This window comes from Pseudomonas sp. R4-34-07, assembly GCF_003852375.1.
Taxonomy (GTDB): Bacteria; Pseudomonadota; Gammaproteobacteria; order Pseudomonadales; family Pseudomonadaceae; genus Aquipseudomonas.
Genome location: NZ_CP027760.1, coordinates 3493760 through 3549954, shown reverse-complemented (window position 1 = coordinate 3549954; position 56195 = coordinate 3493760). Strand labels below are relative to the sequence as shown.

The following is a 56195-nucleotide window of genomic DNA, read 5'->3' as shown; positions in this document are numbered from 1 at the left end:
TGTCCAGTTCATCCAGCGCGGCCATGGCCTTGGCGTCGTCCTGCTTGAGCAGGGTTTCGGCGCGTTGGCAGGCCGCGCGCAATTGCGGCACGCCGCAGTAGCGGGTGGCGCCATGCAGGCGGTGGACGCGCTCGATCAGGGCGTGGTTGTCATTGGCTTCGCGGGCGACCGTGATCGCCAGGCGATCGGCTTCCAGGGAGGCCAGCAGCATGGCGAGCATGTCGGCCGCCAGGTCCGCCTTGTTAGCCGCCAGGCGCAGGCCTTCCTCATGGTCCAGCACCAGCAGTTGCACGCCTGGGCCAAGGCCTTCGGGGACGCGCTCGGGCCCCTGGTTGCGCAGGGCCAGGCCGGTCCATTTCAGCACCACCTGGGCCAGCTGCCGCTCGCTGATGGGTTTGGTCAGGTAATCGTCCATGCCGCTTTGCAGAAGGGCACGTTTCTCGTTGGCCATGGCATGGGCGGTGAGGGCGACCACCGGCAGCGGCGTGCCATGCCGTTCGCTTTCCCATTGACGAATCGCTTCGGTACTCTGGCGCCCGTCCATGCCGGGCATCTGCACGTCCATCAGCACCAGGTCGAACGTTTCCTGCTTCACGGCGTCAATGGCCGCAAAGCCGCTTTCCACGGCATGGACCTTGGCGCCCATGTCTTCGAGCAGGGTTTGCACCAACAACAGGTTCGCCGGGTTATCGTCCACGCACAGCACCCGCGGCGCACGGCTGGACAACGGCTCACCCGGCTCGCTGCGCGAGGGGCGCGGGCTGATCAGGTCGGCCAGGGAGCGGCGCAGCTTGCGCGTACAGGCTGGCTTGGCCTGCAACTGGCTGTTGGGGTTGGGCACCGACTGGTTGAACAACATTTGTTCGGTGGTCGGGCACAGCACCAGCACCTTGCAGCCCAGGTGTTCGAGGTCCCACAAGTGCTGGTTGAGGCGCTCGGGCGGGATGTCATTGGCGGTGACGCCGAGCACCGCCAAGTTGATCGCCTGTTCGGTCTGATGGGCGCTGGTAATGCCATTGGTCAGGCTTTCCAGGGTATTGAACAGCGTGACTTCCAGGCCGCAGTCTTCCAACTGGTGTTGCAAGGCCTGGCGCGCCAGCTCGTGGTTCTCCAACACGGCCACGCGGCGACCGAGCAGCGGCGCGCTGGGCAGGTCTTCGATGTCGTCGCGGGTCTTGGGCAGGTTCAGGCTGATCCAGAACTCCGAGCCTTCGCCCGGTGTGCTGTCGACGCCGATTTCGCCGCCCATCTGTTCGATCAGGCGCTTGGAAATCACCAGGCCCAAGCCGGTGCCTCCTGGCTGGCGCGACAGCGAATTGTCCGCCTGGCTGAAGGCCTGGAACAGTGCGCGCACATCCTGGTTGGACAGGCCGATGCCGGTGTCCTGCACGCTGATGCGCAGTTGTACGCTGTCTTCCTGCTCATCCTCGATCATCGCACGGGCCACGATAGTGCCTTCGCGGGTAAACTTGATCGCGTTGCTGATCAGGTTGGTCAGGATCTGCTTGAGGCGCAGTGGGTCGCCCACCAGCGCCAGCGGCGTGTCGCGGTAGACCAGGCTGACCAGTTCGAGCTGTTTGGCGTGGGCGGCCGGGGCGAGGATGGTCAGGGTGTCCTGCAGCAGGTCGCGCAGGTTGAAGGGCACGCTGTCGAGCACCAGCTTGCCGGCCTCGATCTTGGAGAAGTCGAGGATCTCGTTGATGATGCCCAACAGGTTGTCGGCGGATTTTTCGATAGTGCCCAGGTAATCCAGCTGACGTGGCGACAGCTCGCTTTTTTGCAGCAGGTGGGTGAACCCGAGGATGCCGTTGAGCGGCGTGCGGATTTCATGGCTCATATTGGCCAGGAACTCCGATTTGATCCGGCTGGCTTCCAGGGCTTCTTTGCGGGCCAGGTCCAGCTCGATGTTCTGGATCTCGATGGTTTCCAGGTTCTGGCGCACGTCTTCGGTGGCCTGGTCGATGCTGTGTTGCAGTTCTTCCTGGGCGTTTTGCAGGGTTTCGGCCATGCGGTTGATGCCCGACGCCAACTGATCCAGCTCCTGGCTGCCCAGGGGCGGCAGGCGGGTTTCCAGGTTGCCGTCTTTAAGCTGGGCCACGGCTTGCTTGATCAGGCCGATCGGCGAATTGATGGTGCGGCTGATGCGCAGGGCCAGTGCCGCGGTGCAGATCAAGCCGATGGCGATCAGCAGCAGGCTGGCGAACAGGCTGCGATAACCGCGCAGCAACATGCCGTTGTGGGACAGTTCCACCTCGACCCAGCCCAACAGGCGGTCGGACTCATCCGGAATCAGCTCTCCGGCGAGGTTGCGATGACGGCCAAACACTGGCATCAGGTAACGGGTGGCATCGTTGCCGGTACGCTGCAGCAGGTGCGAACTGTTGCCGGTGGGCGGTGGATTGAGCATGGTCGGGCCGGCATGGGCCAGGGAGGAGCGGTCCGGCGCCAGGAACGACACCGCGCGCACGTCCGGTTGTTCGAGGGATTGGGTCGCGATGCGTTCCAGCAGGTCGGTGTTCTTGCTGCTCAGGGCGGGCGCGACCAGCGGCGCCAACTGCTCGGCGATCATTTCACCGCGTTGCAACAGTTGAGTCTGCAGCTCGGAGAGCTGCATCCAGGTGAAATAGCCCCCCAACAGCAGCGCCATCAAGCTGGTCGGCAATAACGTCAGCAACAGTACGCGGCCTTTTATCCCCATTCTTCTCAGCACGCCACTCTCCTGCTACCACATTGATATCAATCTTCCACACGGGCGTCCGGCCCGCGCTACCTGCGCAGTGTAGCCATTTGCGCCGCCAGGAATCTCGTAAATTAATGACACACGGCAATCTTCGGGCCATTCGGTAGCGGCCTGCGATTGCCTGTAACACTTTAATCTTGAATAATCAGTCATTGAGAATGACTTGCAGACGCTAATGAATCCCGCAGCCGTTGGCCTACCCAGTATCCTGACCATCGAGGATGACCCCGTGCTGGGCGCCTACGTCCATGAACATCTGGGCCGCTGTGGCTTCGAGGTCACCTGGTGCCGCAATGGCCAGCAAGGCCTGCAGCTGGCCCGCGACCAAGCGTTCGACCTGGTGCTGATGGACGTTCTGCTGCCAGGGCTGGACGGGCTGTCAGTCCTTACGCATCTGCGCCAGAGTCATGCCATACCGGTGATCCTGATGTCGGCCCTGGGCGCCGAAGCCGACCGTGTCAGCGGCTTTCGCCTGGGCGCCGACGATTACCTGCCCAAGCCGTTCAGCATGATCGAACTGCGGGTGCGCATCGAAGCCATCCTGCGCCGGGTGGCCCTGGACCGTCGCCCCCCGCCGGGCCTTGCACCCTTGCGCGAGGATGCGCAGGTCCTGCGGTTTGACGAGGGGCTGTGCGATGTCGTCTATCACACGCATTGGGCCGGCCTGACACGCAGTGAGTACCGCCTGCTGGAAACCTTGCACCGCAACGCCGAAGAGGTACTCAGCAAAGCCTTCCTTTATCAGCACGTGCTGCAGCGCGGTTATGCCCCACACGATCGCAGTCTCGACATGCATGTGAGCCAGATTCGCCGCAAGCTCAAAGCGATCGGCTACACCGAGCGAGAAGTGCGCACGGTGTGGGGCAAAGGCTATGTGTTGAGCGGTCACGATGAAGGGCTTTGAGCGGTTGCCGGGCAGGCATTCGTTGTTCTGGAAGCTGGCGTGCCTGCTGATCGCGTTTTGTTTGCTGATGATCTGGCTCAGTTGGTCCTGGGGCCGTTACATGGAGCAGCAAAGTGCCTATCTCACTGACGAAGCCCGCGACACGCTTCGCGGCTATGCGGCGGGCGCCGAGTTGGCGTGGAGTACCCAGGGCAGTGCCGGTGTGGATGCGTGGTTGCAGCATATGGGCGAGCGTGAAACCACTTGGCTGGGCGTCATCGGCAATGACTTGCAATCACTTGGCAGCGCACCGTTGAGCGACAAGCAAAGCCAGCGCCTGACCTTCTTGCGCGGATTGGACTGGCCGGTGAGCCGCCATGCCAAAGGCTTGCCCTGGTTGAAAATCGCCTTCCCGGTCGACCCCGATGCGGGGTCACTAGTGATCGAGTTGCCCAAGCGCTTTATGCCGGGGCGTTATCAACTGTTCTGGCGGGTCATCACCAACGGCCTGATTCCCGGGTTGTTTACCTTATTGCTATGTATCGGCCTGTATCGATTGCTGATCATGCCCCTCAATCAATTGCGTGCGCAGGCCAATGCCTGGCGTGCGGACCAATTGACGGCGCGAATGTCCCGTGACGCGACCAGCCGCCAGGACGAGTTGGGTGAATTGGGACGCGCCTTTGACCAGATGTCCGAACGCTTGCAGGGCACGGTGCAGTTGCAGCAACAGCTGCTGCGCGACATGTCCCATGAGTTGCGCACGCCCCTGAGCCGCTTGCGTGTGGCCTGCGACAGCGAACAGGACCTGGCGCGGTTGCGTGAACGCCTGAGCCGGGAAATCGACGCCATGCAGCGCCTGGTGGAAGACAGCCTGCAACTGGCCTGGCTCGACAGCGACCGGGCGCCACTGCCCCAGGAGGACATCCAGCTGCCGGCGCTGTGGGACATGCTGCGGGAAAACGCTTGTTTCGAAAGCGATTGGCCGGCATCGCGCTTGCCATGCCTGTTGCCAGCTGAGTGCTGGGTGCGAGGCAATCTCAATGCACTGGCCCAGGCTCTGGAAAACATCCTGCGTAACGCAATACGCCACTCACCAGGCCAAGGCCGGGTGACATTGGACGGCGCACGCGAAGGCGAGCACTGGCATGTGTGGCTGGAGGATCAGGGGGGCGGCATCGATGAGGACGACCTGGAGCGTATCTTCGCGCCCTTTATCCGGTTGGACGGTTCCCGGCCCGGTGACGGCGGCTTCGGCCTGGGCTTGAGCATTGCGCGCAACGCGGTGCAGCGCCAGGGCGGGCGTATCTGGGCGGAAAATACCGGGCAGGGCCTGCGTGTACACCTGCGCCTGCCTGCCCGTTAGCCATCAGCGGCGGCGCAGTTTGCGTTTCTTCCACTGGTGCGCGACCCACCAGCGCCAATAGCCCATGGTCAGGCAATAGGCCAATGCGCCCAACACCAATCCGGATACCACCGAGCCCAACAGGAAAGGTTGCCACATCGTGCTCAATTCGCCGCTGATCCATTCCCAGGTGAGGTTATCGGGGAGGCTGCGTGGCGGCACATTCATCAACCAGGCACCGGTCATATAGGTGCAGACAAACACCACCGGCATCGTGATCGGGTTGGTCAGCCACACCAGGCTGACGGCAATCGGCATATTGCCGCGCACCACGATCGCCAGGATCGCGGCCAGCAGCATTTGCAAGGGAATGGGGATAAACGCGGCAAACAGACCCACGGCCATGGCACGGGCCACCGAGTGCCGGTTGAGGTGCCAGAGGTTCGGGTCATGCAGCAAGGTGCCAAGAAACTGTAATGACTTGTGTTCCCTGATACTGCTGGGGTCGGGCATGTACCGTTTGAATAAGCGCCGGGGCATAAGGGGTCCAGGTCAGTTCGAGGGGCAAGTATGCGCGTATTCTATAAACAGAAAATTCAGACTTTGTGACAAAACATCAAAGGCGCCCCTGGGAACCCCGGCTAAGACTGAGTGGATCATTGAAAGGAATGATTCATGAGGACAGGGATGTTCGCGCTTGCGCTGGGGTTGCTGACCCTGCGTTTTCTACCGGTGTTGCCGCCCACCGGATGGCTGTTGGCCATGCTGGTGCTGGCATTGATGTTAGTGCCGTTTCGTACCTATCCGCTGGCGTTTTTCCTGATGGGCTTGAGCTGGGCGTGCATCAGCGCGCAGTGGGCACTGGATGATCGATTGCGACCAGCACTGGACGGCGAAACACGATGGGTGGAAGGGCGCGTCGTCGGCTTGCCTCAGCAGACCGACACCGGCGTGCGTTTTGACCTGGCCGACAGCCGGTCGCGCAAAGCCCGGCTACCCAAGCGCATCCGGGTGTCCTGGCACGGCGGGCCGCCGGTGCGCAGTGGAGAACGCTGGCGCCTGGCTGTCACCCTCAAGCGGCCGTCTGGCCTGCTCAACTTTCACGGTTTCGACCACGAGGCCTGGTTGCTGGCGCAACGCATCGGCGCCACGGGCTCGGTGAAAGACGGTGAGCGCCTGACGCCAGCCCGCAACGCCCTGCGCGACAGCCTGCGCCAGCGCCTGATGGCTGCGGATGCGCAAACCCATGAAGCCGCCGTGGCGGCGTTGGTGCTGGGTGACGGTTCCGGGCTGCGCACGGAGCAATGGCAGGTATTGCAAGACACCGGCACCGTGCACCTGTTGGTTATCTCCGGCCAACACATTGGCTTGCTGGCCGGGCTGATCTACGCACTGGTGGCCGGGATGGCGCGTTACGGTTGCTGGCCACGCAACCTGCCATGGCTGCCGTGGGCCTGCGGCCTGGCCTTTATTGCAGCGCTGGGTTATGGCCTGCTGGCGGGTTTCGGCGTGCCGGTGCAGCGGGCCTGCGTGATGGTGGGCCTGGTATTGCTATGGCGGCTGCGCTTTCGGCATTTGGGCGTGTGGTGGCCGTTGCTGCTGGCCTTCAACGCTGTGCTGCTGCTTGAGCCCCTGGCCAGTCTGCAGCCGGGTTTCTGGTTGTCCTTTGCGGCGGTTGCGATCCTGGTGCTGACGTTCGGAGGGCGGCTCGGGCCCTGGAGTGTCTGGCAGGCCTGGACGCGTCCACAGTGGTTGATTGCCATCGGTTTGTTTCCAGTCCTGCTGGTGCTGGGTTTACCCATCAGCCTCACCGCGCCTGTGGCCAATTTATTCGCTGTGCCGTGGATCAGTCTGGTGGTGTTGCCATTGGCGTTGCTGGGCACGGCGCTGCTGTGGCTGCCGTTGGCCGGTGACGGTTTGCTCTGGTTGGCCGGCGGAGCGCTGGAGGGATGGCTCAAGGTGCTGGCGCTGCTGGCCTCGCAGTTGCCGGCCTGGACGCCGGCCGAGGTGCCGCTGGTTTATTGGCTGGTCAGCCTGGCGGGCGCGGCGTTATTGCTGCTGCCCAAGGGGGTGCCATTTCGGTTGCTGGGCTGGCCCATGCTGCTGTTGGCGGTGTTTCCACCCAAGGAATCGGTACCCCATGGGCAGGTGACGGTGGTGCAACTGGATGTCGGCCAGGGGCAGGCTGTGATCTTGCGCACCCGCAACCACGCCTTGCTTTACGACGCGGGGCCGCGTTCGGGGGCGGTCGACCTGGGTGCGCGCGTGGTTCTGCCGTCGTTGAAAAAGTTCGGAGTAGAGCGGTTGGACATGCTGCTACTGAGCCATGCCGACGCCGATCATGCTGGTGGCGCTGCAGCTGTCGCCCGCGGGCTGCCCATCCGGCGTGTGGTCGGCGGCGAAACCGACGGGTTGCCGGCGTTTCTGGGGACCGAGCCTTGTATCAGTGGCGAACGATGGGAGTGGGATGGTGTGTCGTTCGTGTTATGGCAGTGGTCCGGCGCCATCAGTGGCAACGCCAAATCCTGTGTGTTGCAGGTGCAGGCCAGCGGTGAGCGGCTGCTGCTCACCGGGGATATCGACCGTGCGGCGGAGCGCGCACTGCTTGACACACCGTTGGCGGTGCCCACCGATTGGCTGCAAGCGCCCCATCATGGTAGCCGCAGCTCGTCATCCAGGCCTTTTGTGCAACGGCTTGCGCCTGGATCGGTGCTGATCTCCAGAGGCCGGGGCAATGCCTTTGGTCATCCTCATTCGCAAGTGGTAGAACGCTATCGGGCCCTGGGCAGCCGGCTATACGACAGCGCCGAACAAGGTGCCGTGCGTCTTCAGTTGGGCGCGTTCCAACCCGCTGTTGTTGCGCGCAGTCAACGCCGGTTCTGGCGCGAACCGTTACCGTAATCCGGCGTTACCAAACACCGCGGGCTGCGACAGTCCGGTCTGCGGTCGACGAACCCCGCCGCTGAACCTATATGATAAAGTGGCGCACTTTTTCGAGGGGGCATTCACTGTGTGGGAATTGGTCAAATCCGGCGGCTGGATGATGTTGCCGATCATCATGAGTTCCATTGCCGCACTCGGCATCGTCGCCGAACGCCTGTGGACCCTGCGCGCCAGTCGCGTTACCCCCGAGCACCTGCTGGGGCAAGTCTGGGGCTGGATCAAGAACAAGCAGCTCGACAAGCAGAAGCTCAAGGAACTGCGCGCCAATTCGCCACTGGGTGAAATCCTTGCCGCCGGCCTGGCCAACTCCAAGCATGGTCGCGAGATCATGAAAGAGTGCATCGAGGAAGCCGCAGCGCGGGTGATTCATGAGCTGGAGCGCTACATCAACGCCCTCGGCACCATCGCCGCCATGGCGCCGCTGCTCGGTTTGCTGGGTACGGTGCTGGGCATGATCGACATTTTCAGCTCGTTCATGGGCTCGGGCATGACCACCAACGCCGCGGTGCTGGCCGGTGGTATTTCCAAAGCGCTGATCACCACGGCTGCGGGCCTGATGGTGGGGATCCCGTCGGTGTTCTTCCATCGCTTTTTGCAACGGCGCATCGATGAACTGGTGGTCGGCATGGAACAGGAAGCCATCAAGCTGGTGGAGGTGGTGCAGGGCGACCGTGATGTGGACCTGGTCGAGGGCAAAGCGTGAAATTTCGCCGCAAGCAACGGGAAAATGTCGATATCAACCTCGCGTCGCTGATTGACGTGGTGTTTATCCTGCTGCTGTTCTTCGTCGTTACCACCACGTTCACCCGGGAAACCCAGCTGCGCGTCGACTTGCCCGAAGCCGTGAGCGGCTCCCCAGCAGAAGACCAGCAGGTCAAGCAGCTGGACATTGCCATCAGCGCCGATGGTGTGTTTTCGGTAAATAACCAGTTGCTGGAGAAAAACGACCTGGCCAGCTTGATGGAGGCCTTGCAGAAGGAGTCCGGGGGCGACACCAACATGCCACTGTCGATCAGCGCCGACGGCAAAACCCAGCACCAGGCAGTGATTACCGCGATGGACGCTGCCGGCAAGCTCGGTTTCAGTCATCTGCGCATGACCACCGTCGAGGCGGCGAGCCCACCCTGATGGCCATGTCCGATCGTTTGCTCAAGGCCTGGTACGACGGGCATCCGGCCCTCGTGCTGTTAAAGCCGCTGGAGTGCTTGTATCGCCGGGTGGTGCAGCGCAAGCGCGCGCGCTTCCTGGCGGGTGAGGGCGCTGTCTACCAGTCACCGGTGCCCGTTGTGGTCGTGGGTAATATCACCGTAGGCGGGACTGGCAAGACGCCGCTGATCCTGTGGATGATCGAGCACTGTCGGCGCAGTGGGTTGCGCGTAGGCGTGGTCAGCCGTGGGTATGGCGCCAAGCCGCCACAGTTGCCGTGGCGGGTCGAGGCCAACCACAGTGCCGAAGTGGCCGGCGACGAACCGTTGCTGATCGTGCAGCGCTGCGGGGTACCGTTGATGATCGATCCGGATCGCAGTCGTGCGGTGAAAGCGCTGTTGGCCAGCGAAACCCTGGACCTGATCCTTTCCGACGACGGCCTGCAGCACTATCGTCTGGCCCGTGATCTGGAGCTGGTATTGATCGATGCCGCCCGTGGCCTGGGCAATCGCCGCTGCCTGCCGGCCGGGCCATTGCGCGAGCCGGTTGAGCGCCTGCAGAGCGTTGATGCGCTGCTCTATAACGGTGCGGCCTCGGACCGGGAAGACGGCTTTGCCTTCCGCCTGCAGCCCTCGGCACTGGTCAACCTGCACAGCGGCGAGCGGCAGCCGGTCAGCTACTTTCCAGTAGGCCAACCGGTACACGCGGTTGCCGGTATCGGCAATCCGCAACGTTTCTTCAATACCCTTGAAACGCTACACTGGCAGCCGATCCCCCATGCGTTTGCCGACCACGCGCCCTACAGCGCCGAGGTGCTGGATTTCACGCCGTCATTGCCGCTGGTCATGACCGAAAAAGACGCGGTGAAGTGCCGCGCCTTCGCCCGGCCCGACTGGTGGTACCTTGCGGTGGATGCGCTGCCGTCGCCAGCGTTTGTCGCCTGGTTCGACACGCAGTTGATGCGCTTGCTGCCCAACCGTCTTTTGCCTTAAACCGCTTATTTCCAGGAACTACTCATGGACACCAAACTGCTCGACATCCTTGCTTGCCCGATCTGCAAAGGCCCGCTCAAGCTCAGCGCCGACAAAACCGAGCTGATCAGCAAAGGCGCCGGCCTGGCTTACCCTATCCGCGACGGCATTCCGGTGATGCTGGAAAGCGAAGCCCGCACCCTGACGACCGATGAGCGCCTGGATAAATGACTACCGCCTTTACCGTGGTGATTCCCTCGCGCTATGCGTCGACCCGCCTGCCGGGCAAGCCGCTGCAAATGATCGGTGCCAAGCCGATGATCCAGCTGGTATGGGAACAGGCCTGTAAAAGCAGCGCTGAACGGGTGGTGGTGGCGACCGATGATCCGCGCATCATCGAAGCCTGCGAAGGTTTCGGCGCCGAGGCGGTGCTGACCCGCGAAGACCATAATTCCGGCACCGACCGCCTGGCCGAAGTGGCCACGCAACTGGGCCTGGCGCCGGACGCCATCGTGGTGAACGTGCAAGGCGACGAGCCGCTGATTCCGCCAAGCGTCATCGACCAGGTCGCCGCCAATCTGGCGGCCCATGGCGAAGCGCGCATGGCCACCCTGGCCGAACCGATCGAAGACAGCGAAACCTTGTTCAACCCGAACGTGGTGAAGGTCGTCAGCGATATCAACGGCCTGGCCCTGACATTCAGCCGCTCGATCCTGCCCTGGGCGCGGGATGCCTTCGCCAACAACCCCGACGCACTGCCGCAAGGCGTGCCGTACCGCCGCCATATCGGCATTTATGCCTATCGCGCCGGTTTCCTGCATGACTTCGTCAGCTGGGGCCCGTGCTGGTTGGAGAACACCGAGTCCCTGGAGCAGCTGCGGGCCCTGTGGCACGGCGTGCGCATCCACGTGGGCGATGCGCTGGAAGCGCCGCCTGCAGGCGTCGATACCCAGGAAGACCTCGAGCGCGTCCGTCGCCTGCTGGGGGCTTGATGGAGGTCCTGTTTGTCTGCCTGGGCAATATCTGCCGTTCGCCTACCGCCGAAGGCGTTTTGCGCCATAAGTTGCGCGAAGCAGGTTTGTCCGGCCAGGTTGAGGTGGCGTCAGCGGGGACTGGGCAATGGCATATCGGCAACCCACCGGACCAGCGCAGCCAACGTGCGGCGCTGGCGCGGGGCTATGACTTGTCATCCCAACGTGCCCAGCAGGTCTGCCGCGCCGACTTTGCGCGCTATGACCTGATCCTGGCCATGGACCACAGCAACCTGCGCCACCTCAAAGCCATGCAGCCTGCACAGGGTAAGGCGCAGTTGGATATATTCCTGCGCCGCTTCGGCGGTGAAGTGGACGAGGTGCCAGACCCTTATTATGAAGGCGAACAAGGTTTTGAGCGGGTCCTGAACCTGATCGAGCGCGCCTGTGATTTATTGGTGATCGAATTGAAGGGGCGGTTATGACCTTGCAAGTACTGGCGCAGGTATCGCTCAAGCCGTTCAACAGCTTTGGCATCGACGTGCGCGCCCAGCTATTTGCCGAGGCCTGCAGTGATGCCGACGTGCGGGAAGCCTTGGCCTACGCCGAGGCGCACAGTGTGCCGCTGCTGGTGATCGGGGGCGGCAGCAACCTGCTGCTGACCCAGGACGTGCCTGCCCTGGTGTTGCGTATGGCCACCCAAGGCATTCGCGTGCTGCACGATGATGGCGTGCAGGTGGTGGTCGAAGCCGAAGCGGGCGAAGCCTGGCACCCCTTTGTGTTATGGACCCTGGAGCAGGGCTTCTGCGGCCTGGAAAACCTCAGCCTGATCCCCGGCACGGTCGGTGCGGCGCCAATGCAAAACATCGGTGCCTACGGCGTGGAGGTCAAGGATGTGTTCGCCGGACTCACTGCGCTGGATCGTCAGACCGGTGAACTGCGGGATTTCAGCCTGCAGGAGTGCCGGTTTGCCTATCGCGACAGCCTGTTCAAGCATGAAGTCGGCCGTTGGTTGATCCTGCGGGTACGCTTTGCCCTGAGCCGCGCCAGTCACCTGAAACTCGACTACGGCCCGGTGCAGCAACGTCTGGCCGGGCAGGGGATTACCGACGCCACGCCGACGGATGTGAGCCGGGCGATTTGCAGCATTCGCCGCGAAAAATTGCCCGACCCGGCGCAGCTTGGCAATGCCGGCAGTTTCTTCAAGAACCCGCTGGTGCCGCAGGCCTTGGCTGCTGAGCTGAAAAGCCAGTATCCGGACTTGGTGGCCTACCCTCAAGCAGACGGGCAAACGAAGCTCGCCGCCGGTTGGCTGATCGACAAGGCGGGTTGGAAGGGCTTTCGGGAGGGCGATGCTGGCGTGCATGCATTGCAAGCCCTGGTGCTGGTGAACTATGGCTCGGCCACCGGGCGTGAGATTGCCAACCTGGCGCTGCGTATCCAGCAGGATATTGTCGAGCGCTTCGGAGTGGAACTAGAGATGGAACCTAACCAGTACTGATCGTCCTTGGGCCCCGGAAATGAAAATGCCCCGTATCTCGCGATACGGGGCATTTTTTATAGCGTTAACAATCAGTCGTCACGGCTCATGATGCCGAAGATCTGCAACAGGCTGATAAACAGGTTGTAGATCGACACATACAGGCTGATGGTCGCCATGATGTAGTTACGCTCGCCACCATGGATGATGGCGCTGGTCTGGAACAGGATGCACACCGAGGAAAACAGCACGAAACCTGCGCTGATCGCCAGTTGCAGGCCGCTGATCTGGAAGAACATGCCGGCTACCACCGCCGCCAGCAACACGAAGAAGCCAGCGGTGATGAAGCCGCCCAGGAAGCTCATGTCCTTACGGCTTATCAGCACGTACGCCGACAGGCCACCAAACACCAACGCGGTCATGGCAAATGCCGAACTGACCACTTCCGCGCCACCGGCCATGCCGAGGTAACGGTTAAGGATCGGGCCCAGGATAAAGCCCATGAAACCGGTCAGGGCAAAGGCCGACACTAGGCCCCAGGCCGAGTCACGCAGCTTGTTGGTCAGGAAGAACAGACCATAGAAGCCGATCAACACGACAAAGATATTGGGATAACCGACGCGCATCTGCTGGGCCACGTAAGCCATCACGCCGCTGAATGCGAGGGTAAGGGCGAGCAGGCCGTACGTATTGCGCAAGACGCGGCTGACTTCAAGCTGCTCAGCCTGCACGTTGCCATTCACTGCGTAATTCTGTTCGCGCATGGCGACTCTCCTTCAGTTTTGAAACGTTCAGTCGCAAAGATCATAACAGACGCTCTGTAACAAGCTATGCAGAGAGTTTGACAGTGTGTTTCATTCGGGTATTATTGCGCCCGCTGACGCAGGATGAGCTACTATGATCCTGTAACGCACAAGGGAAATTGGCAGAGTGGTTGAATGCACCGGTCTTGAAAACCGGCGGACGTTAAGAGCGTCTCCAGGGTTCGAATCCCTGGTTTCCCGCCAAGATTCACACGAAAGCCCCGCACTGCGGGGCTTTTGCGTTTCTGGGGTCAGGCGCAATTGTCTGCCTCACAGCTGATCATTTCCGCATCATTACATGCTGTTTCCGCAACTCGGTGCAAGTTGTGGTCACCAGGTCGGTTTCACGATCTCCCCGACACGTCGATAAACCGTCTCGGTTATCCGCTTGTCAGTGTGCCCCAGCAGTCGGCTTGCACCCCCAAGGTTGAGGATCTCACTGGCAGCTTTCGGCCGGATTCACGCGCGATGTTGTAAATATGCGACAACAAAGAGATCTTGCGATTGGCCCGCACCTTGGCGGTCCGGCCGTCCCGATATTGAGCAATGATCTGTGGTGTAACAGCGTCGATGGGTGCACCAACGAACGCCTTGCGCAGTTGCTTCAAGCTCAACTGGTTATCTTGGATATCGCCAAGGCTGAATGGGCAAAGCTGGATTGCAAGCCAGTACCGAAGAAGAACGCCTTATTGGGCCTGGTATTTGATCGGTACGAGCGGGAGATCATCCCAGGCAAGGCGCCCAAGACGCAGAGCGATACCCCGAGCACGTGCCATTGATTCCTTCCCCGTCCCAATACACGCCGTGCATACCGCTCATGCCGCGTCCTCGACTGTTCCTCGCTCCGTACTCCCGGTTCTTGCAACTCTGGAAAGGGGTAGCCTCTCTGAGGTTTTCCCATCGGTTATCGTCCTTAATCCGATTCAATATCAACCAGAAGGTCTTTTGCCGGTCGCGTTTTCATAGGCGAAAGCGTCCTCGCCCGCCGCTCACCGACAGGCATTTCGTGGGATTGGTGTTACATCAACGCCACCAGGCATGCTGCTGCGATTTGTCGCCGCAGTTCTTGGCGTTGTTGAAGGCTGATCAAGTCGAGCCTGTATAGGCGGTTGGACCATCTGTCGCATTCACGGAGGAAACGATTCCTGGATTTGCGGTTGGTCACTAGTGCGACAGCGATAATTGCTTGTGCGAACGCTCTCATGAGGATCTCCTTGTTAGATGAGCCTTGATGGTCGACGCGTTTAACTGTCGGTTTCCCGACTAATTGCAATTAAAATTACTCATGGCCTCGGCCCCTTGTAGATGACGACGTAGGCGAACCAGAGGGTGGCGATCATGGCTTAACCTCCGTTGCTTCGACCGCCTCAAGAATTTCGCCGACCTGTACGTTTCTAGAGCAGTGGTGGCAGATGCTGAGCACTTCGGCGATGTCAGCAGCCAATTCTTTGGCTTCTTCTTCGCTTTTACCTCAACCTTGACCACGATTGATGCGTCGATGGTCACAAGCGCTGTAAGTTTTCATGGGCGAGTTCGTACTTGCCGCTATAGCGGGTGACTTTGAAGTGGAGACCTCACAATATAAGGATTTACGAGTGAGTTTTTGCTAAAGTGACTTGTTGATTTTCACAAGGAAGAACCTATTGAATTGCTATCGGACGTACTGGGTTTGCCAAATAAATTGGTGGTGCAGCCGCAGTCTAGAGTGGTGGGCGGCGCATGCAACTGCCGCTTATATTGGTGGTGCCATTATGATAATGGGGGCGAAATTCGATGAATTAGTGACGCTGAAGTTGAATGAAATGGGCGATTTGTTGGCGGGTGTGTTTGGTCCGGTTGCTTTTCTGTGGTTGATATTAGGTTATTTACAACAGGGGCGTGAATTACGTATAAGTTCAGAAGCTCTCATTGTCCAAGCTTCTGAGCTAAAAAATTCAGTTGATCAACAAAGGCAGCTAGTTGGTATATCTACTGATCAACTGCAAATGATTAAAGATAACTCCTTAATGGAAAGCAGGCGCCTCGCATCCTCGATAGAACCGAAATTTGTGCTCTCAGGTCGTTTTCATAGCCAAAGCAATGCGCGGTTTGTCTTTGAGTTCACGCTGAATAATGGTGGGCATTCAATAACAAATTTAGAAGTTCGCCACAACAACGTAATTTTGTCCCATGTGCCAATACTTAACTCAGCTAAAGGTTTTCCATTTCAGGTTCCGTTTGACGGCAGGGCCGCAATATGTGGTGGGGAACTGAGGGTTTCCTATTTGAATGGATTAGAGGATTTTAGGGAGAAGATATTTCATTTCGGGGTAGTGGAGGGCGGGCAGCGACACAGTTGGAGTGTAATCATAAATCATAGACAAGGTGCGTTTGTTTAAGATTGATGGGGATTAATACTCTCTTTGATGTTGACGCGTTGAGGCGGCGGGCATGGGGACTCCTTGCCGGGCCATGCCTGGGCGGTGGAGTGGGGGCGAGAGGACTCGCTACAGTTTGGCGACCAACAAAAATGAGGTGAGCAAATGGCCTGTTTAATCTGTAATGAGGCGGCCGAGGACCTATCCGGCTTTGGAGGCGACTATCGATATCTTTGGGCTGGTTGCGGGCACTTTCGTATCTCTACTTCTCTGTTCGATGAAGTGAACGGCAGGGTATTTGATCTTGATAGAGCAAGGGCGGAGCTCGACCGCCAGCGAGAAAATCGGCGTTTGATGAAGAGCCTTCACGATCGGGTACCGCTTCTCACGTCACACAACAGGGATCTGCTTATTGAGCAAGCCGGGGGCTGATCCAGCGAAATGAGCATGTTGGCTCAGTAGGCCATTATTTTAGGAATTTGTATCAATATTGAAATATGTGGATGGGTTTGGGAGCACATTGTTTTCGTCTTCATCCAAGTCTCATTTGGGCATGGAGATGAGGCGGACGATCCGTCTATAGAGGGCTCAGAGGGATTATGCTAACATTTTAAGAGCTCAGCTCAGCAGTAGTGAAATCGCATGCTTATTTCTCAACGGTCTCTCGGAGCAAGAGCGCGGCCTCAAGTTTTATGTTGAAAAATACTCTATGTTGAAGACGTTGTATTCTCGCTCAATCGGTTCAAATAAATCTGTAAAAGTGCTCTATAACAATCTAGCGTATGCAGATTTCGAAGAAATGGATATGAAAGTGTTATTGATCTTATACGCGACAAATATGAAGAAAGAGATCGCGACAGGCAGACATCTCGAATGCTAACCGAGGGGGAATGATGATTGGCTGGCGGAAAATATCGATCTTCAGACCGCTACGTCAATGTGGATCAGGCATTGCTCCACCGTGACCGGTGGTGGCAATTTTGATTTGATTGGGGTATTACGAGTGACCGGCATGGGCCCGGATCAAGGAGGAATACGATGTTTATCAAAGAGTGCTGTGAAGAAGTAATGCACAACATTGATGGCAGGTACAATGCCAACGGTTTTTATAAAACGGGAGAGCGAAGCATGATCGGCAAAGATATTTCGTTCTACACGTGCGAGATATGTTCCTGCCAATGGCGCAGAACCCAGGAGACATTTTCTCCTTTTGAGTCCGTCTGGACGGAAGACCGCTAGCTTAGACTTTCTGGGTCATTGCAATTTATGAAGGTGGATCAGAATACTTCATGCTCAGCGCTGAAGTAATCCCAGGCTGCTTTATCGCGTTGGGCTATATACCATTTCAGCTCCGTGCTTTCCTCGGCGTCAGTAACTGAGCCGTCATACTGGGCGCCGGGGAAAGTGAACAGCCCTTTGTTACCACACCACGGGTATCCGCCGGTGAACTCGGTGAAGGTGACTCCAGGCTTGGCAGCCAACACCCGAACCCTGAACTCTTCGAATCTTACATTGCGTGCCGCGACCTCGGCTTCGTGTTCTGACTTGCAGTCCGCAGAGCAGTAGGCCACGCGACCGTCGAATACCAGGTCCAGTGTAATATCGGCTTCGATCTCTTCAATAGCTCGCATCACTGTCGCGCCTGGCGCCGCAATGGTTACAGCCGAACCACCAGCTGGCGTCGATGTAGGCCTTCTCCGGGATAGAGCGCTGGCCAGCATACTGGTCGGCCCAATGCGCGCGCCGGCAGGACACTACGCCGAGGTCTGTGCCAATCTCGACCGCACCCTGGCGTCGAGCTGCAGCGTTCGAGGTGGCGAACTGGACGTTGAATTCTTCGGGGTCATTCGTCTCTACGGAGTAGGCCAGCACCTTGCGCGATGCCGGATCGACTTTTGGCTTGCTCATGGATTATCTCCAGTCAGGCGCCGCCCTCCGGTTATCGGTGGTGGCAATTTGGTGAGGGTTGGGGTATTACGGGTGACCGGCGCATCGCCGAGCGAAAAGATGGACGTAAATCTTGAATGGATGATCTGGTTAAAGAAGTAATTCCGCTGCTGCAGTATCTGATCCCGGGATTTCTCACCGCTTGGATCTTCTATTCGCTGACAGCTTTCAGGCGTCCTGACACATTTGGTCAGATAGTCCAGGCTCTGATTTTTACATTTGTAATTCATGGGGCCGTGATATTGATCAAGGCAGGATTATTTTGGTTTGGAGAAAAGTGGTGGACTTTTGGAGACTGGGGCCTTAAAGCCGAGGCATCCTGGTCATTCATCGTGTCCGTCACGCTTGGGCTGCTCGCATGCTACTTCGCAAATAACGATAAGCTTCACGTTTGGTTGAGAGATAAGCACATCACTAAGCAGACGTCTTATCCTACTGAGTGGTTTAGTGCTTTCGCGAAACACAAGCGTTTCGTTGTACTTCACTTGATAGATGAGCGACGCCTGTACGGGTGGCCTTTAGAGTGGCCTTCGGAACCGAAGCATGGTCAATTTGTAATCCAGGCGCCATCCTGGCTCGACGACCAAGGTAAAGAATTTCCACTTGCCGCAGAATTATTGGTAGTAGATGCTTCAAATGTTCTTTGGGTTGAATTCACTCCTAAAACTTGGTGATACCTATGACAAGCAAAGCCCCAACACCAATGCCAGTGCACGTTGTAAGGCCTGGAACCGATCGCCAGCAAAATAATGCGAATCCTCCTAGCCCTACGAGCGTTCGTCCGCCAGCACCGGCAGCGCCGCCCGCACCTAACCGACGCTAGGCTAGGGCTCGATAATCTCATCGCCCGGGTCTTTCCGAATGGCGAGCAGGCTTTTATTGCGAAATTCCCGCACCACGTTTTGCGATATCTCGATTTCGTGGCGCGGCGGACTCAGTAACGGCTAGCACTTGGCGGAACCCATCGCATATCGCATGCAGGTGATGAATCATCAGCGTCATCGCCTCGCCCTGCTCAGTAATGCCAGACCATTCTATCAGGTCAGCCAGGGCCTGGCGGGTGCCGGGGCGAACCCTGCCTCAATTCCTCTTCGGCAAGTGCCAATCGCTTCCTGGCAGCCTTTGCCGAACGTTCCTGCACTGACGTGGCCATGGCCTACCTCTTCTATTCCGCTGGCCGGCAGTGCGAGCCAGGTTTGACGTTCCCGTTGCTGGGTGCGGGCTATGCGGCGCATGAGTAGACCTTCATCTGGTTCCAGGCGCCGACCGTTTCAAAGATCCGCGTGGCGTGCGCCTCGTCCAGCGATATCGCTTCCGGAATGGCGTTCCAATCCGGCCACCATCTGGCTTTGGTTTGCCTCGTCGCGGAGCTTTTTGTAGCAATGCTCGATCACGTCCTCCAGGTGGTCGGAGAGGTAGACGCCATCGGGCGCCACCTCCACCGACTTGCTGTAGCGGTCGCCGCGGGCGTCGATACACAGGGCGCTGAGGTAGATCGTCCACCGGTGAGGAATTCCGCAGACGGCCTGGCCGATCTTTCCCGGGGCGATGTTCTTCAGCGACTTGTAATTGACCATGCCCTGGCTGCCGCTCGGGTCGATGTACACCAACGCAACGTGATTGGTGGCGAGGAGGGCGCGGCACGAGCGTTCAATGCGGGCCTTGAGGTTGCGCGGTTTGCGCTTGCTCATAGCGAGTTCGCCATCAGCTGTAGGGCCTTGCGGTTCGCTGCCGTCAGGCCCTTGGGCTTACGCTTGAGGACCGTTTCAGGATCTATTTCTTCTGATCGCGGAGGCGGCCTTGGATTGTCGGAGGGCTCTTCAAGTGCTGTATTTTTGCCGCCGGCGGCCAGATGCTGGGCAATCTGCTCGGATACACGCTGCTGTGCCTGCTACTTTGCCTTCCCGGCGTAAGCGCAACATGCCCTTGGCCATCCTCACCCCATACTCGTTGATCAGCAGGTATTTGGATGAGTGGTGAGCGCGACTCGCAACGATGAACTTAGGAGGCACCATGCCCATCACCGAGCAACAACTTCAACGCATCATGCCCAACGCCCGCCGCCCGTCCAGAAACTGCCGTGTCATACTAACCAATAAGGTGGTTTTTAAATCCCTGCTCAATTAAGTACTTCCAGGCCGCTAGGACTTTTTCCGGTAATTCTTCTTCGATCTGAAATCCCTTTTTTGGATACAGCATAATACGCTGTATATCCCCCACCATTTCATCGATTAATCCGAGCACCCCCACCTGGTTGGAAGTTTGCTCAGGGAAACAATACCTCGGCGCATCAACCCAAGCGTCAAGGCCCGCCCACTGGATAGGTAAAGTCAACCTTACTCGGCGGATTGAGTTTGGCTTGGTAAGAAAAGTAGCGCTCTTTATTTGTGGAAACATTTCTTTGGTAAAGGCAATATTTTCAGCAAAGTTAGTGGCTCGTTTTTCCAAGCTGAATTGCTCATGTAAAACTCCGAGATCTAGCGCGCGCTGAGCAAAAATTTCGGCTTCAGTCTTATCCCATAAATGTCTAGTCCAGTTGCCGGTATTGCCTGTGAACAATAAATGTCCAGCTACTCCCTTGCGAAGCAATTCGCAAGCGTAATCGCAGACACGAAGATCGTACGATCCACAGACTACTAACAAATCACAGTTCTCATGCTGACGTCCTTCAGATAAGAACTCCCAAAGAATAGCGGCGTACTTTAGTGTTGATGTCATTAAGAAGGTAATCTCCTAGAGCTATGGTTGCCGAGAATCAAGAATTTTTCATTAAAAAGAGAGGTTGGTGTCAAACGTTCGATTGTTGGCAGTGTGTTAAAGTCGGTATACACAGCCTTAGCGCCGTAATTGCTTAGCGAAACGTCACTGCCGATACCGATACACCATGCGCCGCTGCTGACTGCTGACTGCACACCGCTTACAGAGTCTTCGAAGACAAGGCACTCATTTATGGGGGTGTTTAGTTTTCGAGCCGCTAGCTGATAACAATCAGGAGCGGGCTTTCCATTGCTGACATCCTCGCGTGAGACTCTACAGTCAAAGCTAGTTTCCAAGCCATGTTGTTCGAGCACGTAGGCGATACGAGCGGGCCAACTACTAGTCACCAAAGCCAACGGAACTGAGCATTCCCGCAATTGAGAAATTAGCTCTCTCACCCCAGGTACCAACAAACAGGCGGCTACCTCTTCAGCAGCATCTACTTGTTTTTTGATAATGCTGCGGGTGGGCTGATTGAAGTTAGGGAAGAGTGCGTGAAGCGTATACTCCCCTGGTCGGCCATGGATGTGTTCATGGATAAAATCTTGGCTGATTTCAACTCCGTATTCCCGTGCCACGCTCGTCCAGGCATGTTCAATAACTTGCCGTGACTGAATAAGAACGCCGTCCATATCAAAACAGACCGCTGTAAACGTGTGTGTCATCATGTTTAGAGTTCCGCATTTTTTGATGAGCGATTAAAGCTAGCAGCGCGCCGATTAAGGCTATAATGGCCATTACATAAAAAGAGCCATTGGGTATTATCTCGTAAAGATAGCCGGAAAAAGGCGTGGCCACCCCCATCGGTATTGCTACTGCGAAAGAATAATAGAATCCCTGCGTTAAAGTCTGTATGTCTTGCGGAGCGTGATCTCGGATAAAGCGCATAATCGCCGTGTGATAAGCAGCAAAACTCAGCGCGTGCATGCATTGCCCTATAATGATTAGTGATAGGGCATCGCTATTAGAGAAAAACGCCCAGCGAAGCGATGCACATAAACTGGACAGAACTACAATGGATAGCGGAGAGAAAAAGTTTAAAATTTTATTTGAGAACGCAAAGTATGTGATTTCAGCAATTACAGCGACTGACCAAAATAATCCAATTGTAGTTGATGAGTAGCCTTTGATTCCCCAATTTATTGAGGCTGTGGCAAAGTATAGTGTGTGGCTTAATTGAATTATACTGGCAGAGGCGATTGCAAGTAGCAGTATTTTGTTTTCGAATAGCCGTCTCCAATCTGGTTTTTTAACGATCTGAGTATTGCCAGAGATGTTTATATTTGGAATTCGATATCTCAACCATAAGCAACTTAGCGCTGTAAAAATCATGCTTGCGGCAACGATGACAGGCACCCAGGAAAGTCCATAAACAGTAAAAAAAATACCACCAAGTGTCGACGTTAGAATAAAGGCTGAAGAGCCAGCCGCTCTTACCCAGCCGTAATTTTGAATGGACTGTTTGTCTCGTTTGAGCAGATACGACTCGGACAGAGGCAGCACGACCATCCATAGTCCGCCAAACGAAATGCTCAGCGCGATAAAAGTGAATAGAGAGGGAGGTAGAAAATAAAACAGCAGAGTACTAATGGCTGCTGAAAAACTTAATAGCGCGGCCAAGTAAATTTGATCTACGCGCCAGTCCGCGACGTAAGTAATTAACACCCCTGTTACAATTTGAGGCCAATAAGCTGCCGCGATCAGCAAACCTATCTGACTGGCGCCAAATCCTAAAGTAGCTAGCCAAGTTGGCCAAAATGGATAAATAATGCCCTCGGCTGCAAAAAAACCAAAAAATATCATGTACATCGTGTCACCAAATAAAACAGTCGAACACCAATCTTGAAAAAAAGGGGCTTCAGGAAGCCCCTAAGCGCATCGGTTTTACTCAAAGCGCTGTAATGCGAAACTGTTCTTGTTTTTACGCCATATGATTAACGACTCGCTCATAACCACCAAATCGACCATGCCGTCTTTAAGGGCAGCCAAGGCATCTTGTGAAGAGCATACAATCGGCTCTTCATGACGATTGAAGGAAGTATTTATCAAAGCAGATTGCCCTGTTCGGGAGTGCCAGGCATTTAGAAGCTTGTGCATAAAACCATCCACTTCAGGACGAATTACCTGCGGTCTAGCAGTACCGTCAATATGCACGACAGCAGGGCTGGCCTCGATAAACTGCGGATGGCAATCATATGTCATCGTCATGGTATCAGCGGCAATATGCTCTTCGGACCAGTCAATATAGCACTCGGCGGCCTGCTCGACAGCTGTCACTGGGCCAAACGGCATAAACTCAGTTCGGTGCATCCGTTTGTTGAGCCAGTCGTTCACGTCAGCATCTTTGGCATGGTAAACGATACTCCTGTTGCATAACGACCTCGGGCCAAATTCCATTTTTCCTTTGAACATTCCTAGAACTTGGTTTTCCATTAAAGCATCTACGAGCGTTTCAATGATATTAGTCGGATTGTGATAACCCAATTCAGGGTAGTCACGATTTATCAGGTTTATGTTTTGTGAAACGCTCCGTGCCGCTGGGCCCAGCGTCATCGCCGGGTTTTTGAATCGTGTACCCTTTTCTAAGTAAGCAGCCCCCACTGCAGCAGCCAATGCCAGGCCGCCGTCTCCCATGCATGGCAGCACATAAACGTTACGCACGTCAGGGATTTCTCGTAACCGCTGGTTAAGCTTCACGTTGCCAAATACACCACCCGCCAAGCAAAGGTTACTACTCCCTATCTTTTCTAGATGGTAAGTTACGACTTTAACTAGCATGTCTTCGACATGGCGTTGAACGGCGGCTGCGATATCTTCCGGTTTTTCCTTGGCCAGTAAACGTTGTAATATATCGCTATAACCAGTATATGAAGGCAGGAAAAGATCTCCGCATTTGGCTCTAATTCGCCCGTCCTCAACATTAATCATTTGTTGCATTACGCCAAGCAATTTCTCAGGATCGCCGAATGCAGCTAAGCCTGTGATCTTGCCTTCATGACGATTAGGTTTGTAACCTAGCAGATGGGTGATGCGTCCGTAGAAGTACCCCAAGCTATCAACGCTTGTTTCACGCTGTAATACCGTGGTTTCGTTGGGTGTGTAATGTGTTAGCGTCAGTGATTGAAAATCACCTCGCCCATCACATGTTAAGGTTAAAGCTTCATCAAAGGGGGAGCATACATAAGCACCCAGAGCGTGACATTCATGGTGGTCTATGTAGTATGCGGACAGCGCATTATCTGCGATAAACTTATCGAACTCAGCTCTTTTTTCTTTGTCGTTGGTGATTTCGTCAGTAATACGTTTTCGAAAAAGAGGTAGCCCATTAGGGTTGTTCTTAACTTCATCTACAATGCGATCGAAATATAAAGGTAAGTGCTTTTCAGCTGTGAAGCCTGCGTTCCAGCCATAGGCCACATAGTCTACGTCCTCTAAACTTACACCCGCCTCACCTAGTACAAATGAAATAGATTGCGCAGGCCAGACTTTGTCATCTTTGATGCGGGTAAAACGTTCTTCACTCACCGCCGAGAGGATTCGGTCGTCGCGGACCAAGCAAGCACCTGATAAATCATTGTTAGTAATTCCTAAAACTATCATAACAACTCCATGTTTTGCAGTTCAGTGATTATCAGAGATCACTGCATCAGTACCGCCCATAATTCTGTCCTCAGAATATTCCCTGGCGTCCAGTGGGCCGTTTAATAGCTCCCAAGTGGGCGATCCTGCCCTCTGACACAAACAGCGTAGCAGTGGATTGTGACACCCACATGAAGATTTTTCGTAAAGAAAAATTTTTCATGGATTTTGCTTATAAGTATTTATTGTCCGAGAGCGCAGTTAAATTCTTGTAGCTGTACATACTGAATATGAGCTTTGCCAACGCGAGACGCTCGGACTCAATCCCGCCAAGCCCTGCTTGATGTGCCCAGCGTTTTCACCTATTAGGAAAAAGAGCACCACGTACGTTATTACCAACCTCATTCAAGTCTTGCTTTTCGCTGTGCAAAGCCATGAGGCGACCTACCTACCGCTTCGAAGGTAGTTGCCGTCGGGCACGACCTCCACCGCCTGTTTAGCGGCTCCATTGGTCTAAAGCCAGATCTGAGACTCGCCACCGCGACTATGCTGAATTCACCAGCAATCGAGATAGAGGCTCCCATGAGAGAGGCGCAGCGAAGACTGACCCTGACAGCATGGCGCGAGCTTTCCGCACTGGGCGGAAATCGAATGGATGCAGAAGTTAAATACTTCGAATTGCTGCGGCGGGCTGACGCCATGGAGCGAGCCGACCTCATCTCGAGTGATGAGTGGCGAAGCCTTGTCAAACACGCCGGAGCATTACTCTGCAGTACTGCGCAGTGTATGGGCGGACCGGGGTAGGCCTGAAAGACGCTAGTCTCCTGACGTGACGCCCCCATCGATATCGATATGAATGCCCAAATCCTGACGGCCGGGCGCAAGATGGGGTTTGAGTGTCAATGCCGGAATGTCATAGTCACCGGCATTCTGGCGACGAAATGGCAACGGCTGATCAGTGAATAGGTTGCCCAACCGAGCAGCATAGGCCGTGCATAGCTGTTCGAACCGCGCCGCGTCCATCTTGCTGGTTTTATAGATGGGGAAGGGCGGCACAACGGTGAACCCAGGATAGAAGAGCACCCCATGCTGGATAGGGAATAGCAGGTCATCCAGCGCACCGTTCACCCCTCGACCACTGTAGTGGGACTCCCAACCGCCCATGCTGACCACCAGCATCGCGCGCTTTCCAGTCATGCTGCCTTCGCCGTAGCGGTCGCCCCAGTGGCTTTCGCTGTGTTCGCCGACACCGTAGGCAAATCCGTAGGCGTAGACGCGTTCGACCCAGCCCTTGAGGATCGCCGGCATCGAGAACCACCATAGTGGAAATTGAAAGATCACGGCGTCCGCCCATCGCAGTTTGGCCTGCTCTTGCTCGATGTCTGCCGGTTGGGTGCCGGCGGCAAATACACGTTGCGATTCCATGGCCGGATTGAAGGGGGTTGCGTCGTCATAGCCGGGGGCGTCGTCCGTATCGATGGGCGCTTTCCAACGCATGGCGTATAGATCGGAGACCTTGACCTCATGGCCTGCGGCTTCCAGGTGGGCGATCGCGAAATCCCTGAGAGCGCCATTGAGCGAGCGAGGTTCAGGATGGGCGTAGATCAGTAGCAGCTTCATAGTGGGCTCCGAGTGGATGTATACCTCACCGTAGCGACCCACGCGGTATGATAGAAATGAATTTCCGAAACATATGGTATTTACATGCACAATACCTTGCGACGTCTGGATCTCAATTTGCTGGTCACGTTGGATGCGTTGTTGTCTGAGCAAAACGTGACACGGGCGGCGCGCTTGCTCAATCTCGCGCAACCGACCGTCAGCCTGCAATTGGGTCGGCTGCGAGAACTTCTCGACGATCCATTGTTGCTGCCCGGCCCCCGAGGAATGTCGCCTACCGAGCGTGCCCGTGAATTGCGCGGGCCGCTGCGTGACGCGTTGGTCGCGTTGGAAGGCGCGCTGAGTCCTGGCGGCACGTTTGAGCCCGCGCTGTCTGATCAGACGTGGAAGGTGGCGGCCAGTGATTACGCCGCGACGGCTTTGGTCTGGCCGTCACTGGCCCTGCTCAGGCGCCTGGCTCCGAATACCCGCTTGGCATTGCTGAACAAACATCCCGTCAGCCTCGCTAACGATCTGGAAAGCGGTCAGCTCGATCTGGCCTTGCACACGCGCGATGATGCGCCGCCAAAACTGCGCCAGCGGTCTCTGGTTCACGAACGCTATGTGCTGGCCGGGCGGCGCGGCCATCCTGCGTTGACAGCCAAGCTATCGCTCAAAGCGTTTTGCGGCCTTGAACACGCCGTTATGTCACCCAATGGCGGCGGGTTCGTTGGGAGTACCGACCAGGCGCTGGCGGCTAAAGGGCTGGAGCGACGCGTCGTATTGTCAGTGTCCAATTTCAACTCGCTCGTCTCGGCACTGGTGCACAGCGACCTGGTGGCGGTGGTGCCGGAAAGGCTGGTGCGGGATGAGCCGGCGCTGCACGTGCAGGCACCTCCACTGGCCATTCCGGGTTTTGAAATGCTCATGTTATGGCCCGAGCGGCTGCACCGCGATCCCGCCCATCGGTGGCTGCGCGATCTGATTGCCGCGACGTTGCAAGCGGCTCCCGACCCCGAGGTTTGATGGGGTCGTTACTCGACCGTGCAGATCCAGCGGTGATTATGCCGATAGGGCGCGCGGGTGAAGTGCACATCTGAAACCAGATTCAGGCCGCGCTTTTTCAGCGCTTCGGTCAGTTCTACGAGTGTCTCTGCCTGGATAGTCATTGCGGTTACCTCGTCAGATTTACTGCGTTCATAATTCTTGACCGAGGGGGCAACTCGCTAATTCAAATTTTCTACACGCTTAATAGTTGAAGGCCGGGCCTGTAGTCCGATGCTTATCTGGCCCCCAGGGCTGCACTTTTTTCCATTCTCCTGATCTACCTCTGTCCCAGCCACCCATATCCTGCGGGTGGCCAACAGCCACAGACCCGGTACCGATGCATCGAACGCTAACTGTTTTTATCACCCGATGGCCGCGGTGGCTGGTTGCGATACTGGCGCTGTGTGCCGTCGGTTGCAGCCAGCAACAGGGGCGCGACATTGCCAGGCAGTTCAGCGATGGCAAGCCCGATGAGTTTTTTCAAACCAGCGTTGATCGCATGGCCACCCTGGGCATGCGCGACAACCTGCAAAGCCTTTATCTGCTGATGAGCAAGCTTTACCTGCGCAACCCCAGCCAGTGGCGCCAGTCCGGTTATCCGGATGCGGTAACTGCTGCGCGCACTATTCGCCAGGCTATCGAAAAGCGTCAGCCATTGCCTGCGCTGGGGGAACGTCGTGATCTGGCGGCCTTGAGTTACTCCCTGAGCCCGGAGTTTCGGGGTGATCGGGTGGGGGCGTTCATCTACGCGATCGGCAGCATGCTGGTGACCGCACACGGTGGGCGCACGCAATTTTATGTGACCGACTCGATCAATCCGCAGTTTGTCAGCAACGCCGCACGGAATATCGAGAAAGCCACCTGGTTGCTCGGCCAGCGCCAGGACGCCAATGGCGTGTTGCTGCTGTTTTCCAATGAAATATCGGAGGAGGGCAGCAACCTCAGTTTCGCCGTCGAATTCGGCAAGATCGTCGCGCGCTTGGATCTGCTGACCCAGATACTTGATGAGCGCTACCGACGCATCGGCCTCAATTATGCGCAAAGTCTGTTGCTGATGAATTTCCTGCCTGTGCAGTGACAGGGCCAATGGGTGCGGTGTTTCCCTTTCCTCTGTAGGAAACTGCCTTTCATGCCCTGGACCGCTTGAACCACGCCCCGGTCAGCCCTAGCCTCGGACTTTTCTTAAACATGAGTGCCTACCTTGGGTAAGCGAAAAACGGTTTGGCCTACTGATCGCGAAATCCGCCTGCGATTTATCCTGTTTGCTGTGATCGACGCCGCAAGCGCTCAAGGAGTCGCTTCGGAAGTGTTGTTACCCGCGCACAAACTGCTGCGCGGCTCGCCTACGGAGGTGCAGCTGCGCGACACGCTTGCCGAGATCCTGGCCACCGATGAAATGTATGGTTTCAGATTCCCCATCGGCTCGGATGCTGACGACTTGATGCAGACGCTGGAGTTGCCGGGCAATCAGGAGCGCACGTGACCTGACGGGTGTGGGCGTCTTCCCATGACTGTTCGCGTGCCGGCGCTGCCGTCCACGCCCCCGTATTCCAAGGACCTGCCCATGCTGTTGCGACACCCTGCGCTACTGTTCGCCGCCCTGACCCTCAGTTCCCAGGTACAGGCCGAAGACCTGCAATTGGCGCCGGTCGAAGTCACTGCCTCTGAAGTCAGCGCCGGCGATATCGCCCAGGCGCAGCTCAAAAGCGTGCCCGGTGGCACTAATTTCATTGACATGGACAGCGTGCAACAGGGCCGGGTGAGCTCCAACGAGGATGTCTTCAAGTACCAGGCCGGGGTATACGCCAAGGCGGCGAACAATGAAGGGGTCAAGCTGTCCATTCGCGGTTCGGGCTTGAACCGCAGCCCCGGTGCCCATGCGTCCGGGCTGTACGAAATGTTCGACGGCCTGCCGCTCACCGGTCCCGGCGGCACGCCCTATGAGCTCAAGGACCCGCTTTGGCAAAGCCGGGTAGAAGTGCTGCGCGGCGCCAATGGCTTCGATCGGGGCGCGTTGGCCCTGGGCGGCGCGGTCAACTATGTCAGCCGCACCGGTCTTGATGCGCCCAAACTGCAACTGCGCTATGAGGCGGGCAGCCATGGTTACGCCCAGCGCGAGATCAGTTCCGGCCAGGTGCTCGGGGATGCCGATTACTACATCAGCCTCACCGATTCTGCGTCCGACGGTTATCAGCACCAGAGCGCCGGCACCGGCAAGGGCGTCGCGGCCAACTTTGGCTATCGCTTCAACCCGGACCTGGAAACGCGCTTCTATTTTCGCTACCGCGAAACCACCAACGACACACCGGGCAAGCTCACCCGTTACCAAATCAGCCATGACCCGCGTGCCGCCAACAGCCTCAACGCCGCCCGCGATTCCAAGCGCTTGCAACCGGGTTCCACCTGGATTGCGAACAAGACCACCTTGCAATTGGATGACGCTTCGCGCGTCGAAGTCGGGCTGGCTTATCACGACTACCCGATGGACCTGCGCGAAGGCACCAACCGCCTGAAAGTCGCCTACACCGACATCAGCGGCACCCTCAATTACATTCGCCAGGACAGCCTGTTCGGCCACGACAGCAAAACCACGCTCGGCCTGCGCACCACCCAGGCGATGCCGAACAACGGCGCCTCGGAGTACGTGCGCACCCCGGCGGGCAATACGGCCGGCTACGCTCCGGGCACCAAGACCCGTGACTACACCTACCTGGGTTCCGACACCGTGCTGCATATCGGCAACGAACTGGAGCTGGTGCCTGACCTATGGCTGACCAGCGGCCTGGCCGCGATCTATACCCGCCGCGAAACCCAGGTCACCTATCCAGACGGCCAGGCCCCGACCAGCCAGCACGATTGGGACTACGCGCCACGCATTGGCCTGCGCTATGACTTCACCCCGCAATTGCAGGTGTACACCAACCTGAGCCGCTCGGTGGAGCCGCCGCACGCCTGGTCTATGATCTGGGGTTCCAACAAATACTTTGGTACCGGCAGTGGCGCGGCCACCGGCTTGCAGCGCGAAGGCGTGAAGTTGCGCAATCAGACGGCGACGACACTGGAAGTCGGTGGCCGCGGTAAGGCGTGGCTCGGCCAGTGGGACCTGGCGCTCTACCGCTCGGAAGTTCGCCACGAGCTGTTGACCGTGGAAACCCAGGCCCAGACCGCAACCAGCAATGCCATCGTCGCCGAAGCCAACGCCAGCCCCACCGTGCATCAGGGCGTGGAACTGAGCCTGCTCAGCCCGCTGTGGGAGGGCGGTCGCAACGGCCAGCTTGCGCTGCGCCAAGCCTACACCTTCAGTGATTTCCACTACCGCGATGACGAGCGTTTCGGTGACAACACCTTGCCGGGCATTCCCAAGCACTATTACCAGGCGCAGTTGCGCTACAGCCATCCGAGCGGTTTCTACACCAGCCTCAACACCGAGCACGCCTCGCGGGTGGCGGTGGACTACGCCAACTCTTACTACGCCGCCGCCTACACCACCCTGGGCGCCACGTTTGGCTTTGACGCGCCCAAGCAGGATTGGCAGGCCTGGGTCGATCTGCGCAACCTGACCAACCGGCGTTATGCCAACACCGTTACCCCGGGCTATGACGACAAAGGCCTGGATGTCGCGCGCTCCACACCGGCCGATGGCCGGGGCCTCTATACCGGCGTGTCGTGGCGTTGGCGCTGAAGCGGCATCTGGCTGACTGACGCGCCCGTTCAGCCTTCGCTCTGGCGCAGGCGCTTATACAGGGTATTGCGGCTCACCCCGAGTTCGCGGGCGAGGTGCGATATGTTGCCGCCTGCCGCCTTCAAGCGTTGCGTCAGGTCAATGCTGTCATCCAGTCGCTCGCTGGCGGGCTGCGGTATCGGCCCCTGCAAATCCACAAAAAAGTCATCGGGCAGATGCTCCGGGCGGATCGGCTGTTCCTCAGCCATCGCCAATGCCACCTGCAACACACTGCTGACCTGGCGCAGATTGCCCGGCCATGGATGCTGTTCGAACAGCTTCAGTACCTCGGCGCTCAGGCCGGCCCACTGCGTGGGGTCGCGGTGTCGCTGCCACAGTTGCTGGAACAACGCCTGCTTGTCGCTGCGCTCGCGCAACGGCGGCAGTTCCAGGGTCAGGCCACCAATGCGGTAATACAAATCCTCCCGAAAACGCCCGGCATGCACCAGCTCCCGTAGCGCGCGGTTGGTCGCCGAGATGATGCGCAAGTCCACCGGGAACACCTCACTGCTGCCCACCGGTTGCACGCAGCGCTCCTGCAGTACCCGCAACAGTCGCGCCTGGGTAGGAAGAGGCATATCGCCGATCTCATCGAGAAACAGCGTGCCCTTGTCGGCCTTGCGGATCAGGCCGATGCTGCCCTTTTGATTGGCGCCGGTGAACGCGCCTTTTTCATAGCCGAACAGTTCCGATTCCACTAGCTCAGCCGGAATCGCCGCACAGTTCACCGCGATCAATGCCTGGCGGCTACGGGAACTGGCCTGGTGCAAGGCTTTGACGAAGACCTCTTTGCCCACCCCTGTCTCGCCGTGGATCAACAACGGAATGTCCTTCTCCAGCAGGCGCTCGGCCTGGCGCACGGCTTTCTCCACGCGTGCGTCGCCAAAATGCAGGGTGGTGAGGCTCACGGCGCTCGGCTTCGCAGGCGCCGGTTCATTGAACATCCGCGCCTGTACCGGCGTCTGCCTGGGGCGCTTGAGCAGGCATTGGAAGCGATTGCGTCCCGCTGCTTGCAGGGAAAACGCCAGCCCCTCCGGCTGATTCAACAACTCCAGCAGCGACACCTTGAACAAGCTGTCGATCATCACCCTCGACAAGCTGATCCCCAGCAGGTTGTCCGCGCGCCGGTTGGCCGACAGCACCTGGCCGCTTTCATCAAAAATCAGCAGGCCTGCCCACTGGCTGTCGAGGTTGCTCAGGCCGGTGTTGAACGTCAGCTGGAAATGCTCGCCGCGAAACAGGTTGAGGATCAGCCGGTTTTCCACGGTCTGGCTCATCATCTTGACCATGCCCAGGGTGTGGGAGGGTGGCAGGTAGCTGTCGCTGGAGACATCCAGCACCGCGATGATTTCGCGTTGTGCGTCGAAAATCGGCGCCGCCGAACCGGTCATGAAGCGGTTGGCCTTCAGGAAGTGCTCGTCGTGCTCGATATGCACCGCCTGGGCACAGGCCAACGCGGTGCCGATGGCGTTGGTGCCGCTGGCGCGTTCCATCCAGCTGGCGCCCGCGCTGAAACCACGGGCCAGCCCGGGCTCGATAAAGCGCTGGGTACCCCACGACGTCAGGACCTGGCCCTGGTTGTCGGCCAGCATGATCAGGCAGTTGGAATTGCTCAGGATGTTCTCGTAGTAGGGCAGCACTTCCTGATGGGTGGTCTGCACCAATGAATGCTGACTCTCCAACAACTGCCGAATACCCTCGGCGGGCAGTTGGTCGAAGCTGGGGACGCTCTGGTGATCCAGGCCGAACGCGCGGCAACGGCGCCAGGAGTCCTGGATGATGGTGTCGTGAGTCAGTGGTTCGGCCATGTATTGACCTTCATTTTTATTGTTATTGAGTGTGCACAATCTAACGGATGTAACCAGACCCATGTGGGAGGGGGCTTGCTCCCGATAGCGGTGTGTCAGTCAGCATTTCTTTTACTGATATACCGCTATCGGGAGCAAGCCCCCTCCCACAGTCTGATCAGTGTTGTTCAGAACTGTTCATTGTCAACCCCCTCAGTGTTCATTTGTTCAGCCAGGGTGTTCATTCCTGAACATCCAGATTGACCCATTTCCTTATGCATCAACCACCTGCCATTTCTGGCACGAAACTCGCTCTGATAACTGGCCAGATTCATTCCAATAATAAAAAGGTCGTGTCATGTCATTGACCCTGGAACATGTCTCCCGCGTTGTCGAAGGTCAAACCTGGATCGACGACGCCAACCTGCGCTTCGAGGCGGGCTCCTTCAATGTGTTGCTCGGCCGCACCCTGTCCGGCAAGACCAGTTTGATGCGTCTGATGGCTGGCCTGGACAAGCCCGACAGCGGTCGCATCCTGATGAACGGTGTGGATGTCACGCAAAAGCCGGTGCGCCTGCGCAACGTGTCGATGGTGTATCAGCAGTTCATCAACTATCCGACCATGACCGTGTTCGAGAACATCGCCTCGCCTTTGCGCCAGGCCGGTGTGTCCAACGAGCTGATCCAGAGCAAGGTGCTGGAAACGGCGCGGATGCTGCGCATCGAGAAATTCCTGCAGCGCCACCCGCTGGAACTGTCCGGTGGCCAGCAGCAGCGTACGGCCATGGCCCGGGCGTTGGTGAAGGACGCCGAGCTGATCCTGTTCGATGAACCGTTGGTCAACCTGGATTACAAGTTGCGCGAAGAGTTGCGCCAGGAAATGCGCGAACTGTTCAAGGCGCGCCACACCATCGCCATCTACGCCACCACCGAGCCGAACGAAGCCCTGGCGCTGGGCGGTACCACCACCATCCTGCATGAAGGCCGGGTGATCCAGAGCGGCAAGGCCGCCGAGGTCTATCACCAGCCACAAAGTGTATTAGCGGCCGAGTTGTTTTCCGAGCCACCGATCAACCTGATGCCGGGGCGCATCAGTGGCAACGAAGTGAGTTTCGCCAACTTCGTGCATTTCCCGCTCAATGTCGACCTGCGCCCCATCGGCGAAGGTGAGTTCCGCTTTGGCGTGCGCCCCAGCCATATCAGCCTGGTGCCGAGCAACGACGATGACCTGGAACTGGCGGTGACCGTGGAAGTCGCCGAGATCAGCGGTTCGGAAACCTTCCTGCATGTGCGCAGCGAACACTTCCTGCTGGTGTTGCACCTGCCGGGGGTGCACGAGTACGACGTCGATGCGCCGATCCGCGTGTACATCCCCACCCATAAACTGTTTGTGTTCGATGGCCAGGGACGTTTGGTCCAGGCCCCCGGGCGCCGTGTCGCGAGGGTTGCCTGATGGCCGAGATCCATTTGCAGAACCTGGCGCACAGCTACAGCGCGACCCCGAGCGGTCCTGAGGATTACGCCATCCGGGAAATGAACCATGTGTGGGAGCAGGGCGGAGCCTACGCCTTGCTCGGGCCGTCGGGCTGCGGCAAGTCGACCTTGCTCAACATCATTTCCGGCCTGCTCAGCCCGTCCGAGGGCCAGGTGTTGTTCGATACCCAAGTGGTCAACGACCTCACCCCGGAAAAGCGCAATATCGCCCAGGTGTTTCAGTTTCCGGTGGTGTACGACACCATGACAGTGTTCGATAACCTGGCGTTTCCCTTGCGCAACCAAGGCATGGCCGAGGCGAAAATTCACAGCAAGGTGCAGGAAATTGCCGAGGTTCTCGACCTGCAAAACCTGTTGAGCAAAAAAGCCCGCAACCTCACCGCCGACGAAAAACAGAAAGTCTCCATGGGCCGTGGCCTGGTGCGCGACGACGTGTCGGCGATCCTGTTCGATGAACCGCTGACGGTGATCGACCCGCACCTGAAGTGGAAACTGCGGCGCAAGCTCAAGCAGATTCACGAGCAGTTCAACATCACCATGGTCTACGTCACCCACGACCAGCTCGAGGCATCCACCTTCGCCGATAAAATCGCCGTGATGTACGGCGGGCAGATCGTGCAGTTCGGCACGCCGCGCGAGTTGTTCGAGCGGCCGAGCCACACCTTTGTCGGTTATTTCATCGGCAGCCCTGGGATGAATCTGATCGAGGTGCAGGCCGAGGCGGGTGGCGTGCGGTTTGCCGACACGTCGTTGCCGTTGTCCGAGGCATTGCAGCAACGCCTCGCTGCCACCGATTACAAAAAGCTTCAGGTGGGCATTCGCCCGGAATTCATCCATGTGTGGGACGAGCATAGCCCTGACGCCTTGCAGGCCGAAGTCACACATCTGGAAGACCTCGGCACCTACAAAATCATGACCCTCAACCTCGACGGTGCCACCCTCAAAGTGCGCCTGGCTGAAGACAAACCGGTGCCCGAAGGCCGCGCCTGCATCAGCTTCCCCGCGCAATGGCTGATGCTCTACGCCGACGATTACCTGCTGGAGGAACTGCCATGAACAAGGTGCAGAACAACAAGGCCTGGTGGCTGGTATTGCCGGTGTTCCTGCTGGTGGCGTTCAGTGCCGTGATTCCGATGATGACCGTGGTCAACTACTCGGTGCAGGATATTTTCGACCAGTCCAGCCGCTACTTCGTCGGTGCCGACTGGTACAAACAGGTGCTGCTCGACCCGCGCCTGCATGACTCGCTGCTGCGCCAGTTCATCTATTCAGCCTGTGTGCTGCTGATTGAAATCCCGCTGGGCATCGCCATCGCCCTGACCATGCCGACCAAGGGGCGCTGGTCGTCGCTGGTGTTGATCGTGCTGGCGATTCCCTTGCTGATTCCGTGGAACGTCGTCGGCACCATCTGGCAGATTTTCGGTCGCGCCGATATCGGCCTGCTCGGTTACAGCCTCAACGCCCTGGGTATCAGCTATAACTATGCGGCGAACACCATGGATGCCTGGGTCACCGTGCTGGTGATGGACGTGTGGCACTGGACTTCCCTGGTGGCGTTGCTGTGCTATTCGGGGCTGCGGGCGATCCCGGACGTGTACTACCAGGCTGCGCGCATCGATCGGGCGTCGGCCTGGGCGGTTTTCCGACACATCCAGTTGCCCAAGATGAAAAGCGTGCTGTTGATCGCGGTGATGCTGCGCTTCATGGACAGTTTCATGATCTACACCGAGCCGTTCGTACTGACCGGTGGCGGGCCGGGCAATGCCACCACCTTTCTGAGTCAGACCTTGACCCAGATGGCCGTAGGCCAATTCGATCTCGGCCCGGCGGCGGCGTTTTCGCTGGTGTACTTCCTGATCATCCTGTTGGTGTCCTGGCTGTTCTACACCGCCATGACCCACTCCGACGCCAACCGCTGAGGCCGCCAACATGAGCAAGCGCAAGCTAATACCGCTTTTGATCTACATCCTGTTCCTGCTGGTGCCGATCTACTGGCTGCTGAACATGTCGTTCAAGAGCAACACCGAAATCCTCGGCGGACTGACCCTGTTTCCGCAGGATTTCACCCTGGCCAACTACAAGGTGATCTTCACCGACCCCAGCTGGTACACCGGCTACCTCAACTCGCTGTACTACGTGAGCTTGAACACGGTGATTTCCCTGAGCGTGGCATTGCCGGCGGCCTACGCGTTTTCGCGCTACCGTTTCCTGGGCGACAAGCACCTGTTCTTCTGGCTGCTGACCAACCGCATGGCACCGCCGGCAGTGTTTCTGCTGCCGTTTTTCCAGCTGTATTCGTCCATCGGCCTGTTTGACACGCATATCGCGGTTGCGCTCGCGCATTGTTTGTTCAACGTGCCGCTGGCGGTGTGGATCCTGGAAGGTTTCATGTCCGGGGTGCCCAAGGAAATCGACGAAACCGCCTACATCGATGGCTACTCGTTCCCCAAGTTCTTCGTGAAGATTTTCATCCCGTTGATTGGCTCCGGTATCGGCGTCACCGCGTTTTTCTGCTTCATGTTTTCCTGGGTCGAACTGTTGCTGGCGCGCACCTTGACCTCAGTCAATGCCAAGCCTATCGCGGCGGTGATGACCCGCACGGTGTCGGCCTCGGGTATCGACTGGGGCGTGCTGGCGGCGGCGGGGGTGTTGACCATCCTGCCGGGCATGCTGGTGATCTGGTTTGTTCGTAACCACGTGGCCAAGGGCTTTGCCCTGGGCCGGGTCTAGAGGAATCGATGATGGAATGGATGGCCTGGACCACCCCGACTGCACTGTTCTTTGGCGGCATCGCGCTGATTCTGGCGGGCATGACCACCTGGGAGTTGCGCGCGCCGAGTATCCCTCGGCGTGGTTTTCTGCCGATCAGCACCACCCGTGGTGATCGCTTGTTTATCGGTCTTCTCGGCAGCGCCTACCTGCATTTGCTGGTAATCGGCGCCACCGGCTGGAGCATCTGGGTGGCGACTGCGCTGTCCCTGGTGTGGCTGTTGAGTGTGATGCGCTGGGGCTAGGTGTGCACACCCTGTAGGAGCGAGCTTGCTCGCGAAAATCGTCAACGATAACGCGGTGTTCCTGGTAGCCCGCGGTGTCTTTGAGTTTTTCGCGACCAAGCTCGCTCCTACAAGAGAGGGGTGTCTGCGAGTCCCGTCTGAAAATAACCAGGAGGTCTCTATGTTGAATAAAAACAATAAGCTGCGACATAGCATTTCATTGGCCGCCGTACTGGCCCTCAGTGGTTTGAGCGCTACGGCCTGGGCCGATGCGTATGAAGATGCCGCGAAAAAATGGATCGGCAGCGAGTTCAAGCCGTCCACCCTCACGGCCGAACAGCAATTGGAGGAATTGAAGTGGTTTATCAAGGCCTCGGAGCCGTTCCGTGGGATGAAGATCAACGTGGTGTCGGAAACCCTCACCACCCACGAGTATGAATCCAAGGTTCTGGCCAAGGCCTTCAGCGAAATCACCGGGATCAAGCTGACCCACGACCTGCTGCAAGAAGGCGACGTGGTGGAAAAGCTGCAAACCCAGATGCAGTCCGACAAGAATATCTACGACGGCTGGGTCAACGACTCGGACCTGATCGGTACGCACTTTCGCTACGGCAAGACCGAGTCCATCACTGACCTGATGGCCAACGAAGGTAAGGATTTCACCTCGCCAACCCTGGACCTCAAGGACTTTATCGGCCTGTCCTTCACCACTGCCCCGGACGGCAAGATTTACCAGCTGCCCGACCAGCAGTTCGCCAACCTTTATTGGTTCCGCGCCGACTGGTTCGAGCGTCCGGAGCTGAAAGCCAAGTTCAAGGAAAAGTACGGCTATGACCTCGGCGTGCCGGTGAACTGGTCGGCCTATGAAGACATCGCCAAATTCTTCAGCGAAGACGTCAAGGAAATCGACGGCAAGCGCATTTACGGGCACATGGACTACGGCAAGAAAGACCCATCCCTGGGCTGGCGCTTCACCGATGCCTGGTTCTCCATGGCCGGCGGCGGCGACAAGGGCTTGCCCAACGGCTTGCCGGTGGACGAGTGGGGCATTCGCGTGGAGGACTGCCACCCGGTGGGCTCCAGCGTCACTCGCGGCGGTGATACCAACGGCCCGGCCGCTGTTTTTGCCACGCAGAAATACGTGGACTGGATGAAAGCCTACGCGCCACCGGAAGCGGCGGGCATGACCTTCTCCGAATCCGGCCCGGTGCCATCCCAGGGCAACATCGCCCAACAAATCTTCTGGTACACCGCGTTTACCGCCGACATGGTCAAGCCGGGCCTGCCGGTGGTGAATGCCGACGGTACGCCTAAATGGCGCATGGCGCCGTCACCGGTCGGACCTTATTGGGAAAAGGGCATGAAAAAGGGCTATCAGGACGTAGGTTCCTGGACCTTCCTCAAGTCGACGCCCGAGAAGCAAAAACTCGCGGCCTGGCTCTACGCGCAGTTCGTGACCTCGAAAACCGTGTCGTTGAAGAAAACCATCGTTGGCCTGACGCCAATTCGTGAGTCCGATATCAACTCCCAGGCCATGACCGACATGGCCCCCAAACTCGGCGGCCTGGTGGAGTTCTACCGCAGCCCGGCCCGCACCGAGTGGTCGCCGACCGGCACCAACGTGCCGGACTACCCACGCCTGGCGCAACTGTGGTGGAGCAACATCGCGGCCGCCGCCAGCGGCGAGAAAACCCCGCAACAGGCCCTGGACAACCTGGCCAAGGAACAGGACGCAATCATGACGCGCCTGGAGCGCTCCAAAGTGCAACCGGTGTGCGGCCCGAAAATGAACCCCGAGCGTGACGCGCAATACTGGTTCGACCAGCCAGGCGCACCGAAGCCGAAACTGGCGAACGAGAAGCCTAAAGGCGAGACCGTGAACTACAACGACCTGCTCAAGCAGTGGGAGGCGGCGCGTAAATAATAGGGCTACGACAACCCTGGATGCGCTGAGTACCAGTGTGGGAGGGGGCTTGCCCTAATGCCAGTCAGTTAAGGCGACACCGAACCTGTGGCGAGGGAGCTTGCTCCCGCTGGACTGCGCAGCAATCCCATTGTTTGGGGCCGCTTCGCGCCCCAGCGGGAGCAAGCTCCCTCGCCACAAGTTAGTTCTCGCTCCTGCTACTTCTTAACTGACCGGCATTAGGGCTTGCCCCCTCCCACATCACTTGGGACAGAACGGAACCGTGTGTGCCATTTTTCATCTTGCGGGTATGCTCGCCTGCATTTCATCTGGTGGTTCAAGACAGCTTCCCGGGTTGCGGCTAAACTGCTGAGCATTCATCCAGGAGGTGACCTGATGGCAGTTCCACTTTCCCCAATTGTTTCGGAGTTTGAAACCGAAGAGCAGGCGAGTAGCCATGATCTCTGGTTTCGTAAAAAAGTCGAAAAAAGCCTGAACAATCCTGGCCCCGGTGTGCCCCATGATGAAGTCATGGCGAGGGTTGAAGCGATCATTCAGGAAGCGGAGCGTCAACAGAGGGCGAAAGCCTGATGTTGTCCGTTGTTTGGCTTGATGAAGCCATCAGCGACCTGATTGAAATCGTGACTTTTATCGCAGCATAAAATCCTGGTGCTGCACGACGCCTCAAGATTCGCCTTGAAGGTGCGCCTTTACCACTGACAGAACATCCTTACTTGTATCCAAATGGTCGTGTGCCGGGGACTCGCGAGGTCGTCGTTCACCCGAATTATGTGTTGGTGTATCGAGTGACCGCAGAGCGGATCGAGATCGTCAACGTATTGCACGCCCGGCAGGAATACCCGTGACGCTCTCCGGAGAAATCGCGACCGCTTATCCCCCCTTTTACAACCTCATTTGAATTTTCTGCACATTCCGATGCTCTGCATTCCATAAGCGTGTGGTTTGAAGCGCTTTTGCGGGGCCGCCTTGCAGGGTGGCCCGTTGTAACGGACTTTGCGGAAACTGCCACCATGACACTCCTCACTGCGCTGTCGGGCCAACCGGCCTCTCTCACCGACTCGGCCCCTGGCCGGCATCAACGGGTGTATCAACAGCTGTATGGCGAAGCTCCAGGCGCGGCGGCATTGGCGCGTGACTACCTGCAGGATCAACTGGCGCACGTGGAAAGCACCGCCTGCGACCTGCCCGAAGTGCCCGAGCAGTTGCTGGCCTGGGTCGAACAGCGTTGCGCCGCCGTGGCCCAGGCCTATGCCGAGTATCTGGAGCAACGCCAGCAGGGCCGGCCGCGTCGCTATTTCCAGAACAAGGCGCACGCGTTGTATGTGCTGCAGCGCGTGGCCCCGACCAAACAGGTCGACGGCGCCTGGCTCTACGGCCTGCTGCGCTATTGGCAGGACCAGCGTTTCGACGGCCTGCTGACCACCTACCTCGAAGAGTTGGGCGACGGCGAAGCGGCGCAGAACCACGTGGTGATCTATCGCAAGCTGCTCAGTGAGCACGATGCCGACAGCGAGGCCGGGCTTGAGGATGGCCACTATCTGCAAGGCGCCCTGCAACTGGCCCTGGGCCTGTGCGCCGACGAGTTCCTGCCGGAAGTCATCGGTTACAACCTGGGTTACGAACAGTTGCCACTGCACCTGCTGATTACGTCATACGAACTCAGTGAGCTGGGCATCGACCCCTATTACTTCACCCTCCACGTGACCATCGACAACGCCAGCAGCGGCCACGCCAGCAAAGCCGCGCAATCGGTGTTGAACCTGCTGCCGCTGGGCGAGGGCAGGGAGGCGTTCTACCGTCGCGTCGCGGCCGGGTATCGCCTCAACGACCTTGGCCCAGGCACCACGGCGGTCATCGCAGATTTCGATCTGCAGGACGAAGTGGTGGCCATGCTTGAACGCAAGCGCACCTTTGGCCAGCACATGCATTCGGACTACTGCCGCTTCGAAGGCAAAACCGTCAACCAATGGCTGGCCAAGCCCGGCCAGATCGGGGATTTTCTCCGGGCGATGGAAGACAAGGGCTGGATCAAACGCAACCAGGACCCCGCCGAGAGCCGCTTCTGGCAGTTGATCGAGGGGGCGGGAGCGGCGATGTTCGGCGTGTTCAGCGGTTATGAAAAACAGGTGCTGCATGACTGGATCGCCGGTGACTGGATCAGCAGCCAGCGCGTGCCGTCGGTTCGTCCGGGCCGTGGCAGCCGTTTCTCCCGCGAGCAGCATCGCCCTGCGGATCCTGACACCCAGGCCCTGGTGGATTCGTTATGGAACTTGCCCGATGACCAGCAGCTCACCGCGCTGATCCCGTGGATGTCAGCGCGACGCCACTGCAGTCCCGCAGGGTTGTACGCCACCCGCCGCTTTATCCAACTGCGCGCACGCCTGCGCTAAGGAAACTCCATGTCTGCACAACAACTGGCTGACCGCGCCCTGCTGAACCTCGGCCGAGGCTTGAAGGAGAGCGGTTACCGTTTTATCACGCCGACGCCGCTGACCCACGAACGCGTGTACCGGCGCCTGGGCACGCCGCTGGCGATGAATATGCGTGACGTATTCGGCTGGTCGATGCCGTTTGACAACGAGCTGTTGCCCGAGGCGTTTCGTGACGAGTTGCAGCAGGCCGAGGTGATCGAAAAACACGACGCGCTGTGGCGCAGCAGCGTGCGCTGGTCGAGCCTGGATGACCTGTTGTTCGCTCATTCGCCTTATCCCACCGTCGAGGCGGACGCGGTGTTTTTCGGCCCGGACAGCTATCGATTCGCCCAGGTTATCCAAGCCCATCTGCAGCAGCGTTTCGAACCGCTCAAGCGTGCAGTGGACATCGGTTGCGGGGCGGGTGTCGGCGCGCTGGTCATCGCCCATGCGCGGCACGACGCCGAGGTGCTGGCGGTGGATATCAATCCCCGTGCGCTGCGCTTGACTGCGGTGAATGCCGAGCTGGCCGGCCTGGCGAATGTCAGTGTGTACCAGAGTGACGTGCTGGCCAGCGTCGACGGCGAATTCGACCTGATCGTCGCCAACCCGCCGTACATGAATGACGACCGCCAGCGCGCCTATCGCCACGGTGGTGGCGCGTTGGGCGAACAGCTGTCGGTGCGCATCGTCAGCGAATCGCTCCCGCGCCTCGCCATTGGCGGTAGCCTGGTGTTGTATACCGGCGTGGCCATGGTGGCGGGCGGCGATGCGTTTCTGGAAGCGGTCAAGCCGCTGCTGACCAGCGATGCGTATGGCTGGACCTACCGTGAACTGGACCCCGACGTCTTCGGCGAAGAACTCGATAAACCCGGTTATGAACGCGTCGAGCGGATCGCTGTGGTTGCACTCACCGTCACACGCCTGCGCTGAACGCTCATGCTCACCTTCGGTATCGAAGAGGAGTATTTCATCACTGACCTGCACACGCGCCAGATGCTCGCCGCACCCCCGGCAACCGTAATCGCGGCCTGCCGAGAAGCCATCGGTGAGGGCTTTACCCATGAAATGTTCCAGGGCCAGATAGAGGCCGCCTCACCGGTGTTTCACTCCGGCGAAGAGGCGGCCCACTACCTGGCAACGGTGCGCCGCAACCTGGCGCGGGCCTTGGCTGACTTCGGCCTGGGCGTGGTGTGCGCCGGCAGCCATCCCTTGGCCGATTGGCGTGAGCAACGGCCCACCGAGCACGGGCATTTCCGGCAGTTATTCGAGGACGTGCAGTACGTGGCGCGACGCAGTGTGTTGTGTGGCTTGCACGTGCACGTCGAGGTACCGGCACGGGTCGATCGCATCGCGGTGATGAACGAGGTGTCGCCCTGGTTGCCGTTACTGCTGTTGTTCAGCTGCTCCTCACCCTTCTGGAACGGTGCGCCCACGGGGTTCATGAGCTACCGCCAGGCCGCTTGCGATGAGTGGCCGCGCATGGGTGTGCCGGAGCATTTTGCCGACTGGGACGAGTACCAGCGCTACTTGGCAATGTTGCAGCGCATGGGCGCGATCGAAGCCGATGGCAACGGCTGGTGGGGCATTCGCCCGGCGGCGCGCTATCCCACCCTTGAACTGCGCATGACCGATGCATGCCCGCGGCTGGAAGATGGCCTGGCCCTGGCGACGTTATTTCGGGTGATGGTCAGCCATGCCTGCGCGATGCGGCAGCCCGGTGCGGGCTTCACCCCCGAGACGCGTTGGCTGCTCAAGGAAAACCGCTGGCAAGCCAAGCGCTTTGGCGCAGCCGGCACCTTTGCGCTGGACGCCTCAGGCGCCCTTTGCAGCGCGCACCAGTGGTTGCAACGCGCTTGCCAGAGGTTCGCCGACACGGCCGACGCCCTGGGTGAAGGCCAGCTGTTCGACAGCCTGCACACGCTGCTGCGGCGCGGTAACAGTGCAAGCGAGCAGTTGCATTGGTACGCGCAGGCGCGCAGCGCGGGCGCCGACGCGTCGGGCGGCCTGCGCCGCGTGGTGGATGGGCTCCTGGCCCAGAGCCGCGGCGACCATTTATCGGTTGCCGCAGCAGGTTGAGGGAACACTGGGCACTGCGTGCGCCCTTAACTAATAAGCCCAACCACAGGAGTGCAGAGCATGCGCGCGATGACCTACCAAGGCGCCCACAAAGTCCAGGTCGATACGGTACCTGACCCCATTATTGAACAACCCGACGACATCATTTTGCGCGTCACCGCCACCGCGATCTGCGGTTCGGATTTGCACCTGTACCGAGGCAAAATTCCGACCGTGGAGCATGGTGATATCTTCGGGCACGAGTTCATGGGCATCGTCGAAGAAGCCGGCCCGGCCGTGACGGCGGTGCAACGCGGTGACCGCGTGGTGATCCCCTTTGTGATTGCCTGTGGCGACTGTTTTTTCTGCCAGCTGCAGCAATACGCAGCCTGCGAAACCACCAACGACGGGCGCGGTGCGATCTTGAATAAAAAGGCGATCCCGCCGGGGGCCGCGCTGTTCGGCTATAGCCGCCTGTATGGCGGCATTCCCGGTGGCCAGGCCGAGCTGGTGCGCGTGCCCAAGGCCAACGCCGGGCCGTTCAAGGTGCCCGGTGTGCTGGCGGATGAAAAGGTGTTGTTCCTTTCCGACATCCTGCCCACCGCCTGGCAGGCGGTGACCAACGCCGGTATCGGCAAAGGCTCGAGCGTGGCGATCTATGGTGCTGGCCCGGTGGGCTTGCTCAGCGCAGCGTGCGCGCAGATGCTCGGCGCCGAACAGATTTTCATGGTCGACGACCATCCCTATCGATTGGCCTACGCGCAAAAGATGTACGGCGTGATCCCGATCAACTTCGAAGAGGATGACGACCCCGCCGACACCATCATCCGCCAGACCGCCGGCATGCGCGGTGTCGATGGCGTGGTGGACGCGGTGGGTTTCGAAGCCAAGGGCAGCACCACCGAAACGATCCTCACCACCTTGAAGATCGAAGGCAGCAGCGGCAAGGCCCTGCGCCAATGCATCGCCGCCGTGCGCCGTGGTGGCGTGGTCAGCGTGGCCGGAGTGTATGCCGGTTTTATCCACGGCTTCATGTTTGGCGACGCGTTCGACAAGGGCCTGACCTTCAAGATGGGCCAGACTCACGTGCAGCGCTTCCTGCCGGAGCTGCTGGAGCATATTGAACTCGGGCACTTGAATCCCGAGGCAATCGTTACCCATCGACTGTCTCTGGAACAGGCTGCGCGGGGCTATGAACTGTTTGATAAAGCCGAGGAAGAGTGCCGCAAGGTGATCCTGCTGCCGGGGATCAGTGATCGGCCGTTGACCGAGCCGCTGGAAGAACTGACGCCTGAGATCCGGGTGCAAGGCGTTCCCGGCTTTTAATTTGCTAATACAAAACCAATGTGGGACGGGGCTTGCCCTAATGCCAGTCAGTTAAGCGTACACCGCCGTCTGTAGGAGCGAGCTTGCTCGCGAAAAACGTCAACGATAACGCGTGCTTTCTGAATGAACGCGGTGCCTGTGAGTTTTTCGCGAGCAAGCTCGCTCCTACAAAAAGCCCTAACTGACTGGCATTAGGGCTTACCCCCTCCCACATTTGAAGTGCGTTCAAGTCAATGCTTGTGGCTGAATGTGCAATTGGTCATCGACGTCCTTCACCAACCCGCTGGCCAATAGCAGTGGCGCCACGCGCTTGTGCAACTGCGGCTCGACAAACTCCTTCACCGTCTCCAGCACCAGCACGCCGCTGAGCGGCAACTCCGCCTTGGTGTAGGACAACCAGGCTTTCTTCAGCACCATCACCACATCACTGCCCGCCGTGGAGGCGAAGCGGCGGTGTGTGGGCTTGCCGTCGAAATTGAAGGTGTGCTGAAACGCGTAACCGGTCTCATCGCCGCCGCTGGCGCTGCAGCGGATGCAGGTGCACGGGCCGTCGCCGAAAGCGCTGCGCAGGTAGGCGTTGAAGTCCACCACGGGCTTGAGTGACAGGCGCTTATCAACCTCGAACAGGTCCCCGGTCATTTTTTCGTCAGTGTTCAACGTCCATTCCTCGCAAGTCGGTAGCGGTCTTTCAAAGCGCGGCACAATACCAGCCGAGCGCGTGTTTGGGGATTATTTGAACGCGGCGCTTGGTCAAGTGGACAACGCTCAGCGAAAAAACTCACCGGGCGTAGCCTCGAACTGCTGGCGAAACGCGTTGATAAACGCCGAAGTCGATTCATAACCACAGCCCAGCGCCACATCCGTCACCCGTTCACCTTGCTCCAGGGCGGGCAGGGCGCTCAACAGTCGCAGGCGTTGGCGCCACGCGCGAAACGTCAGCCCTGTGTCGCGCACAAACAAACGGCTGAGGGTCTTTTCGCTCACCCCCAGCTTGCGGCTCCACTCGCCCAGGGTGGTCTGCTGTTCCGGATGCAGGTTCAGGCTGCGGTAAATCTGGCGCAGGCGCGGGTCATGGGGCAAGGGCAGCATCAAATCCACGTGGGGCGCTGCAGCGAGTTGGTCCAACACCACTTGGGCCAGGCGGCCGTCGGGGCCATCCTCGGCATATTCCACGGGCAGTTCGCTGAAGCTGCGGATCAATTCGCGCAACAAACTGCTCACCGCCAGCACCTGGCAGCGCTCGGCCGCCCAGGCGGTCACGCGGCAATCGAGGTAAAGGCTGCGCATTTCCGTGTGGGGCGAGCTGTAGACGCGATGGGGCATGCCCGCCGGAATCCACACCGCACGTTGCGGTGGCGCAACGAAGCGGCCGGCGCTGGTCTGGATCTCCAGCACCCCGGAAATCGCATACGACAACTGCACCCAGGGATGGCTGTGCCGCCGCGTCAGCGCGCGGTTGGGCAAGGATTCGGTGCGCCCATACACCGGTCGTGGCAGGCTGGACAGCCCGGGTACGCTGCGGCGGACGGTTTTTTCGTGTCCTTTAGGCGGCATTTACTGGCTCATTGGCGTTAGTCGGTAACAGGTCGTTACGTTAGAGTCGCCAAGATGCTCTTGGCAACCCCTGGAAGATTTGCTTATGACCCGTCCACGTTTCCTGCCCGACAACTTCACCCTGACGCTGATCGCCACGGTGATCCTCGCCTCCTTGCTGCCGGCCAGCGGCCAGACCGCCGTGGCCTTCGGCTGGGTCACCAACCTCGCCATCGCGCTGCTGTTTTTCCTGCACGGCGCCAAGCTGTCACGCCAGGCCATCGTCGCCGGGGCCGGGCACTGGCGTCTGCACCTGCTGGTGTTCAGCCTGACCTTCGTGCTGTTTCCGCTGCTCGGCCTGGCGCTCAAGCCGCTGCTGTCACCGCTGATCGGCAACGAGCTGTACATGGGCATGCTTTATCTCTGCGCACTGCCGGCCACGGTGCAATCGGCGATTGCCTTCACCTCCCTGGCGCGCGGCAACATCCCGGCGGCGATCTGCAGCGCGGCGGCCTCGAGCCTGTTCGGGATCTTCTTGACGCCGTTGCTGGTGACCCTGCTACTTGATGTGCACGGCGATGGCGGCTCCACCGTCGACGCGATCCTGAAGATCAGCGTGCAGTTGCTGCTGCCGTTCGTCGCCGGCCAAATCGCTCGGCGCTGGATCGGCGACTGGGTGGGCCGCAATAAAGCCTGGCTCAAGTTCGTCGACCAGGGCTCAATCTTGCTGGTGGTGTACGGCGCCTTCAGCGAAGCGGTCAACGAAGGCATCTGGCACCAGATTCCGCTGTGGGAACTGGGCGGGCTGGTGGTGGCGTGCTGCGTGTTGCTGGCCCTGGTGCTGGTGGCCTCCGCGCTGCTGGGCAAGGCGTTCGGCTTTAACCAGGAAGACCGCATCACCATCCTGTTCTGCGGTTCGAAGAAAAGCCTGGCCACCGGCGTGCCCATGGCCCAGGTGCTGTTCGCCGGGGCGACCATGGGCGTGCTGATCCTGCCGCTGATGCTGTTTCACCAGATCCAACTGATGGTGTGCGCGGCGTTGGCCCAGCGCTATGCAAATCGACCGGAAAGCATTCCTGAGTTGATGACGCAGGTGGATCCGTGAGTCAGGCTTGATCGACGGGCGGCCTTTGCCCTGAGACTGCGCGCGATTGTCGCAGGATCGGCGCCAACAGCACCGCAGGAAACCTATAGAATGCTCAACGGCCCCGCGTGTCCTGCGCGGCCGTTTGATCACTGTCAGAGTACCTCGCCCGTCAATGAGCCTTTCAGCCGCAACCCCTCAAGCCAATTGGCAACCGGTCATCGCCCTGGCGCTGGCCGCGTTTGTGTTCAATACCACCGAATTCGTGCCGGTCGGCCTGCTCAGCGCCATCGGCGCCAGCTTTGATATGCCCGTGGCCAGCGTCGGCCTGATGCTCACTATTTACGCGTGGATCGTGTCGCTGACATCGTTGCCGGTGATGCTGCTCACGCGTAACGTCGAGCGGCGCAAGTTGCTGATCGTGTTGTTTGGCTTGTTTATCGCCAGTCATATCCTGTCCAGCGTGGCGACCAGCTTCGGCCTGCTGATGGTCAGCCGCATCGGTATCGCCCTGGCCCATGCGTTGTTCTGGTCGATCACCGCCTCCCTGGCGGTACGCCTGGCACCGGTGGGCAAGCAGGTGCAAGCCCTTGGCCTGCTCGCCACCGGCACCTCCCTGGCGATGGTGCTGGGCATTCCCCTTGGCCGCCTGCTCGGCGAAGCCATGGGCTGGCGCACCACCTTCCTGGTGATCGCCGCGTTTGCGGCCGCACTGGTGTTCTGGCTGGCGCGCACCTTGCCGCCGCTGCCGAGCCAGAACTCCGGCTCGCTGCGCAGCCTGCCGTTGCTGTTCAAGCGCCCGGCATTGGTGGCGCTCTACGTGCTGACCGCGATGACCGTCACCGCACAATTCACCGCCTACAGCTACATCGAACCCTTCGTCGAAGGTGTCGCCGGCCTGGGCGGCAGTGCGGTCACCCTGATCCTGCTGGTGTTCGGCGGCGCCGGCATCATCGGCTCGCTGCTGTTCAGCCTGGTGCACCGGTTCAATCCGCACGTGTTCGTGATCAGCTGCGTGTTCCTGCTCGCGGCCTGCCTGGCGCTGATGCTGCCGTTGAGCGGCGCCCAATCCTACCTGGTGGTGCTGAGCGTGTTCTGGGGCATGGCGATCATGGGCTTCGGCCTGGCGATGCAGTCCAAGGTACTGGTGCTCGCGCCGGACGCCACGGACGTGGCGATGGCGATGTTTTCCGGCATCTACAACATCGGCATCGGCGGCGGCGCGCTGATGGGCAGCTGGGTCGGCAGCCACTTCGGCTTCGCCTGGATCGGTGCGGCGGGCGGGTTGCTGGCGGCGCTGGGGTTGATAGGGTATTGCCTGGCGATTCGGCGGTTTGGGACGGGTGTGGTGCAGAGCTGAACGGGAAAAATAGAGGGCGGCCCTGGGGCTAATGCCAGTCCGTCAAGGCTTTTTGTAGGAGCGAGGCGGGCGGCTAGCCCTTGCTCGCGAAAAACGTCAACGATAACGCGTGCTTCCTGAATAAACGCGGTGCCTGTGAGTTTTTCGCGAGCAAGCTCGCTCCTACAGACGGTGGTGTACGCTTAACTGATTGGCATTAGGGCAAGCCCCCTCCCACACAAAACCGGACAAGTCCTATAGGGTTCATCAATGTCCATTGCTACCGTCGCGCGGGACCGCCCACCTCCCGTGTGACGGCATGAACTGCAATGGAGTCGAGTATGCAAAAGCGTTTGATCGCAGAGCTTCTGGGTACTTTCTGGCTGACCTTCGGCGGATGTGGCAGTGCCATCCTGGCGGCGGCGTTTCCAGAATTGGGTATTGGTTTTGCAGGGGTGTCTCTGGCATTCGGTCTTACCGTGTTGACCATGGCCTATGCAGTGGGCGGTATTTCCGGTGGGCATTTCAACCCGGCGGTGACCATTGGCTTATGGGCGGGGCGTCGGGTGTGCGGTGCTGATGTGTTGCCTTACATCGCGGCGCAGGTGATTGGCGCAATTCTGGCGGCCGCAGCACTGTACTTGATCGCCAACGGCCAGCCCGGTTTCGAACTCGGCGGTTTTGCCGCCAACGGTTATGGCCCGCTGAGTCCCGGCCACTTCGACATGAAGTCCGCTGCATTGGCCGAGCTGATCGCCACGTTCTTTTTTGTGTTGATCATCATGCGCGTCACGGCGCCGGGCGCGGTTGCCGGCTTTGCACCCATCGCCATCGGCCTGGCGCTGACCCTGATTCACCTGGCGCTGATCCCGGTGACCAACACGTCGGTCAACCCCGCGCGAAGCACGGGGCCGGCGTTGTTTGCCGGGGCGCAATACCTGTCACAGCTCTGGTTGTTTTGGCTGGCGCCAATCGCAGGCGGGGTGATGGGTGCGTTGGCGGCGCGTGCGTTGGATGACCGCGATCCGGCTTGATGCACCTGGGGCTCCTTATAGCCCGTTACCACAGCCCGACGGTTATTTCACCGCGTGCGCGGCCAGCAACGTTGGACGCGCAACCGCACGGGCACACTTGCCCAGCGCCTGTTGCACATCCGCCAACAGGTCGGCGACGTCCTCAAGCCCCACCGACAAGCGCACCAGGCCTTCGCTGATGCCGTGCTGCGCGCGCTCCTCCGGAGTGTAGGTGGAGTGGGTCATGCTGGCCGGGTGCTGGGCCAGTGATTCGGCGTCGCCCAGGCTGACTGCACGGGTAAACAGCTTGAGCGCGTTCATGAAGCGCCGCCCGGTATCGATCCCGCCTTTGAGCTCGAAGGCAATCATGCCGCCGGAACGCTTCATTTGCCGCGCAGCCAGTTCGTATTGTGGGAAGGACGCCAGCCCAGGGTAGGTCACCCACTGCACGGCGGGATGCGCCTGTAGGGCTTCGGCCACCGCCTGGGCGTTGCTGCAATGGCGGTCCATGCGCAGGGCGAGGGTCTTGAGGCCGCGCATCAGCAAGGCGGCGTCCTGCGGCGACATCACCGCGCCGGTCAAGTCCTTGAGCCCTTGCAGGCGGATGCGTTGCGCTATCGCGTGACTGCTCACCGCAATGCCTGCCGTGATATCGCCATGCCCGCTGAGGTACTTGGTGGCCGAGTGCACCACCACATCGGCGCCCAGTTCCAGGGGCCGTTGCAGGTAGGGCGTGCAATAGGTGTTATCGACTACCACGGTGACATTCGGTTGCTGGTGGGCGAGCCGGGCCACGGCGGCGATGTCCACCAGGCGCAGGGTGGGATTGGCCGGGGTCTCGCAGTAGATCATGCGGGTCGCGGGGCCGAGTGCCGTTTGCAGGGCGGCCAGGTCGGTAAGGTCGACATGGCGCACCTTGATACCGAATTCGCCGATGCCGTGCAGCAGGGCGAAGGTGCATCCGTACAGCGTCTGGCTGACGATTACCTCGTCATCGGGGCGCAGCAGGGTCCAGAACGTCGCGGCAATCGCGCCCATCCCGGAACTGAACGCCACGGCCGCCTCGCCGTTTTCCAGGGCGGCCATGCGCGACTCCAGCAGGGCCAGGGTCGGATTCGAAATACGCGTATAGAAGTGGCCGCTGGCCTCCCCGGCAAAGCAGGCCGCGCCGTACTCGGCGGTCGGAAAAGCGAAGGTGGCCGACAGGTAAATCGGCGGTACCAGGGCGCCGTGATGGTCCTTGGGGTCGTAACCGTGGTGAATGGCGCGGGTAGAAAAACCGAACCCAGGGCGTTTATTGTTCATGTCGGGCGCTCCTTATTTCCTACAATGCTATGCTCATAACCACAGTTGAACGTTGCGAAAATGCCTGGATACGCCGGCGTTCATGGATGAAAACCCGATAAAAACAATGAATAGAGGCACGTTATGCCTGTCAGCCTGGACCGCACCGATAAAGCCCTGTTAAACGCGTTGCAGAGCAACGCCCGCCTGACCGTGGCCGAACTGGCCGAGCGCGTTGCCCTGACCACGTCGCCGTGCTGGCGGCGGGTGCGCAATCTGGAAGAGAGCGGGGTGATCAGCGGTTACCAGGCGATCCTGTCCCCCAAGGCCCTGGGCTATGGCGTGACCGCCTTCGTCAGCATCATGATGGAAAGCCACACCCAGGAAATCGCCCGGGCGTTCGAGCAGCGGCTGTTGGCGATTCCAGAGATTGTGGCCTGCCATAACGTGTCGGGGCGCTATGACTTCCTGCTGGAAGTCGTGGCCAAGGACCTGGAGTCGTTTGGCGAATTCGCCAGGGAAGTCCTGCAGACCCTGCCCTGTGTGAAAGAAATCTATTCGAGCTTTTCCTACAAGTCGGTGCGGCCGTTGCGGGTGATGCCGTTGCCGGGGTGACGGCACCGCCACTCAAGCTGCCCGTACCGCCTGCACCAACAACGCTTCGAATACCCGCTGCACCCGCGGCTCATCACTGTGGGCCACATTGAACCGCATCAGGTCCCGATGCGCCGGGTCGTAGCCGAACAGTGTGCCGGGCGCGAGCACCATGCTGCGCTTCAAGGCCTCCTGGGCCAGCAGCTCGCCGTTGACGCCCGGCGGCAGGCGCGCCCAGATAAACATGCCGCCTTCAAACGCCATCGGCAGCTCGCAACCGCAGCGCCTGAGCCATTGCTCGACGCGCCCGCCGGCTTCCATCAGGCGCTGGACCATGCGCTTGCGGTGCTTGGCATAGCTGCCCTCACTGAGCATGCGGTACACGATCTGCTCGAACAACTCCGAGGTCACGCCGCCGCTCATCAACTTCATATTGGTCAGGTTGGCGGCCAGTTGTGGCGCGGCCACCACGTAGCTGACGCGGGTGTTGGCGCTGAGGATCTTGGAGAACCCCGACAGGTAGGTGACCTGATCCAGCCCGGCGACGGCGGCCAGGCGTGGCGGCGGGTTGGGGTGCAGTTCCCGTAGAGGTCATCCTCGACGATATGGCAGTGGTATTGCTGGGTCAGTTGCAGCAGGCGAAACGCCTGGCTGGGACTGAAGGAATGACCGGTGGGGTTATGCAAGACGCTGGTGGTCAGGTACAGGCTGGGCCGGTGTTCGGCCAGCAGGTGTTCCAGGGCGGTGAAGTCGAAGCCGTCGGGGCGACGTTCCAGGGTCACCACCTTGACCCCATGCAGGGCCAGGTTGGCGTGGAAGTTGAAGTAGCACGGCGCGTCCAGCAGCACCGTGTCGCCGGGACGCACCAGCAGGCGCATGAGCATGTCCAGGCCTTGCACGGTGTTGGGCGTGGTGATGATCTGTTCCACCGGCACCGACAGGCCCTCGCCGTGCAGTTTCTGTTGCAGCGCCTGGCGCAACGGCAACAGCCCGGCCGGCGTGCCGAGCCCGGCGATGCGCAGCGACGGCGCGCGCACCACGCTGCGCATGGCCTGGCGGATGGCTTCGCCGTTCAACCAGTCTTCCGGCAAGTGCCCGCCGCCGGGGCGCAGCTCGCCACTGGCGGTCGTCAAGGGGCGGCGCAACACGCTGAGCAGGTCCTGGGGCAGCAGGTCGACCCAGGTCACCGACGCCGGGCGCGCAGTGTCCATCGCCACGAAATAGCCACGGCCCTGGCTGGAGGTGAGCAGATTGCGCCCGCGCAGACGGTCCAGGGCCTCATTGAGGGTGAATTTGCTGACGCCGAGGATTTCGGTCAACGCCCGCACCGACGGCAACTTGCTGCCGGGCGCCCATTCACCGGCCTCGATGGCCCGGCTGAAGGCCTCGACGATCTGCTGGACCTTGGGTGTGCCTTCCACAAAGGCGATGGCGGATACCAACATGAAGTGTCCTTATGTTTGCCGGTACTTTTACCGGTGAAGTCAGGCCCGATTAGGCATCACTTTACCTGCCTGGTGCAATGCCGTTCCCCTAGACTGCGCGCCATCTCGCCAGCAATTGACCGTTGTTGCCGGTCTATCCATTCAAGGTCCCTGACCATGACAAGTGCGTTAACGCTGTCTTCGTTTCTCTACTTCCTGTTGTTTTGCGCGACCATGACCTTCAGTCCCGGCCCCATGACCCTGTTGTTATTGAGCCTGGGCCTGAAGGACGGCCTGCGTAGTTCGATCCCGGCGCAGATCGGCGCCAGTGTGTCGTACCTGATTTCGATCCTGATCTTTGCCGTGGGCTTTTCCGAGCTGATCAAGGGCAACCTCGCGATTACCCAGGCCATCCAGTTTGTCGGCGTGGCCTACATTCTTTACCTGGCCTACAAGCAGTGGACCAGCAGCGGCGTGTCGATCGACAAGGCCGGCGCGGTGGAGGGCTCGCGCAGCCTGTTCGGCAAGGGCTTGTTGACCGGCTTTTCCAACCCCAAGACCATCATCATGTTCAGCGCCGTCTTTCCGCAGTTCGCCGGGGCCGGGGAGCACAGCTCGGCGGCGGATATCGCGATCCTCGGCTTGACCTTCCTGTTGCTGCAATTTGCCAGTGGTTGCCTGTACTGCTATTTCGGCCAGCGCATCAAACATGTGCTGGAAAACCCCAAGCGGCGCGTGATGTTGCAGCGGATCACGGCGGTGATGTTGCTCGGCGTGGCATTGATGCTGGCACGCGGGTTTTCGCACTGAAGTAGCAGCCTGTAAGCAGTAGTGGCGATTTGCCGTCGCCCTGATAGACTCCAGGGACTCACCCAGGATTACCCCCCATCATGGCAGCCGTCGGAGGAAATGGACTTCCGCTCGCTTCGCGCTTGTACAAATCCCGCCTTCTGGGGCTGGCGCTCGGCTTTGTTTGTGTGGCGTTCGGCATGTATCCGCTGAACCCGTCCCCATGGGTGTGGGCCTGGATGCTGATCAACGCGTTTATCTGGCCGCACCTGGCGTTCCAAGCGTCTTTGCGTGCCGCTCATACCCTGCGCAGTGAGCGCCGCAACCTGCTGTTCGATTCCTTCTGCGGCGGCTTCTGGGTCGGCGCGATGCACTTCAACCCGCTGCCCAGCGTCACCACCTTGTCGATGATGAGCATGAACAACGTCGCCATCGGTGGGCCGCGCTTCTTGCTGGCGGGGTGGGTGGCCCAGGCCCTGGGCATCGCCACCGCGCTGCTGATAGTCGCGCCCGCATTCATCGGCGTCACCACCCAGGCCCAGCTGTATGCCTGCCTGCCGATCCTGACGCTGTATCCCCTGGCCCTGGGCTGGATCTGCTACCGCCAGGCCGTGACCCTGGCGCGGCACAAGCGCGAGCTGCTGGCCCTGAGCCGCACTGACAGCCTGTCGGGCCTGCTCAACCACGGCGCCTGGAAGGATCAATTGGAAATCGAGTTCCAACGTTGCCGCCGTGGCCCTTCCGGTGCGGCCATCGCGCTGATCGATATCGACCACTTTAAAATCATCAACGACACCTATGGCCATGTCACCGGCGATATCGTTCTGCGCCAGTTGAGCCGGGTATTGCGCCAGAACCTGCGCGCCACCGACCTTGCCGGGCGTTATGGCGGCGACGAGTTCTGCGTGATCCTGCCGGACATGCCGCTCAACCGTGCCACTGAAGTGATGGACGCGTTGCGTGATCGTTTCAACGCCTTGGCCTACGCCCAGGACCCGACCTTGCGCGCCAGCTTGAGTATCGGCCTGGCGCCATACCTGCCGAGCCACGCCGACGCCACCAGTTGGCTCAACGATGCCGACCAGGCTTTGTACGAGGCCAAAAGCAGCGGGCGCAACCGGGTCAGTTCGCTGCAGGGGGCTTGGTTGCGGTCCGTTTAGTGGGGTAGGGTGTGGCGGCCCCCCTCAATGAAAAACAAGGATCGGTCCATGCTCTTCACCTTCCCCCGCACCCTGCTGGCCGCCACCCTGGCCTTGTCCTTCGCCGTGCCGGCCTACAGCGCCGAACCCCACAAGCCGATCCAGGCGGACGCCGAACAGTACAAGGCCGAGGCCCTGAAACTGCTGGAGCGCCTGGTGAATATCGACTCCGGCTCCGGCTACGAGCCCGGCCTGACCCAAGTGCGCGACATCGCCGTGGATGAATTGAAACAGCTGGGTTTCAGCATCGAGCTGGTGCCGGACAAAGCCGCCAATAACAGCCATGTGATCGCCACCCTCAAGGGCACCGGCAAGGCCAAAATCCTGCTGATGGCGCACATGGACACCGTGTTCAAGGAAGGCTCGGCCGCCGAACGCCCATTCCACATCAAGGACGGCCGCGCCTATGGCCCCGGCGTGATGGACGACAAAGGCGGCATCGTCGCCGGTATCTACGCGTTGAAAGTCTTGAAAAACCAAGGCTTCAAGGACTTTGCACAAATCACCTTCCTGCTCGACGCCAGCGAAGAAACCGGCTCCGACGCCGCCTCCGAACTTATCCGCACCACCGCCAAGGGCCACGACGTAACCCTCAACCTGGAACCCGGCCGCCCAGCCGACGGCCTGGTGGTCTGGCGCAAAGGCAGCGCCACCGCCGTGGTTGAAGTCAAAGGCAAAGCCGCCCACGCCGGCGTCGCTCCCGAACTGGGGCGCAACGCCGCTATGGAAGCCGCACACCAGATCCTGCAACTGGGCAAACTGGGAGACGCCGAGAAAAAAACCACCATCAACTTCACCGTACTCAAGGCCGGCGACCGCACCAACGTCATCCCCGACCAAGCCACCGCCAAGGCCGACGTACGCGCCGCGCTGCCGGAAGAGTTCGACCGCATCGAGAAGGACCTGGCACGGGTTTCCGCGAACAAACTGATCCCGGACACCGAAGTGAAGACCAGCCTGCAACGCGGCTTGCCACCGATGCCGCAAACGGCGGAGTCAGACAAACTGGTCGCGATTGCCCAAGGCATCTACGGCGAACTGGGCAAAACCCTGACCATCGAAGGCAGCGGCGGCGCGGCGGATGCAAGCTTGTCGGCCGGGGTAGGGACGCCGACGCTGGACGGGTTTGGCATAGTGGGCGGGAATATTCACACGCCGGAGGAATATGCCGAGGTGGAGAGCGTGGTGCCTCGGGTTTATTTGTTGAGTCGGATGATTATGGAGCTTTCCAAGCGCTGAGGGGGTCGTGTACTTGTGGCGAGGGAGCTTGCTCCCGCTGGGCTGCGGAGCAGCCCCAAATCCGGTATTGGTTATCTACCTGAAGAGACTCATCAACCGGACTGGGGCCGCTTCGCGGCCCAGCGCGAGCAAGCTCGCTCGCCACAGGGGCTGTGGGCTTTCAGTGAGAGCGGCGGGGTATTTACCAAGTGGACTGGTCTTCGTGGCTGGCTTTTTGGAGGTCGTCTTTCCACCATTCACTGGTTAGCTTGTAAATAGCTTCGAAGAAGCCTCTTGGGTTTTCCATATTTTCCCATCCCCATGGCAAGGTGCAGTAATAGCCCGGAGCCTGGCTTAGTAGTTGTGAAAAATCATAGGTTTTGTCATTAAGTGCGGCGCCCAATTAGTCGCATAGAACTTTTCGATGCCGATAACT

Annotated in this window: 50 protein-coding genes, 1 tRNA gene and 7 pseudogenes (2 of these 58 running past the window's edge); 38 read left to right on the top strand and 20 right to left on the bottom strand. The window is 59.3% G+C overall.

Translation table 11 applies throughout. The features are described 5' to 3' along the window. Positions 1 to 2710: the 5' portion of a response regulator gene (locus tag C4J85_RS16300; protein ID WP_124410217.1), read on the bottom strand. The gene continues 44 nt to the left of window position 1, outside the view; the window shows 2710 of its 2754 coding nt (coding positions 1-2710); it begins with the start codon at positions 2708 to 2710; its stop codon lies beyond the left edge, outside the window. A 205-nt stretch (positions 2711 to 2915) separates the two neighbouring features. Between C4J85_RS16300 and C4J85_RS16295 the strand changes: the two genes are divergently transcribed. Then, on the top strand, positions 2916 to 3644 hold the full coding sequence (locus tag C4J85_RS16295; RefSeq protein ID WP_124410216.1) for a response regulator transcription factor: 729 nt from the start codon (positions 2916 to 2918) through the stop codon (positions 3642 to 3644). Then, positions 3631 to 4989, top strand: a complete 1359-nt coding sequence (locus tag C4J85_RS16290; RefSeq protein ID WP_124410215.1) for a sensor histidine kinase — start codon at positions 3631 to 3633, stop codon at positions 4987 to 4989. Before C4J85_RS16295 ends, C4J85_RS16290 begins: the two co-directional genes overlap by 14 nt. 3 nt (positions 4990 to 4992) lie before the next feature. Here the strand turns inward: C4J85_RS16290 and C4J85_RS16285 are convergent, their stop codons facing one another. Beyond that, complete coding sequence (locus tag C4J85_RS16285) at positions 4993 to 5508, bottom strand: DUF2062 domain-containing protein (protein ID WP_124363258.1); 516 nt, start codon at positions 5506 to 5508, stop codon at positions 4993 to 4995. A gap of 135 nt (positions 5509 to 5643) precedes the next feature. Here C4J85_RS16285 and C4J85_RS16280 point away from each other — a divergent pair, with 135 nt between their 5' ends. The 8 genes from C4J85_RS16280 to murB all read left to right on the top strand — a co-directional run bounded on the left by C4J85_RS16280 (position 5644) and on the right by murB (position 12500). Beyond that, positions 5644 to 7869: a DNA internalization-related competence protein ComEC/Rec2 gene (locus tag C4J85_RS16280; RefSeq protein WP_124410214.1), complete on the top strand. Its 2226-nt coding sequence runs from the start codon at positions 5644 to 5646 to the stop codon at positions 7867 to 7869. A gap of 109 nt (positions 7870 to 7978) precedes the next feature. Then, complete coding sequence (locus C4J85_RS16275) at positions 7979 to 8614, top strand: MotA/TolQ/ExbB proton channel family protein (RefSeq protein ID WP_122676958.1); 636 nt, start codon at positions 7979 to 7981, stop codon at positions 8612 to 8614. Next, positions 8611 to 9039: a biopolymer transporter ExbD gene (locus tag C4J85_RS16270; protein WP_124367383.1), complete on the top strand. Its 429-nt coding sequence runs from the start codon at positions 8611 to 8613 to the stop codon at positions 9037 to 9039. The genes C4J85_RS16275 and C4J85_RS16270 overlap by 4 nt, the downstream gene beginning before the upstream one ends. After that, positions 9039 to 10049 carry a tetraacyldisaccharide 4'-kinase gene (gene lpxK / locus C4J85_RS16265; protein ID WP_124410213.1) on the top strand — a complete coding sequence of 337 codons (1011 nt, stop codon included), beginning with the start codon at positions 9039 to 9041 and terminating at the stop codon, positions 10047 to 10049. The genes C4J85_RS16270 and lpxK overlap by 1 nt, the downstream gene beginning before the upstream one ends. Positions 10050 to 10073: 24 nt before the next feature. Further along, positions 10074 to 10259: a Trm112 family protein gene (locus C4J85_RS16260; RefSeq protein WP_003174668.1), complete on the top strand. Its 186-nt coding sequence runs from the start codon at positions 10074 to 10076 to the stop codon at positions 10257 to 10259. Further along, positions 10256 to 11020 (top strand): 3-deoxy-manno-octulosonate cytidylyltransferase, encoded by a 765-nt coding sequence (gene kdsB / locus C4J85_RS16255; RefSeq protein ID WP_124367381.1) that lies wholly within the window; start codon positions 10256 to 10258, stop codon positions 11018 to 11020. The genes C4J85_RS16260 and kdsB overlap by 4 nt, the downstream gene beginning before the upstream one ends. Further along, the gene (locus C4J85_RS16250) at positions 11020 to 11484 is read left to right on the top strand and encodes a low molecular weight protein-tyrosine-phosphatase (RefSeq protein WP_124410212.1); all 465 of its coding nucleotides are present in this window, start codon (positions 11020 to 11022) and stop codon (positions 11482 to 11484) included. Before kdsB ends, C4J85_RS16250 begins: the two co-directional genes overlap by 1 nt. Continuing rightward, complete coding sequence (murB, locus tag C4J85_RS16245) at positions 11481 to 12500, top strand: UDP-N-acetylmuramate dehydrogenase (RefSeq protein WP_124410211.1); 1020 nt, start codon at positions 11481 to 11483, stop codon at positions 12498 to 12500. Before C4J85_RS16250 ends, murB begins: the two co-directional genes overlap by 4 nt. Before the next feature lie 71 nt (positions 12501 to 12571). Here murB and C4J85_RS16240 read toward each other — a convergent pair whose 3' ends face one another. Next, on the bottom strand, positions 12572 to 13243 hold the full coding sequence (locus C4J85_RS16240; RefSeq protein ID WP_124410210.1) for a Bax inhibitor-1/YccA family protein: 672 nt from the start codon (positions 13241 to 13243) through the stop codon (positions 12572 to 12574). Positions 13244 to 13395: 152 nt separating this feature from the next. Here C4J85_RS16240 and C4J85_RS16235 point away from each other — a divergent pair. Then, positions 13396 to 13486: transfer RNA gene (locus C4J85_RS16235), tRNA-Ser, on the top strand. 248 nt (positions 13487 to 13734) lie between these two features. Here the strand turns inward: C4J85_RS16235 and C4J85_RS27755 are convergent. After that, a pseudogene (locus C4J85_RS27755) lies at positions 13735 to 13905 on the bottom strand (integrase); the annotation flags it as partial. Here C4J85_RS27755 and C4J85_RS28055 point away from each other — a divergent pair. From C4J85_RS28055 to C4J85_RS28050, 3 genes and pseudogenes are all read left to right on the top strand, one after another. Then, on the top strand, positions 13822 to 14061 hold the full coding sequence (locus C4J85_RS28055; RefSeq protein WP_164487848.1) for a hypothetical protein: 240 nt from the start codon (positions 13822 to 13824) through the stop codon (positions 14059 to 14061). The pseudogene C4J85_RS27755 and the gene C4J85_RS28055 sit on opposite strands and share 84 nt — an antisense overlap. Positions 14062 to 14925: 864 nt before the next feature. Continuing rightward, a complete protein-coding gene (locus tag C4J85_RS27575; RefSeq protein ID WP_177413567.1) occupies positions 14926 to 15660 on the top strand; it encodes a hypothetical protein in 735 nt (244 codons plus the stop codon). Positions 15661 to 16240: 580 nt separating this feature from the next. Next, positions 16241 to 16519 (top strand): annotated as a pseudogene (locus tag C4J85_RS28050) (putative phage abortive infection protein); the annotation flags it as partial. Between the two features lie 397 nt (positions 16520 to 16916). Here the strand turns inward: C4J85_RS28050 and C4J85_RS27750 are convergent. Beyond that, a complete protein-coding gene (locus tag C4J85_RS27750; protein WP_256657785.1) occupies positions 16917 to 17270 on the bottom strand; it encodes a hypothetical protein in 354 nt (117 codons plus the stop codon). Then, complete coding sequence (locus C4J85_RS27745; RefSeq protein WP_256657784.1) at positions 17257 to 17547, bottom strand: hypothetical protein; 291 nt, start codon at positions 17545 to 17547, stop codon at positions 17257 to 17259. Before C4J85_RS27745 ends, C4J85_RS27750 begins: the two co-directional genes overlap by 14 nt. A gap of 116 nt (positions 17548 to 17663) precedes the next feature. Between C4J85_RS27745 and C4J85_RS16205 the strand changes: the two genes are divergently transcribed. Beyond that, positions 17664 to 18260 (top strand): DUF6338 family protein, encoded by a 597-nt coding sequence (locus C4J85_RS16205; RefSeq protein ID WP_124410209.1) that lies wholly within the window; start codon positions 17664 to 17666, stop codon positions 18258 to 18260. 150 nt (positions 18261 to 18410) lie between these two features. On the opposite strand, the pseudogene C4J85_RS27740 reads toward C4J85_RS16205, so the two are convergent. The 7 genes and pseudogenes from C4J85_RS27740 to C4J85_RS16160 all read right to left on the bottom strand — a co-directional run bounded on the left by C4J85_RS27740 (position 18411) and on the right by C4J85_RS16160 (position 25542). Further along, a pseudogene (locus C4J85_RS27740) lies at positions 18411 to 18739 on the bottom strand (hypothetical protein). A 69-nt stretch (positions 18740 to 18808) separates the two neighbouring features. Continuing rightward, positions 18809 to 19277: pseudogene (locus C4J85_RS16195) on the bottom strand (hypothetical protein). Between the two features lie 397 nt (positions 19278 to 19674). After that, on the bottom strand, positions 19675 to 20304 hold the full coding sequence (locus C4J85_RS16185; protein WP_124367376.1) for a YdcF family protein: 630 nt from the start codon (positions 20302 to 20304) through the stop codon (positions 19675 to 19677). Continuing rightward, entirely contained in the window at positions 20304 to 21011 is a 708-nt protein-coding gene (locus tag C4J85_RS16180; protein WP_256657783.1) for an HAD family phosphatase, read from the bottom strand. Before C4J85_RS16180 ends, C4J85_RS16185 begins: the two co-directional genes overlap by 1 nt. Continuing rightward, entirely contained in the window at positions 20977 to 22152 is a 1176-nt protein-coding gene (locus C4J85_RS16175) for an MFS transporter (protein WP_124410208.1), read from the bottom strand. Before C4J85_RS16175 ends, C4J85_RS16180 begins: the two co-directional genes overlap by 35 nt. 75 nt (positions 22153 to 22227) lie before the next feature. Beyond that, positions 22228 to 23943 carry a carbamoyltransferase N-terminal domain-containing protein gene (locus C4J85_RS16170; protein ID WP_124410207.1) on the bottom strand — a complete coding sequence of 572 codons (1716 nt, stop codon included), beginning with the start codon at positions 23941 to 23943 and terminating at the stop codon, positions 22228 to 22230. A gap of 795 nt (positions 23944 to 24738) precedes the next feature. Beyond that, entirely contained in the window at positions 24739 to 25542 is an 804-nt protein-coding gene (locus C4J85_RS16160; protein WP_124367372.1) for an NAD(P)H-dependent oxidoreductase, read from the bottom strand. Between the two features lie 84 nt (positions 25543 to 25626). Here C4J85_RS16160 and C4J85_RS16155 point away from each other — a divergent pair, with 84 nt between their 5' ends. Then, positions 25627 to 26547, top strand: a complete 921-nt coding sequence (locus C4J85_RS16155) for a LysR family transcriptional regulator (protein ID WP_124410206.1) — start codon at positions 25627 to 25629, stop codon at positions 26545 to 26547. 8 nt (positions 26548 to 26555) lie between these two features. On the opposite strand, the gene C4J85_RS27730 is transcribed toward C4J85_RS16155, so the two are convergent. Next, on the bottom strand, positions 26556 to 26690 hold the full coding sequence (locus C4J85_RS27730; protein ID WP_256657416.1) for a hypothetical protein: 135 nt from the start codon (positions 26688 to 26690) through the stop codon (positions 26556 to 26558). 215 nt (positions 26691 to 26905) lie between these two features. On the opposite strand from C4J85_RS27730, the gene C4J85_RS16150 reads away from it, so the two are divergent. The 3 genes from C4J85_RS16150 (at position 26906) to C4J85_RS16140 (ending at position 30250) form a co-directional block, all read left to right on the top strand. Further along, positions 26906 to 27646 (top strand): hypothetical protein, encoded by a 741-nt coding sequence (locus C4J85_RS16150; RefSeq protein ID WP_124410205.1) that lies wholly within the window; start codon positions 26906 to 26908, stop codon positions 27644 to 27646. A 123-nt stretch (positions 27647 to 27769) separates the two neighbouring features. Beyond that, the gene (locus tag C4J85_RS16145; RefSeq protein ID WP_124407530.1) at positions 27770 to 28051 is read left to right on the top strand and encodes a hypothetical protein; all 282 of its coding nucleotides are present in this window, start codon (positions 27770 to 27772) and stop codon (positions 28049 to 28051) included. Positions 28052 to 28132: 81 nt separating this feature from the next. After that, positions 28133 to 30250 (top strand): TonB-dependent receptor domain-containing protein, encoded by a 2118-nt coding sequence (locus tag C4J85_RS16140; RefSeq protein WP_124411200.1) that lies wholly within the window; start codon positions 28133 to 28135, stop codon positions 30248 to 30250. A 29-nt stretch (positions 30251 to 30279) separates the two neighbouring features. Here C4J85_RS16140 and C4J85_RS16135 read toward each other — a convergent pair whose 3' ends face one another. After that, positions 30280 to 32097, bottom strand: coding sequence for a sigma-54-dependent Fis family transcriptional regulator (locus C4J85_RS16135; RefSeq protein WP_124410204.1), 1818 nt, complete (start codon positions 32095 to 32097; stop codon positions 30280 to 30282). A 337-nt stretch (positions 32098 to 32434) separates the two neighbouring features. Here C4J85_RS16135 and C4J85_RS16130 point away from each other — a divergent pair, with 337 nt between their 5' ends. The 12 genes and pseudogenes from C4J85_RS16130 (at position 32435) to C4J85_RS16075 (ending at position 44282) form a co-directional block, all read left to right on the top strand. Next, positions 32435 to 33529, top strand: a complete 1095-nt coding sequence (locus tag C4J85_RS16130) for an ABC transporter ATP-binding protein (protein ID WP_124363240.1) — start codon at positions 32435 to 32437, stop codon at positions 33527 to 33529. Further along, positions 33529 to 34626: an ABC transporter ATP-binding protein gene (locus C4J85_RS16125; RefSeq protein ID WP_124410203.1), complete on the top strand. Its 1098-nt coding sequence runs from the start codon at positions 33529 to 33531 to the stop codon at positions 34624 to 34626. Before C4J85_RS16130 ends, C4J85_RS16125 begins: the two co-directional genes overlap by 1 nt. Then, a complete protein-coding gene (locus C4J85_RS16120) occupies positions 34623 to 35489 on the top strand; it encodes a carbohydrate ABC transporter permease (protein WP_017527241.1) in 867 nt (288 codons plus the stop codon). The genes C4J85_RS16125 and C4J85_RS16120 overlap by 4 nt, the downstream gene beginning before the upstream one ends. Before the next feature lie 10 nt (positions 35490 to 35499). Next, positions 35500 to 36300 (top strand): carbohydrate ABC transporter permease, encoded by an 801-nt coding sequence (locus C4J85_RS16115; RefSeq protein WP_003232361.1) that lies wholly within the window; start codon positions 35500 to 35502, stop codon positions 36298 to 36300. Positions 36301 to 36311: 11 nt separating this feature from the next. Next, positions 36312 to 36584, top strand: coding sequence for a DUF2160 domain-containing protein (locus C4J85_RS16110; protein WP_124363237.1), 273 nt, complete (start codon positions 36312 to 36314; stop codon positions 36582 to 36584). 160 nt (positions 36585 to 36744) lie between these two features. Continuing rightward, positions 36745 to 38487 carry an ABC transporter substrate-binding protein gene (locus C4J85_RS16105; protein WP_124363236.1) on the top strand — a complete coding sequence of 581 codons (1743 nt, stop codon included), beginning with the start codon at positions 36745 to 36747 and terminating at the stop codon, positions 38485 to 38487. Between the two features lie 375 nt (positions 38488 to 38862). Continuing rightward, positions 38863 to 39057 (top strand): stability determinant, encoded by a 195-nt coding sequence (locus C4J85_RS16100; RefSeq protein WP_124407527.1) that lies wholly within the window; start codon positions 38863 to 38865, stop codon positions 39055 to 39057. Then, positions 39057 to 39332, top strand: a pseudogene (locus tag C4J85_RS16095) (type II toxin-antitoxin system RelE/ParE family toxin). The gene C4J85_RS16100 and the pseudogene C4J85_RS16095 overlap by 1 nt, the downstream one beginning before the upstream one ends. A gap of 165 nt (positions 39333 to 39497) precedes the next feature. After that, on the top strand, positions 39498 to 40877 hold the full coding sequence (locus tag C4J85_RS16090; protein WP_124410202.1) for an iron-containing redox enzyme family protein: 1380 nt from the start codon (positions 39498 to 39500) through the stop codon (positions 40875 to 40877). 9 nt (positions 40878 to 40886) lie between these two features. After that, a complete protein-coding gene (locus C4J85_RS16085) occupies positions 40887 to 41831 on the top strand; it encodes a class I SAM-dependent methyltransferase (RefSeq protein WP_124410201.1) in 945 nt (314 codons plus the stop codon). 6 nt (positions 41832 to 41837) lie between these two features. Next, entirely contained in the window at positions 41838 to 42977 is a 1140-nt protein-coding gene (locus C4J85_RS16080) for a carboxylate-amine ligase (RefSeq protein ID WP_124410200.1), read from the top strand. A 60-nt stretch (positions 42978 to 43037) separates the two neighbouring features. After that, the gene (locus C4J85_RS16075) at positions 43038 to 44282 is read left to right on the top strand and encodes a zinc-dependent alcohol dehydrogenase (RefSeq protein WP_124410199.1); all 1245 of its coding nucleotides are present in this window, start codon (positions 43038 to 43040) and stop codon (positions 44280 to 44282) included. 225 nt (positions 44283 to 44507) lie between these two features. Here C4J85_RS16075 and C4J85_RS16070 read toward each other — a convergent pair whose 3' ends face one another. Together C4J85_RS16070 and C4J85_RS16065 are read right to left on the bottom strand one after the other, a co-directional pair. Beyond that, the gene (locus C4J85_RS16070) at positions 44508 to 44939 is read right to left on the bottom strand and encodes a hypothetical protein (protein WP_124367361.1); all 432 of its coding nucleotides are present in this window, start codon (positions 44937 to 44939) and stop codon (positions 44508 to 44510) included. A 108-nt stretch (positions 44940 to 45047) separates the two neighbouring features. Further along, positions 45048 to 45836, bottom strand: coding sequence for a helix-turn-helix domain-containing protein (locus tag C4J85_RS16065; RefSeq protein ID WP_124410198.1), 789 nt, complete (start codon positions 45834 to 45836; stop codon positions 45048 to 45050). Positions 45837 to 45921: 85 nt separating this feature from the next. Here C4J85_RS16065 and C4J85_RS16060 point away from each other — a divergent pair, with 85 nt between their 5' ends. From C4J85_RS16060 to aqpZ, 3 genes are all read left to right on the top strand, one after another. Continuing rightward, a complete protein-coding gene (locus tag C4J85_RS16060) occupies positions 45922 to 46920 on the top strand; it encodes a bile acid:sodium symporter family protein (protein ID WP_124410197.1) in 999 nt (332 codons plus the stop codon). Positions 46921 to 47074: 154 nt separating this feature from the next. Further along, the gene (locus C4J85_RS16055; RefSeq protein ID WP_124363228.1) at positions 47075 to 48259 is read left to right on the top strand and encodes a sugar transporter; all 1185 of its coding nucleotides are present in this window, start codon (positions 47075 to 47077) and stop codon (positions 48257 to 48259) included. A gap of 320 nt (positions 48260 to 48579) precedes the next feature. Then, a complete protein-coding gene (aqpZ, locus tag C4J85_RS16050; RefSeq protein ID WP_124410196.1) occupies positions 48580 to 49272 on the top strand; it encodes an aquaporin Z in 693 nt (230 codons plus the stop codon). A 42-nt stretch (positions 49273 to 49314) separates the two neighbouring features. Here the strand turns inward: aqpZ and C4J85_RS16045 are convergent, their stop codons facing one another. Beyond that, complete coding sequence (locus C4J85_RS16045; RefSeq protein WP_124410195.1) at positions 49315 to 50556, bottom strand: methionine gamma-lyase; 1242 nt, start codon at positions 50554 to 50556, stop codon at positions 49315 to 49317. Between the two features lie 123 nt (positions 50557 to 50679). Here C4J85_RS16045 and C4J85_RS16040 point away from each other — a divergent pair, with 123 nt between their 5' ends. Continuing rightward, positions 50680 to 51150, top strand: coding sequence for an Lrp/AsnC family transcriptional regulator (locus tag C4J85_RS16040; RefSeq protein WP_124410194.1), 471 nt, complete (start codon positions 50680 to 50682; stop codon positions 51148 to 51150). Positions 51151 to 51162: 12 nt separating this feature from the next. On the opposite strand, the pseudogene C4J85_RS16035 reads toward C4J85_RS16040, so the two are convergent. After that, a pseudogene (locus C4J85_RS16035) lies at positions 51163 to 52574 on the bottom strand (PLP-dependent aminotransferase family protein). A 156-nt stretch (positions 52575 to 52730) separates the two neighbouring features. Between C4J85_RS16035 and C4J85_RS16030 the strand changes: the two are divergent. From C4J85_RS16030 to C4J85_RS16020, 3 genes are all read left to right on the top strand, one after another. Next, on the top strand, positions 52731 to 53363 hold the full coding sequence (locus C4J85_RS16030; protein WP_124410193.1) for a LysE family translocator: 633 nt from the start codon (positions 52731 to 52733) through the stop codon (positions 53361 to 53363). 80 nt (positions 53364 to 53443) lie between these two features. Continuing rightward, positions 53444 to 54502 (top strand): diguanylate cyclase, encoded by a 1059-nt coding sequence (locus C4J85_RS16025; protein ID WP_124410192.1) that lies wholly within the window; start codon positions 53444 to 53446, stop codon positions 54500 to 54502. A 48-nt stretch (positions 54503 to 54550) separates the two neighbouring features. Further along, complete coding sequence (locus C4J85_RS16020; protein ID WP_124410191.1) at positions 54551 to 55780, top strand: M20/M25/M40 family metallo-hydrolase; 1230 nt, start codon at positions 54551 to 54553, stop codon at positions 55778 to 55780. A 181-nt stretch (positions 55781 to 55961) separates the two neighbouring features. On the opposite strand, the pseudogene C4J85_RS27725 reads toward C4J85_RS16020, so the two are convergent. Continuing rightward, positions 55962 to 56195 (bottom strand): annotated as a pseudogene (locus C4J85_RS27725) (hypothetical protein) (it continues 183 nt past the right edge of the window).

Excerpts from the sequence above, each read along its gene's own strand:
- C4J85_RS16295 (WP_124410216.1), top strand. The coding sequence starts at position 2,916 with ATGAATCCCGCAGCCGTTGGCCTACCCAGTATCCTGACCATCGAGGAT.
- C4J85_RS16290 (WP_124410215.1), top strand. The coding sequence starts at position 3,631 with ATGAAGGGCTTTGAGCGGTTGCCGGGCAGGCATTCGTTGTTCTGGAAG.
- C4J85_RS16285 (WP_124363258.1), bottom strand. The coding sequence starts at position 5,508 with ATGCCCCGGCGCTTATTCAAACGGTACATGCCCGACCCCAGCAGTATC.
- C4J85_RS16280 (WP_124410214.1), top strand. The coding sequence starts at position 5,644 with ATGAGGACAGGGATGTTCGCGCTTGCGCTGGGGTTGCTGACCCTGCGT.
- lpxK (WP_124410213.1), top strand. The coding sequence starts at position 9,039 with ATGGCCATGTCCGATCGTTTGCTCAAGGCCTGGTACGACGGGCATCCG.
- C4J85_RS16260 (WP_003174668.1), top strand. The coding sequence starts at position 10,074 with ATGGACACCAAACTGCTCGACATCCTTGCTTGCCCGATCTGCAAAGGC.
- kdsB (WP_124367381.1), top strand. The coding sequence starts at position 10,256 with ATGACTACCGCCTTTACCGTGGTGATTCCCTCGCGCTATGCGTCGACC.
- C4J85_RS16250 (WP_124410212.1), top strand. The coding sequence starts at position 11,020 with ATGGAGGTCCTGTTTGTCTGCCTGGGCAATATCTGCCGTTCGCCTACC.
- murB (WP_124410211.1), top strand. The coding sequence starts at position 11,481 with ATGACCTTGCAAGTACTGGCGCAGGTATCGCTCAAGCCGTTCAACAGC.
- C4J85_RS16240 (WP_124410210.1), bottom strand. The coding sequence starts at position 13,243 with ATGCGCGAACAGAATTACGCAGTGAATGGCAACGTGCAGGCTGAGCAG.
- C4J85_RS27750 (WP_256657785.1), bottom strand. The coding sequence starts at position 17,270 with ATGCGAGCTATTGAAGAGATCGAAGCCGATATTACACTGGACCTGGTA.
- C4J85_RS27745 (WP_256657784.1), bottom strand. The coding sequence starts at position 17,547 with ATGAGCAAGCCAAAAGTCGATCCGGCATCGCGCAAGGTGCTGGCCTAC.
- C4J85_RS16205 (WP_124410209.1), top strand. The coding sequence starts at position 17,664 with ATGGATGATCTGGTTAAAGAAGTAATTCCGCTGCTGCAGTATCTGATC.
- C4J85_RS16185 (WP_124367376.1), bottom strand. The coding sequence starts at position 20,304 with ATGACATCAACACTAAAGTACGCCGCTATTCTTTGGGAGTTCTTATCT.
- C4J85_RS16180 (WP_256657783.1), bottom strand. The coding sequence starts at position 21,011 with ATGATGACACACACGTTTACAGCGGTCTGTTTTGATATGGACGGCGTT.
- C4J85_RS16175 (WP_124410208.1), bottom strand. The coding sequence starts at position 22,152 with ATGTACATGATATTTTTTGGTTTTTTTGCAGCCGAGGGCATTATTTAT.
- C4J85_RS16170 (WP_124410207.1), bottom strand. The coding sequence starts at position 23,943 with ATGATAGTTTTAGGAATTACTAACAATGATTTATCAGGTGCTTGCTTG.
- C4J85_RS16160 (WP_124367372.1), bottom strand. The coding sequence starts at position 25,542 with ATGAAGCTGCTACTGATCTACGCCCATCCTGAACCTCGCTCGCTCAAT.
- C4J85_RS16155 (WP_124410206.1), top strand. The coding sequence starts at position 25,627 with ATGCACAATACCTTGCGACGTCTGGATCTCAATTTGCTGGTCACGTTG.
- C4J85_RS27730 (WP_256657416.1), bottom strand. The coding sequence starts at position 26,690 with ATGACTATCCAGGCAGAGACACTCGTAGAACTGACCGAAGCGCTGAAA.
- C4J85_RS16150 (WP_124410205.1), top strand. The coding sequence starts at position 26,906 with ATGCATCGAACGCTAACTGTTTTTATCACCCGATGGCCGCGGTGGCTG.
- C4J85_RS16140 (WP_124411200.1), top strand. The coding sequence starts at position 28,133 with ATGCTGTTGCGACACCCTGCGCTACTGTTCGCCGCCCTGACCCTCAGT.
- C4J85_RS16135 (WP_124410204.1), bottom strand. The coding sequence starts at position 32,097 with ATGGCCGAACCACTGACTCACGACACCATCATCCAGGACTCCTGGCGC.
- C4J85_RS16130 (WP_124363240.1), top strand. The coding sequence starts at position 32,435 with ATGTCATTGACCCTGGAACATGTCTCCCGCGTTGTCGAAGGTCAAACC.
- C4J85_RS16125 (WP_124410203.1), top strand. The coding sequence starts at position 33,529 with ATGGCCGAGATCCATTTGCAGAACCTGGCGCACAGCTACAGCGCGACC.
- C4J85_RS16120 (WP_017527241.1), top strand. The coding sequence starts at position 34,623 with ATGAACAAGGTGCAGAACAACAAGGCCTGGTGGCTGGTATTGCCGGTG.
- C4J85_RS16115 (WP_003232361.1), top strand. The coding sequence starts at position 35,500 with ATGAGCAAGCGCAAGCTAATACCGCTTTTGATCTACATCCTGTTCCTG.
- C4J85_RS16110 (WP_124363237.1), top strand. The coding sequence starts at position 36,312 with ATGGAATGGATGGCCTGGACCACCCCGACTGCACTGTTCTTTGGCGGC.
- C4J85_RS16105 (WP_124363236.1), top strand. The coding sequence starts at position 36,745 with ATGTTGAATAAAAACAATAAGCTGCGACATAGCATTTCATTGGCCGCC.
- C4J85_RS16100 (WP_124407527.1), top strand. The coding sequence starts at position 38,863 with ATGGCAGTTCCACTTTCCCCAATTGTTTCGGAGTTTGAAACCGAAGAG.
- C4J85_RS16090 (WP_124410202.1), top strand. The coding sequence starts at position 39,498 with ATGACACTCCTCACTGCGCTGTCGGGCCAACCGGCCTCTCTCACCGAC.
- C4J85_RS16085 (WP_124410201.1), top strand. The coding sequence starts at position 40,887 with ATGTCTGCACAACAACTGGCTGACCGCGCCCTGCTGAACCTCGGCCGA.
- C4J85_RS16080 (WP_124410200.1), top strand. The coding sequence starts at position 41,838 with ATGCTCACCTTCGGTATCGAAGAGGAGTATTTCATCACTGACCTGCAC.
- C4J85_RS16075 (WP_124410199.1), top strand. The coding sequence starts at position 43,038 with ATGCGCGCGATGACCTACCAAGGCGCCCACAAAGTCCAGGTCGATACG.
- C4J85_RS16065 (WP_124410198.1), bottom strand. The coding sequence starts at position 45,836 with ATGCCGCCTAAAGGACACGAAAAAACCGTCCGCCGCAGCGTACCCGGG.
- C4J85_RS16060 (WP_124410197.1), top strand. The coding sequence starts at position 45,922 with ATGACCCGTCCACGTTTCCTGCCCGACAACTTCACCCTGACGCTGATC.
- C4J85_RS16055 (WP_124363228.1), top strand. The coding sequence starts at position 47,075 with ATGAGCCTTTCAGCCGCAACCCCTCAAGCCAATTGGCAACCGGTCATC.
- aqpZ (WP_124410196.1), top strand. The coding sequence starts at position 48,580 with ATGCAAAAGCGTTTGATCGCAGAGCTTCTGGGTACTTTCTGGCTGACC.
- C4J85_RS16045 (WP_124410195.1), bottom strand. The coding sequence starts at position 50,556 with ATGAACAATAAACGCCCTGGGTTCGGTTTTTCTACCCGCGCCATTCAC.
- C4J85_RS16040 (WP_124410194.1), top strand. The coding sequence starts at position 50,680 with ATGCCTGTCAGCCTGGACCGCACCGATAAAGCCCTGTTAAACGCGTTG.
- C4J85_RS16030 (WP_124410193.1), top strand. The coding sequence starts at position 52,731 with ATGACAAGTGCGTTAACGCTGTCTTCGTTTCTCTACTTCCTGTTGTTT.
- C4J85_RS16025 (WP_124410192.1), top strand. The coding sequence starts at position 53,444 with ATGGCAGCCGTCGGAGGAAATGGACTTCCGCTCGCTTCGCGCTTGTAC.
- C4J85_RS16020 (WP_124410191.1), top strand. The coding sequence starts at position 54,551 with ATGCTCTTCACCTTCCCCCGCACCCTGCTGGCCGCCACCCTGGCCTTG.